The organism is Pedobacter alpinus (assembly GCF_042684645.1).
In the GTDB taxonomy this organism is placed as follows: Bacteria; Bacteroidota; Bacteroidia; order Sphingobacteriales; family Sphingobacteriaceae; genus Pseudopedobacter; species Pseudopedobacter alpinus.
In genome coordinates this window covers 1-57,671 of sequence record NZ_JBHULV010000011.1, presented here as the reverse complement: position 1 = coordinate 57,671, position 57,671 = coordinate 1, and the positions used below count along the sequence as shown (strand labels likewise).

Annotated in this window: 44 protein-coding genes; 24 read left to right on the top strand and 20 right to left on the bottom strand. The window is 32.8% G+C overall.

Translation table 11 applies throughout. The annotated features are described in order from the left end of the window. Window positions 1–403: 403 nt before the first annotated feature. Window positions 404–793 carry a hypothetical protein gene (locus tag ACFSSE_RS04455; RefSeq protein ID WP_379042317.1) on the bottom strand — a complete coding sequence of 130 codons (390 nt, stop codon included), beginning with the start codon at window positions 791–793 and terminating at the stop codon, window positions 404–406. Between the two features lie 150 nt (window positions 794–943). Here ACFSSE_RS04455 and ACFSSE_RS04450 point away from each other — a divergent pair, with 150 nt between their 5' ends. Beyond that, the gene (locus ACFSSE_RS04450) at window positions 944–2,512 is read left to right on the top strand and encodes a WG repeat-containing protein (protein ID WP_379042319.1); all 1,569 of its coding nucleotides are present in this window, start codon (window positions 944–946) and stop codon (window positions 2,510–2,512) included. A 138-nt stretch (window positions 2,513–2,650) separates the two neighbouring features. Here the strand turns inward: ACFSSE_RS04450 and ACFSSE_RS04445 are convergent, their stop codons facing one another. The 3 genes from ACFSSE_RS04445 to amaB form a co-directional block, all read right to left on the bottom strand. Then, window positions 2,651–3,115, bottom strand: a complete 465-nt coding sequence (locus tag ACFSSE_RS04445) for a hypothetical protein (protein ID WP_379042321.1) — start codon at window positions 3,113–3,115, stop codon at window positions 2,651–2,653. A gap of 41 nt (window positions 3,116–3,156) precedes the next feature. Next, on the bottom strand, window positions 3,157–3,981 hold the full coding sequence (locus ACFSSE_RS04440; RefSeq protein WP_379042323.1) for a pre-peptidase C-terminal domain-containing protein: 825 nt from the start codon (window positions 3,979–3,981) through the stop codon (window positions 3,157–3,159). A gap of 455 nt (window positions 3,982–4,436) precedes the next feature. Further along, window positions 4,437–5,981 carry an L-piperidine-6-carboxylate dehydrogenase gene (gene amaB / locus ACFSSE_RS04435; RefSeq protein ID WP_379042325.1) on the bottom strand — a complete coding sequence of 515 codons (1,545 nt, stop codon included), beginning with the start codon at window positions 5,979–5,981 and terminating at the stop codon, window positions 4,437–4,439. Window positions 5,982–6,266: 285 nt separating this feature from the next. Between amaB and ACFSSE_RS04430 the strand changes: the two genes are divergently transcribed. The 7 genes from ACFSSE_RS04430 to ACFSSE_RS04400 all read left to right on the top strand — a co-directional run bounded on the left by ACFSSE_RS04430 (window position 6,267) and on the right by ACFSSE_RS04400 (window position 13,373). After that, a complete protein-coding gene (locus tag ACFSSE_RS04430) occupies window positions 6,267–7,670 on the top strand; it encodes a tetratricopeptide repeat protein (protein ID WP_379042326.1) in 1,404 nt (467 codons plus the stop codon). A gap of 75 nt (window positions 7,671–7,745) precedes the next feature. Next, window positions 7,746–8,513, top strand: a complete 768-nt coding sequence (locus ACFSSE_RS04425; protein WP_379042328.1) for a phosphosulfolactate synthase — start codon at window positions 7,746–7,748, stop codon at window positions 8,511–8,513. A 35-nt stretch (window positions 8,514–8,548) separates the two neighbouring features. Beyond that, on the top strand, window positions 8,549–9,337 hold the full coding sequence (locus ACFSSE_RS04420; protein WP_379042330.1) for a shikimate dehydrogenase family protein: 789 nt from the start codon (window positions 8,549–8,551) through the stop codon (window positions 9,335–9,337). A 255-nt stretch (window positions 9,338–9,592) separates the two neighbouring features. After that, window positions 9,593–10,180, top strand: coding sequence for a gliding motility lipoprotein GldD (gene gldD, locus ACFSSE_RS04415; protein ID WP_379042332.1), 588 nt, complete (start codon window positions 9,593–9,595; stop codon window positions 10,178–10,180). Window positions 10,181–10,189: 9 nt separating this feature from the next. Continuing rightward, window positions 10,190–11,506, top strand: a complete 1,317-nt coding sequence (locus ACFSSE_RS04410; RefSeq protein WP_379042335.1) for an alpha/beta fold hydrolase — start codon at window positions 10,190–10,192, stop codon at window positions 11,504–11,506. Next, window positions 11,506–12,144 (top strand): MBL fold metallo-hydrolase, encoded by a 639-nt coding sequence (locus ACFSSE_RS04405; RefSeq protein ID WP_379042338.1) that lies wholly within the window; start codon window positions 11,506–11,508, stop codon window positions 12,142–12,144. Before ACFSSE_RS04410 ends, ACFSSE_RS04405 begins: the two co-directional genes overlap by 1 nt. A 2-nt stretch (window positions 12,145–12,146) precedes the next feature. Next, the gene (locus ACFSSE_RS04400) at window positions 12,147–13,373 is read left to right on the top strand and encodes an ABC transporter permease (RefSeq protein WP_379042341.1); all 1,227 of its coding nucleotides are present in this window, start codon (window positions 12,147–12,149) and stop codon (window positions 13,371–13,373) included. A gap of 288 nt (window positions 13,374–13,661) precedes the next feature. Here the strand turns inward: ACFSSE_RS04400 and ACFSSE_RS04395 are convergent, their stop codons facing one another. Then, a complete protein-coding gene (locus tag ACFSSE_RS04395; protein ID WP_379042344.1) occupies window positions 13,662–15,278 on the bottom strand; it encodes a TonB family protein in 1,617 nt (538 codons plus the stop codon). Between the two features lie 2 nt (window positions 15,279–15,280). Continuing rightward, window positions 15,281–15,658 (bottom strand): BlaI/MecI/CopY family transcriptional regulator, encoded by a 378-nt coding sequence (locus ACFSSE_RS04390; RefSeq protein WP_379042347.1) that lies wholly within the window; start codon window positions 15,656–15,658, stop codon window positions 15,281–15,283. A gap of 119 nt (window positions 15,659–15,777) precedes the next feature. Between ACFSSE_RS04390 and ACFSSE_RS04385 the strand changes: the two genes are divergently transcribed. From ACFSSE_RS04385 to ACFSSE_RS04365, 5 genes are all read left to right on the top strand, one after another. Continuing rightward, window positions 15,778–17,178 (top strand): MBL fold metallo-hydrolase, encoded by a 1,401-nt coding sequence (locus tag ACFSSE_RS04385; protein WP_379042350.1) that lies wholly within the window; start codon window positions 15,778–15,780, stop codon window positions 17,176–17,178. 128 nt (window positions 17,179–17,306) lie between these two features. Continuing rightward, window positions 17,307–18,503, top strand: coding sequence for a hypothetical protein (locus tag ACFSSE_RS04380; protein WP_379042353.1), 1,197 nt, complete (start codon window positions 17,307–17,309; stop codon window positions 18,501–18,503). A 3-nt stretch (window positions 18,504–18,506) separates the two neighbouring features. After that, window positions 18,507–19,082 (top strand): condensin complex protein MksE, encoded by a 576-nt coding sequence (locus ACFSSE_RS04375; protein ID WP_379042356.1) that lies wholly within the window; start codon window positions 18,507–18,509, stop codon window positions 19,080–19,082. After that, complete coding sequence (locus ACFSSE_RS04370; protein WP_379100740.1) at window positions 19,066–22,767, top strand: ATP-binding protein; 3,702 nt, start codon at window positions 19,066–19,068, stop codon at window positions 22,765–22,767. The genes ACFSSE_RS04375 and ACFSSE_RS04370 overlap by 17 nt, the downstream gene beginning before the upstream one ends. After that, window positions 22,764–23,612 (top strand): DUF7281 domain-containing protein, encoded by an 849-nt coding sequence (locus tag ACFSSE_RS04365; protein ID WP_379042361.1) that lies wholly within the window; start codon window positions 22,764–22,766, stop codon window positions 23,610–23,612. The genes ACFSSE_RS04370 and ACFSSE_RS04365 overlap by 4 nt, the downstream gene beginning before the upstream one ends. Before the next feature lie 292 nt (window positions 23,613–23,904). Here the strand turns inward: ACFSSE_RS04365 and ACFSSE_RS04360 are convergent, their stop codons facing one another. From ACFSSE_RS04360 to fumC, 4 genes are all read right to left on the bottom strand, one after another. Beyond that, window positions 23,905–24,327, bottom strand: coding sequence for a hypothetical protein (locus ACFSSE_RS04360; RefSeq protein WP_379042364.1), 423 nt, complete (start codon window positions 24,325–24,327; stop codon window positions 23,905–23,907). A 36-nt stretch (window positions 24,328–24,363) separates the two neighbouring features. Then, window positions 24,364–24,801: a low molecular weight protein-tyrosine-phosphatase gene (locus tag ACFSSE_RS04355; protein ID WP_379042367.1), complete on the bottom strand. Its 438-nt coding sequence runs from the start codon at window positions 24,799–24,801 to the stop codon at window positions 24,364–24,366. A 143-nt stretch (window positions 24,802–24,944) separates the two neighbouring features. After that, complete coding sequence (locus ACFSSE_RS04350) at window positions 24,945–25,439, bottom strand: fumarate hydratase (protein WP_379042370.1); 495 nt, start codon at window positions 25,437–25,439, stop codon at window positions 24,945–24,947. A 515-nt stretch (window positions 25,440–25,954) separates the two neighbouring features. Next, complete coding sequence (gene fumC, locus ACFSSE_RS04345) at window positions 25,955–27,352, bottom strand: class II fumarate hydratase (RefSeq protein ID WP_379042373.1); 1,398 nt, start codon at window positions 27,350–27,352, stop codon at window positions 25,955–25,957. A gap of 144 nt (window positions 27,353–27,496) precedes the next feature. Here fumC and ACFSSE_RS04340 point away from each other — a divergent pair, with 144 nt between their 5' ends. The 6 genes from ACFSSE_RS04340 to araA all read left to right on the top strand — a co-directional run bounded on the left by ACFSSE_RS04340 (window position 27,497) and on the right by araA (window position 35,580). Further along, the gene (locus tag ACFSSE_RS04340) at window positions 27,497–28,681 is read left to right on the top strand and encodes a serine hydrolase domain-containing protein (RefSeq protein ID WP_379042376.1); all 1,185 of its coding nucleotides are present in this window, start codon (window positions 27,497–27,499) and stop codon (window positions 28,679–28,681) included. A gap of 154 nt (window positions 28,682–28,835) precedes the next feature. Continuing rightward, window positions 28,836–30,437, top strand: coding sequence for an MFS transporter (locus ACFSSE_RS04335; RefSeq protein ID WP_379042379.1), 1,602 nt, complete (start codon window positions 28,836–28,838; stop codon window positions 30,435–30,437). A 476-nt stretch (window positions 30,438–30,913) separates the two neighbouring features. Continuing rightward, window positions 30,914–31,609: an NUDIX hydrolase gene (locus tag ACFSSE_RS04330; RefSeq protein ID WP_379042382.1), complete on the top strand. Its 696-nt coding sequence runs from the start codon at window positions 30,914–30,916 to the stop codon at window positions 31,607–31,609. Between the two features lie 10 nt (window positions 31,610–31,619). After that, entirely contained in the window at window positions 31,620–33,299 is a 1,680-nt protein-coding gene (locus tag ACFSSE_RS04325; protein ID WP_379042385.1) for a ribulokinase, read from the top strand. Next, window positions 33,296–33,991: an L-ribulose-5-phosphate 4-epimerase gene (locus ACFSSE_RS04320; RefSeq protein ID WP_379042388.1), complete on the top strand. Its 696-nt coding sequence runs from the start codon at window positions 33,296–33,298 to the stop codon at window positions 33,989–33,991. Before ACFSSE_RS04325 ends, ACFSSE_RS04320 begins: the two co-directional genes overlap by 4 nt. Before the next feature lie 98 nt (window positions 33,992–34,089). Further along, on the top strand, window positions 34,090–35,580 hold the full coding sequence (araA, locus tag ACFSSE_RS04315; protein ID WP_379042391.1) for an L-arabinose isomerase: 1,491 nt from the start codon (window positions 34,090–34,092) through the stop codon (window positions 35,578–35,580). A gap of 234 nt (window positions 35,581–35,814) precedes the next feature. Here araA and ACFSSE_RS04310 read toward each other — a convergent pair whose 3' ends face one another. From ACFSSE_RS04310 to ACFSSE_RS04300, 3 genes are read right to left on the bottom strand one after another with little or no spacing between them, the layout of a single operon-like run. Next, window positions 35,815–37,203, bottom strand: coding sequence for a TolC family protein (locus tag ACFSSE_RS04310; protein WP_379042394.1), 1,389 nt, complete (start codon window positions 37,201–37,203; stop codon window positions 35,815–35,817). Continuing rightward, the gene (locus ACFSSE_RS04305) at window positions 37,203–38,546 is read right to left on the bottom strand and encodes an HlyD family secretion protein (RefSeq protein WP_379042397.1); all 1,344 of its coding nucleotides are present in this window, start codon (window positions 38,544–38,546) and stop codon (window positions 37,203–37,205) included. The genes ACFSSE_RS04310 and ACFSSE_RS04305 overlap by 1 nt, the downstream gene beginning before the upstream one ends. Before the next feature lie 5 nt (window positions 38,547–38,551). Further along, a complete protein-coding gene (locus ACFSSE_RS04300) occupies window positions 38,552–40,222 on the bottom strand; it encodes a peptidase domain-containing ABC transporter (RefSeq protein WP_379042400.1) in 1,671 nt (556 codons plus the stop codon). Window positions 40,223–40,611: 389 nt separating this feature from the next. Between ACFSSE_RS04300 and ACFSSE_RS04295 the strand changes: the two genes are divergently transcribed. Further along, window positions 40,612–41,535: a LysR family transcriptional regulator gene (locus ACFSSE_RS04295; protein WP_379042403.1), complete on the top strand. Its 924-nt coding sequence runs from the start codon at window positions 40,612–40,614 to the stop codon at window positions 41,533–41,535. Window positions 41,536–41,668: 133 nt separating this feature from the next. On the opposite strand, the gene ACFSSE_RS04290 is transcribed toward ACFSSE_RS04295, so the two are convergent. The 4 genes from ACFSSE_RS04290 to ACFSSE_RS04275 form a co-directional block, all read right to left on the bottom strand. Continuing rightward, window positions 41,669–43,993 carry a DUF2309 domain-containing protein gene (locus ACFSSE_RS04290; RefSeq protein WP_379042406.1) on the bottom strand — a complete coding sequence of 775 codons (2,325 nt, stop codon included), beginning with the start codon at window positions 43,991–43,993 and terminating at the stop codon, window positions 41,669–41,671. Between the two features lie 2 nt (window positions 43,994–43,995). Beyond that, the gene (locus ACFSSE_RS04285; protein ID WP_379042409.1) at window positions 43,996–45,483 is read right to left on the bottom strand and encodes a proton-conducting transporter transmembrane domain-containing protein; all 1,488 of its coding nucleotides are present in this window, start codon (window positions 45,481–45,483) and stop codon (window positions 43,996–43,998) included. A gap of 171 nt (window positions 45,484–45,654) precedes the next feature. Continuing rightward, window positions 45,655–46,329, bottom strand: a complete 675-nt coding sequence (gene msrA, locus ACFSSE_RS04280) for a peptide-methionine (S)-S-oxide reductase MsrA (protein WP_379042412.1) — start codon at window positions 46,327–46,329, stop codon at window positions 45,655–45,657. A gap of 62 nt (window positions 46,330–46,391) precedes the next feature. Continuing rightward, on the bottom strand, window positions 46,392–47,930 hold the full coding sequence (locus ACFSSE_RS04275; protein WP_379042436.1) for a YifB family Mg chelatase-like AAA ATPase: 1,539 nt from the start codon (window positions 47,928–47,930) through the stop codon (window positions 46,392–46,394). Window positions 47,931–48,168: 238 nt separating this feature from the next. Between ACFSSE_RS04275 and ACFSSE_RS04270 the strand changes: the two genes are divergently transcribed. Then, window positions 48,169–49,335 carry an ATP-binding protein gene (locus ACFSSE_RS04270; protein WP_379100737.1) on the top strand — a complete coding sequence of 389 codons (1,167 nt, stop codon included), beginning with the start codon at window positions 48,169–48,171 and terminating at the stop codon, window positions 49,333–49,335. Window positions 49,336–49,368: 33 nt separating this feature from the next. On the opposite strand, the gene ACFSSE_RS04265 is transcribed toward ACFSSE_RS04270, so the two are convergent. The 3 genes from ACFSSE_RS04265 to ACFSSE_RS04255 are packed head-to-tail and all read right to left on the bottom strand — an operon-like array spanning window position 49,369 to window position 53,071. Next, window positions 49,369–51,240, bottom strand: a complete 1,872-nt coding sequence (locus ACFSSE_RS04265) for a M1 family metallopeptidase (protein WP_379042418.1) — start codon at window positions 51,238–51,240, stop codon at window positions 49,369–49,371. Between the two features lie 18 nt (window positions 51,241–51,258). Further along, window positions 51,259–52,509 carry a TonB family protein gene (locus tag ACFSSE_RS04260; RefSeq protein WP_379042421.1) on the bottom strand — a complete coding sequence of 417 codons (1,251 nt, stop codon included), beginning with the start codon at window positions 52,507–52,509 and terminating at the stop codon, window positions 51,259–51,261. Then, a complete protein-coding gene (locus tag ACFSSE_RS04255) occupies window positions 52,502–53,071 on the bottom strand; it encodes an RNA polymerase sigma factor (protein WP_379042424.1) in 570 nt (189 codons plus the stop codon). The genes ACFSSE_RS04260 and ACFSSE_RS04255 overlap by 8 nt, the downstream gene beginning before the upstream one ends. Window positions 53,072–53,159: 88 nt before the next feature. On the opposite strand from ACFSSE_RS04255, the gene ACFSSE_RS04250 reads away from it, so the two are divergent. The 3 genes from ACFSSE_RS04250 to ACFSSE_RS04240 all read left to right on the top strand — a co-directional run bounded on the left by ACFSSE_RS04250 (window position 53,160) and on the right by ACFSSE_RS04240 (window position 57,157). Next, window positions 53,160–55,043: a vWA domain-containing protein gene (locus tag ACFSSE_RS04250; RefSeq protein WP_379042427.1), complete on the top strand. Its 1,884-nt coding sequence runs from the start codon at window positions 53,160–53,162 to the stop codon at window positions 55,041–55,043. A 250-nt stretch (window positions 55,044–55,293) separates the two neighbouring features. After that, window positions 55,294–56,040 carry a DUF4197 domain-containing protein gene (locus ACFSSE_RS04245; RefSeq protein ID WP_379042430.1) on the top strand — a complete coding sequence of 249 codons (747 nt, stop codon included), beginning with the start codon at window positions 55,294–55,296 and terminating at the stop codon, window positions 56,038–56,040. A 391-nt stretch (window positions 56,041–56,431) separates the two neighbouring features. After that, the gene (locus ACFSSE_RS04240) at window positions 56,432–57,157 is read left to right on the top strand and encodes a DUF4197 domain-containing protein (protein WP_379042433.1); all 726 of its coding nucleotides are present in this window, start codon (window positions 56,432–56,434) and stop codon (window positions 57,155–57,157) included. The last annotated feature ends 514 nt before the right edge of the window (window positions 57,158–57,671 follow it).

Genomic DNA, 57,671 nt, shown 5'->3' with positions numbered 1-57,671 from the left:
TAATAGTAATTGACTTGTGAAATATGAGTGTAAGGATTTTTATACTATTTTAGAATTAATGCACAAAACGGTTATAACAAAATATATCAAAATAAGACTTTTGCAAGGCAATTATTAGTAAAGGTCAAAATAAAATATGAGAGTAAGAATAGCAAGGATTTCAAATAACTTTTATAGCAGGTGGTGAAAACATCCTGCTTTTTTTATTTTCATATTTTAAAGAAGACGCCTTTTAAATAATAGTAAATTGCTATATCAGTTGATTTGCGATTTGAAAACAAATCTGGAAATGTTCAAGAAAAAAGATTGGTCGAAAAGGTTGTATATAGAAAATAATTATTTGGCGTAGCTTTGCTTTCTTTAAAATATTGTTTATCAGTTGAAAGAACAATAATCAATTAAACTATAATTTACGATAGGTTTTAGTTCCCATAACAAACTCGTTTCCACCAGATCGCATCGCAAATCCAACAATTGATGGGGATTTCCATACATTAGTAGTAGATCCTCCTGTACCAGCGGGAAAATACTTGTAAGAATCACCCTCCCAATATAAACCTCGAATAAAGCGCACATTATCAATACATCTTCCACGTTTTGCAGAAGGAGGAAATGCAGTACCAGTTTCACTTACGAAAGCTGCTCCATAGTTATTTTCTTTATGATATATAATGCTTATTACTAAACCTGTAGACTGTTCTTTCCAAGAACCGTTAATGATATTGGGGTCTGCATCTCTAGCCTTTGCGGCAGTTTCAGCGTCTCTTGAGCACCCACAAAAAATTGATATCATAATAAATATCGAAATTGCTTTGATTATGTAAACTTTCATTTTATGATAATATTTCTCAAAAATATTAATCCTTCAAATGATCAACAATACCCACAATTGGGTATTTGTTTATAGCTTATAATATTAGAAATTTAGAGTTTTAATATGAATATGAAAAATCTTATTATCATACTAATTATTTGCTTCTCATTATCTAGCAAAGCTCAAACCTTATTTAAAGAAAATGGTAAATATGGTTTGAAAATTAAGGATAAAGTAATTTGTGAGGCGCAGTTTGACTCTGTAATGGTTAATAAAAGTTTGGAAGATAGTGTGATGGTTGTATATAGATACCCAGAACAAGCTTGGGGAATATTTACATTAGATGGGGAGGTCGTTTTTCCTTTCTCCCCATTAGAAATAGAACCATTTTCTAATGGTTTGGCTAAGGTCGCATCGTGGCACTTTCGTACTGAAAAAACGACAGATAATAGTCTAGGAGATCAATTTCTCTTAAATGAAAATTTTTCTAAGAGTCAGCTTTATCCAATGGGGCCAACTTATAAATACCATTTTATTGATAATAAAGGTAAACGCATAAACGAGGGAGTAAGCTACTACTATGCTGAAATTTTTAATAATGGAGCAAGTGTTGTGGCTGACATGGATTCTGTTGGAAACTGGAAAAGTAGTTTAATTAATACTGAAGGAAAGCGAATTGGTGATCCAAATATTAATTTTTTAACGTATGCCGGAGATGGGCTTTTTATCTTTTTGAAAGATCAAAAAGTTGGTTATACTAACTCTTACGGAGAAATAATTATACCAAATAAGTTTTTAGATGCCAAACCATTCAATTCAAATGGTTTGGCATTAGTAACTATTCCTGTTGAAACTAAAAGACAAAAGGCAAGCTTTTCAACTTATGAAGACGGAAAGAAAAATTATTATAAATTAGATCTGAATCCTCAATATAATTATGTAGCCACTTTAGATAGCATTAATAGCGAATATATCATTACCTTTTGTAAAATGGGAATGATAAACAAAAAAGGTTTATATGTTTTAAAACCTGAATTTGATTTTATAGATTTTCATCAAACTGACGCTATACCAACAGCCAGAGTAAGGTTAGGGGATAACTATGGTGTTGTAAACTCCGAAGGAAAATTATTATTACCTCCTATTTATCAAGAAATTAATTACATCCACCATCCCGAAGAGAATTATATTTTCAGAAAAGAAGATCGTTATGGTTTAATGAATGCTAATGGTAAAATATTATTAGATACGCTTTATAGTAGAATAGACCAAATATCATACGCTCCTAATATTTATTATAAGGTTACCATTAATGATAAACTTGGTTTAGTAAACGCTAATGGCGAGTGGATGCTTAAGCCAGAATTTTCAAGTATTAATAAATTTAGCGACCGTGATAAAATTTTCATTATATCTAAAGATGATAAAGCTGGGCTGGTTTCTATAAATGGGAAAATATTAATTTCTCCAGAATTTAAGTATTTAGAAGACTTTAAAAACAACTTAATTAAAGCAAACAAAAACGATAAATACGGTTTATTTAATCTTAAAGGAGATATAATATTACCGTTCGAATACGATGAAATTAGTTATGATGAACAAAGTATTTTTCCTGCAATTGTAGCAAAGAAGAAAATCAATGAAATTGTTGTAAGTAAATCTTATAAATTAGACGTAGATATAACTTCTGTTGAGTAACTAAAACTAGGTTCTCTTATCCAGGATTTGGTTAATAAGATATTAATCTTTAGAATAAAGTATCAGTTTGTGGGAAGTGTAACGCGGGTAAAGATTCCTTTTGCTTACATATCAAATTAAGATTGAAAACTGCATTTTTTAATTGCTACAAGAAAAAGATGTTTCTATTTTATATGAGGATTCCCTATCAGTATTTTCTTTACTTTTAATTGCATTTTCTAAAGCTTCCGAATAATTATTTCCATATCCTACAGCATATTTTTTTAGTGAACATGCATATCCACTAACTTTTTTGAAATAACTAATAATTACCCCATTAGATTTACTGGAAGAACTGAATGACATATTGCTTCTATCCACACCATACCAAGTATTTAACGTAGATTCAATTCCATCTTGTATTTCTGTATAGTTTCCGCCATAGCAAGAGTTGATAAATTTATAGCCAACCCCTTCACTAAACGTTACATTATCACACTTTTTTCCTTTATAAGCTATGCCAACCATTAATAACGGACTTGCTTTCTTGCTTTTTGGAACGAAGCTAAGCGATATTCCGATAGAAAAAATCGCTAATAAGATTGTAGAATATTTATTTTTCATTTTTATTGAGTTATTTTCCACTGTTTTAAAATATAATAGAGTTAATTTGTAATTGTTACCGTAACATTAGAATTAAAATATAGATTGAATCCATAAAGCGATGCGTACCATGTGCCAGCACTTGGGTTATTGAAAGTGCATGCTTCTTGTTCTCTATTAGGCTTAATACTGTAACAATCAGCAGTCCAGCTATATTTAGGTAGGTTTGTCGGAGGTTTTGGCCCCACAACTAGTGGTGCGGAGCCTTTTTTAACAAACAAGTCTGCTGTATTGTAGTAAGCACCACCGCTTTCGCTTGTTTTTACAGTCATGCTTTTAGTACCTGCTGGTACGTTAAAAGAAATTGTTTTTGTTTCATAAACATTTCCTTCAAGAATGGTATTAACTAGTGCAGTAACATTTGTTCCTGGGTTGGTTGTCCCTCCAGAGCCACCGCCCTGCGTGGGTGTGGTAGCTAAAGCATTATTTACATATATTCTAGGATTATTGTTCAATATTTCTATTTTAATTGTATTAGAACTATTTCCAAATAAAGATTTTGAGATTGTGCCAGTAAAAGTCTTTGTTGTATTTGTAATCATGGAATTTACTACATTAGCTCTAATTAGATTAAATGAATAAGAATTTACAGGAACAATTTGAATCTTTGATTCAGAAGTTGATAAAAGTTTATTATTAAGAACAAAATCTTTAACACCATTATAGTTTGTTGAACTTTTATCCAATTCCTCTGTTAAGATTTTAACACCTAATAAATCTTCCACTGCGAAATCAATATCTTTATCAATCTCTTTAATTTTTTCACAAGATATATGCGATAATGATAAAAGAGTAAGAAATAAATAAACTTTAAATTGATTTTTCATTACAATAATTTTAATTTTTTAAAGTAAGAACTTCTCAAAGCTACACTGTTTAACTAAAACGATAAATACCTAATAGTGGGTATTTTAATGAAGAAATTATACCCTGTTCATCCTATTTAGATTTATGCTTCCAATTGATTTTTTAATAGAGGCTATAATTGTACAATGGGTTTTAAAGCTAATGGTTTAAAGAAAAGGATGATTTTTTAAAGTGTAGATGGTTATATGCGCAAGCAGAAGAATGAGTGCTTAGCTAAAGAATAGAATATTCAAAAAACTAAAAATAATCTTAAAGTTTCTTCTAATCTGACTAAATAATATACGGTTATCCAAACGTTTTTGTAAGCTGTCGGATGAACAATTTTAAGGGAAGTTTTCATAAAAAAAGGATGAAGTTTTCAACCTCCATCCTTAAGCTTATACTCTAAATCCTCTTACCCCCTACTTTTCTAAAACTATAAATCAAACTTTATGCCTTGTGCCAAAGGCAACTCAGTAGAATAATTGATAGTATTCGTCTGTCTCCGCATATACGCTTTCCAAGCATCAGAGCCCGATTCTCTACCTCCGCCAGTTTCTTTTTCTCCGCCAAAAGCACCGCCAATTTCTGCGCCAGATGTACCAATATTAACATTGGCAATTCCACAATCGGAACCGTTAACAGATAAAAACAATTCAGCTTCCCGCATGTTAGTGGTCATAATTGCTGAGGATAAACCTTGTGGAACATTGTTTTGCATAGCAATTGCATCATCCAAATTTTTATATTTCATTAAATACAAAATAGGGGCAAAGGTTTCATGTTGCACTATTCTCATCTCATTACTCACTTCTGCAATACAAGGTTTTACATAACATCCAGAATGGTAGCCCTCTCCATCTAAAACGCCACCTTCAACTACAAATTTCCCGCCCTCTGCTTTGCACTTTTCAATCGAATTCAGATAATTTTTAACAGCATCTTTATCAATTAATGGCCCAACATGGTTATTGGTATCTAAAGGATTACCAATTTTTAATTGCCCATAAGCTTTCACAAGCTTTTGCTTAAATGTTTCGTAAACACTTTCGTGGATAATTAACCTACGGGTAGAAGTACAACGTTGCCCAGCAGTACCAACGGCACCAAAAACTGCTCCTATCAAAGTCATATCTAAATCAGCGTTTTCGGTAATAATAATGGCATTATTTCCGCCTAGTTCTAAAATGTGTTTTCCTAACCTTGCTCCAACAGCTGCTCCAACGGCTTTCCCCATTTTTGTAGATCCTGTTGCAGAAATTAAAGGAATATTTACGTCATAACTCATTAATTCACCAATATTTCTATCGCCAATTACTAAGCAAGAAATTCCTTCGGGTAAATCATTATTCTTTAAAACCTTTGCCATTATTTTTTGGCAGGCTATAGCTGTAAGTGGTGTTTTTTCTGAAGGTTTCCAAACGCAAACATTACCACAAACCCATGCCAAAGCAGCATTCCAACTCCAAACCGCTACCGGAAAATTAAAAGCTGAAATAATTCCAACAACACCTAATGGATGCCATTGTTCGTACATACGGTGTAAAGGCCTTTCAGAATGCATAGTTAAACCGTATAACTGACGAGATAAGCCGACAGCAAAATCGCAAATATCAATCATCTCCTGTACTTCTCCCCAGCCTTCTTGCAAGCTTTTTCCCATTTCGTAAGAAACCAGTTTTCCTAAATCTTCTTTATGTTTTCTAAGTTCTTCACCTAGTTGTCGCACAATTTCGCCCCGTTTTGGCGCAGGTATATTTTTCCATGTTTTAAAAGCAGTTTTAGCTTCTTCAACAACGTTTTTATATTCATCAACAGTCGCAAATTTAACCTTAGCAATTAATTTTGAATCTACTGGCGAATGAATATCCACAATAGATGATTCACTGCTTCCACTCCATTTTAAACCTGTACTTGATGCTTCATTAAGCGTGTCAATTCCTAAGTTATGTAATACCCCAGCAATATTTACTTGTATCATATCAATCTAATTTATTGTCAATTTTATAAATTTCACCTTAATAAAGGTTATTTTTGTAAAGTTAGTTTAATAAAGTATCTCATCAACACAACTCATATTTTACAAAATAAGCTATCCACATTTAACAGCATATTTAGCTAAATTCCAGTTCATTAACTATTGTGCTGTCTAATTGTTAATAAAAAAAATATCCATCATTTACATAATAATTATAATTTGAGGATATATAAAGAAACGTAAAAGTTTTTTTTATCATTTAAACGTTCTATTTAAAATTGGCATCGTATGGAAGAAGATTTCGAATTTGAATTTACCGAAGACCCCAAATTATCTGTGGAACGTTATGAAGAGATGATTCGTAACCACGATCAGTATTTTTTTGATGCCTTAGCTTTTGAAAATATTATTGATTATTACATGGATAAAGGTGATCCTGTAAAAGCATTGCAAGTAATAGACTACGCAGTAATGCAACATCCTTATGCTGCAATTTTCCACATTAAAAAAGCGCAATTACATGTATTTACCAACGAATTAGATAAAGCATTTAGTTCTTTACAAAAAGCCGAATTATTAGAGCCTTCTGAAGCAGATATTTACATGATTAAAGGCAATATTTTTGAAAGTTTAGAGCAACATGAAGATGCGCTTGATAATCTCAAAAAAGCTTTAGAAATGGCAGAAGTGAAAGATGAAGTGCTGATGCAAATTTCTTTTGTTTACCAAAACATGGGCGACTATGACGCGGCAGTAAGCTATTTAAAATTATGTTTAGAAAACAACATGGAAAACCAAGATGCACTTTATGAGTTGGCATTTTGTTATGATGTTTTAGATAAACAAGAAGAAAGCATACAATTTTACCAACAATATATTGACAGCGAACCTTACTCTTTTGCCGCTTGGTATAACTTAGGAAACGCTTTTCATAAACTTAATTTATTTGAAAAATCTATTGATGCTTATGATTATGCCATCTTAATTAAAGAAAACTTTTCGTCGGCTTATTTTAACAAGGGAAATGCTTTGGTACAATTAGACCGTTACCAAGAAGCAATTGATGTTTACCGCCAAACTTTTGAGTACGAACCGCCTAATGCCGACACTTATTGCGCTATGGGCGAGTGTTACGAAAAATTGGAGAAAATGGATGAAGCTCGTTCTTTCTATAAAAAAGCTGTTAAAATGGATACTAAAATGGCCGATGCTTGGTATGGAATTGGAGTGACATTAGACTTTGAGGAGCGATATTTTGAATCTTTACATTTTTATAAAAAAGCCTTAAACCTAGATAATGAAAACCCAGATTATTGGTTTGCCATTGCAGATGCTTATTATAAATTAGGAAACTTAACAGAATCTGAAGAAGCTTATGAGAAAGTTGTTGAAGTTAACCCTTTAGATATTGAAGCTTGGTTAGACTATTCATCAATAGTTTTTGAGCAGGAAAACCTTAAAAAATGTATAGAAATTATTGCAGAAGGCATTAAAAACAATCCAGATTCGGCTGATTTATATTACCGCTTTGTAGCCTACTTATTTGCGGACGGACAGTATAACGAAGCACTAACTCAATTACAAATAGCATTAAATACTGATATTGAAAAGCACTATCTTTTATTTGAATATTTACCACAACTACAGAACAACAAAGTAATTATTGATATTATAAATAGTTACACCAAATAGTTTATTGTAACATTTTATTTAAAAATTAGCTATTTGCAATAAATTGATTTTTTTTTAGGATTTTTGCAACCGAATATGAATTATACGTTAAATAATATTCCAGACAGAACGGTTAAGCCACGCCAAAACGGACTTACCATGGTGATGGATAAAGGATTAAGTTTAAGGCAAGTAGAAGATTTTTTAGAAGTTGCCGGCACACATACAGATATTGTAAAATTAGGATGGACAACTTCTTTTGTTACCCCTAATCTTAAAGAAAAACTAAAACTTTACAGAGATGCTGGCATTCCGGTTTACTTTGGAGGTACTTTATTTGAAGCTTTTGTAATCAGAAATCAGTTTGATGATTACCGCAGAGTTTTAGACCAATATGAAATGAAATTTGCTGAAGTTTCTGATGGTTCAATTGAAATTCCACATGACGAGAAATGCGAATTTATTAGACAATTAAGTACTCAGGTAACTGTAATTTCTGAAGTAGGTTCTAAAGACGAAAAGAAAATTTTTGCGCCATATAAATGGATTAACTTGATGAGAGCAGAAATTGAAGCGGGTTCTTGGAAAGTAATTGCAGAAGCAAGAGAGGGTGGAAACGTTGGTATTTACAGAGATTCTGGAGAGGTACGCCAAGGTTTGGTTGATGAGATTTTAACGCAAATACCTGAAGAAACCATTATTTGGGAAGCTCCGCAAAAAGCACAGCAAGTTTGGTTTATTGAATTAATTGGCTCAAATGTAAATTTAGGAAACATTGCTCCAGCAGAAGTTATTCCGTTAGAAACCATAAGGTTAGGTTTACGCGGAGATACTTTTAACCACTTTTTGAATCAGACTAAATAAAAAAAGGAGAGCTTTAGGTTCTCCTTATTTGTATAATGAAAAAATACGGCTTAATAGGATTCCCTTTAGGGCATTCTTTCTCTGAGAAATACTTTACAGATAAATTTGAAAAAGCAAATCTTAAGAATTATAAATATTCGCTTTATCCTTTAGAAGATATTAAAGATTTTCCCACACTACTTGCAAGCGACAATGAACTTTATGGGATAAACGTAACTATTCCGCACAAAATTGAAGTATTGCAATTTTTAGATGAAGTTGATGCTGCAGCCAAAGAAATTGGTGCTGTAAACTGTATTAAAATTGTACATGGCGATACTGTTAAATCACTTTTTTCTGGTGAGTTATGCACTTTTAAACCCAGCAAATTCAAATTAGTGGGTTATAATACTGATGCTTACGGTTTTGAAAAATCACTAGCACCTTTCCTTAAAAAACATCATAAAAAGGCTTTAATTTTAGGTAATGGTGGTGCTGCCAAGGCAATAAAATATGTTTTAGAACAACTAAAAATTGCTTTCAAATTTGTGAGCAGAAAACCAGAAGCTGATATGTTTAGTTATGCTGATTTGAATGAAAGCATATTAAATGAATATCAAATCATCATAAACACCAGCCCTGTTGGTACTTATCCAAATGCCAATGAATTTCCAGCCATTCCTTACCAATTTTTAACAGATAAACATTTACTATACGATTTAGTGTATAACCCAGAAGAAACGCTTTTTCTTAAAAAAGGAAAAGAAAAAGGCGCTGCAATAAAAAATGGTTACCAAATGTTAGAGCTGCAAGCAGAGAAATCTTGGGAGATTTGGAATAGTTAGGTTGTTTAATTAGTCACTTATAAGCATTAATCTAATAAAACGATATCTGATTATAGCTAGAACTAGCATCGGGGATAGCTATCTGGTTAAGGCTTTTTTTCAAAGCCTGTTTTTTTAGTCTCCTTCTGTTGGATAAGAAACCGAAGCAAAGAGGGGTAACGAGTAAAGCGACCAAGTCTAAGCAGGCAAATGCCCAAAATATTTAGCTTTTTTTTACAAAAATAAATCAGTAGAAATTTATAACTTCAAAACCTAATGAAATATCTATTTTTTCTGCTATTTATTACACTTTTAGGTGCTGCCGCTTGTAGTAATAAACCAGATTATGCGCCAAAACCAAGGGGTTATTTTAGGTTAGAATTTCCTGAAAAAGAATACCAAATTTTTAATAAAAACCCTAACTACAGTTTTGAATATCCAAAATACGCTCATATGTATTTAGATAGTACAGATGGTTATCGTCCAAACTGGTATAATTTAACCTACCCACAATTTAATGCTCGTTTACACATTAGTTATTACCCAATAAATGGTTTAAAAGATTTAAACCAACTGGTTGAAGATTCTAGAAAATTAGCTTTTAAGCACACCGTTAAAGCAACTGGTATTAATGAGGGAGTGATCACTACAAAAGAAAACCAAGTTTATGGCGTTTATTATACAATAGATGGAAACACCGCATCATCTACCCAGTTTTTTTTAACAGATAGCAATAATAACTTTTTAAGAGCAGCATTGTATTTTAATGAAAAACCGCAGCCAGACTCTATACAACCCGTAGTCAATTTTATTAAAACTGATATTGATAGAATGATTAAGACCTTTAAATGGAAAAAAAATTAATCCCAATAAATGAAAAAAATTACTCTAATTATTATTTTAAGTGTTATTGCTTTTAATAGCAAAGCCCAAAATATATTACAGAATATCAATTTAGCATCTGAATTTTTTATTCAGTTAGACTCTGGCAATTACGACAAAGCTTACAGTTTATTTGATGCGTCAATGACTGAAAAAGTGAAGCCAGAAAATTTAAAAGTTTTATGGACGCAAATTACTTCTAAACTAGGGAAATTTGAAGGTATTGATGGTGCTACAAATAAAAGCCAAGGCGATTTACAATTGGTGATTTTAGAAGGTGGTTTTAAAAATGACACTCAGCCTTTTCAATTTGCATTTAATAAAGAAAGTAAAATTGTAGGATTTTTTATTTTACCAAAAAACCCAGAGAGCACTTATAAATATCCGAGTTATGCCGACCCAAACTCTTTTACAGAAAAATTAATTACCATAAATACTGGCAAGCATAATTTACCAGCAATGCTTACTTTGCCCAAAGATAGTTTAAACTGCCCAATAGTAATTCTGGTTCATGGCTCTGGCCCGTCTGATATGGACGAAACCATTGGTCCAAATAAACCCTTTAAAGACATAGCCGTTGGTTTAGCCAGTAAAGGAATTGCTTCTATTAGGTATGTAAAAAGCACCATGCTTTTTGCAAATGAGTTTGTTGGTGCTTTTACAGTTAAAGAAGAAGTTATAAATGATGCACTTACTGTAATTGATTACGCTAAAACAGTACAACAAATAGACTCTACAAAGATTTACGTTTTTGGGCATAGTTTAGGAGGCATGCTAGCACCACGTATTGCTAGCTTAAAACCAACAGAAATTAAAGGACTTATTTTAGCAGCTGCACCAGCAAGAAAGCTGCAAGATTTGGCAATTGAGCAAAATAATTATTTTTTTAAGCTACAAAAAGATACCGCTAAAACTGCACCTTTAGCTTTTGCTAAAGCCATAAAAGACTTAAATTTCACTAAAACGTTAAATGCTAAAACACCTCAACAAGATTCGCTTTATTTAGGTTTACCTGTTTCTTATTGGGCAGATTTAAACACTATGGACCAAGTTGTGATTGCAAAAACACTTAAACAAAGAATGTTAATAATACAAGGTGGCAATGATTTTCAAGTAAGTACTACCGATTTAAAATTATGGCAGGAGGCTTTAAAAGGTAAAAAAAATGTAGATACTAAACTTTACCCAATGCTTAACCATTTGTTTGCTTTTGTGCCAGAAAAAGGGGATAATAACCAATACCTTAAACCAATTAATGTTGACCAGCCTTTAATAGAAGATTTGGCTAGTTGGATACTTCAAAAATAATGGAATTAAAAACATTTGTAAATAATCCTTATCAGGAAAATACGTATATAGTTTATGACGAAACTGGGCAATGTGCAATTATTGACCCCGGAATGTACACTGCTACAGAGCAAAATGCAGTTGTAAATTTTATAAAAGAAAATAGTTTAACACCAGTAATGTTGTTAAATACACATTGCCATATAGATCATGTTTTGGGTAATAAATTCATTTTTGACCAATATGGTTTAAAACCGCAATTTAACAAAGGCGAATTACCTTTATTGCAAGCTATACCATCTTATGCGCCACAACAGGGTTTTAATTATGATTTATCGCCAGAACCAGATACTTTTTTACCAGAAGGCGGAGAAATTAATTTAGGCAATGGAGTTTTAGAACTTTTGTTTACTCCGGGGCACTCACCAGCACATTTATGTTTTTATAGCAAAGCTGATGGTTTTGTAATTGGTGGCGATGCGCTGTTTAAAGGAAGTATTGGTCGTACAGATTTACCAGGTAGTAACCACAAAATATTATTAGAAAGCATCAAAAACCAACTTTTTACTTTACCAGAAGAGGTAAAAGTTTATCCGGGCCACGGGCCATACACTACCGTTGGTTTCGAGAAATTATATAACCCTTTTTTTAATCAATAGTATTGAATACCGCCTATTATATAGCTAAGAGGTATCTTTTTTCTAAAAAATCTACCAATGCCATAAATATCATTTCCGGTATTTCTATGTTGGGCGTATTTGTAGGTAGCGCAGCCTTGATAGTAATATTATCTGCCTTTAATGGGCTCGAAAATCTGGTCATCTCTTTATCAAATACGCTTACGCCAGATATTAGAATTGTACCTGCTAAAGGCAAAACCTTTGATCCTAATAATAAATCGCTTTTAGCTTTTCAAAAAAATGAAAAGGTTGCTATTTACGCTGAAGTTTTAGAAGAAAAAGCTTTACTCCGTTATGGCGAACAACAATTTATTGGACAAATAAAAGGTGTTAGTCCACAATTTTTAGAGAATAACAAATTAAAAGCAACTTTAGTACAAGGCAATTTTACTTTGGAAGAAGATAATACGCCTTATGCAGTAGTTGGTTCTGTGGTGCAATACACTCTAGGCATTAACATTAACGACCCGTTAAGGGTTTTAGAAATTTACTCTCCTAACAAAAGAGCATCGTCTGGCTTTAGCCCTACAGATGAATTTGTGAGCAGATATTTAGCACCAATAGGTGTTTTTGAATCTAACCAAGAGGCGGACAATCAAATTATTATTCCAATAAAAACGGCGAGAGAATTATTGGCAGAACCCAAAAACATTACCGCAGTAGAAGTTATTTTGAAAGACAGTACGCAATCTGATGCAGTTGTTAACGAGCTACAAGAAGATTTAGGAAAAACCTTTGTAGTAAAAGATCGCATACAGCAAAATGCCCTTTTATACAAAATTTTAAACTCTGAAAAATGGGCGGTTTACCTTATTCTTACTTTTGTACTGGTAATTGCTACATTTAATATTGTAGGTTCTTTAACCATGTTAGTAATAGATAAACAGAAAGACATTGCTATACTAAGTAGTTTAGGCGCAAATAAAACCATGATTAGACAAATTTTTTTATTAGAGGGTTTAATGATTTCTTTTATTGGTTGCTTATTAGGTTTAGTTTTGGGCGGCTTATTTTGCTACCTACAAATGGAATTTGGTTTTATTACCATGTCGCAAGGCAATATGGTGGTTAATGCCTACCCCATGGCATTAAAAGCATCAGATTTTTTATTGGTTTTTATAACGGTTTTTATAATATCGTTTATAGCTTCATTTATTAGCTCGAGGTTAAGTGTTAAAAAATTTGAGCAATTAAAGCAGGCTTTGTAATCATATTAAATTAACATCATTAGTTGGGCGTTCGAGCGGGCTTTACGTTACAATCTTTTTAATCCTGAGCGGAGTTGAAGGAAAAAAGGATTTGCACTGTTATCCCTAACGCAAATTTCAACACTATGTAAAATCGAAACCATCTGTTTGTAAATTGTTTTTTTATCAGACAATAAACAAAACCATTTTAAAATAAAGTGAAGCTTAAATCTTCATTTAAACTCCACTTTATTCTTCTTAGGTAGATTATTATTTTATCAGCGATTTGTTTAGCGTTATTATAAGCTCTTAATTCTTTTTCTTGGTAATTATTATTACTCCATTGGTACCTTTATCACCATAAGCTTTAATTGCAGCTTCACCTTTTAAAACATCAATTTTTTCAATATCCTCAGGTTTTACAGCTTCTTTCCAATCTTTTGTTTCTACAATTTTCCCATCAATAACTATAAGCGCTTTATTCAGAACCATATTAACTTTTTCATTAAGTTCCTGTCTCTTCTCATCTGTTATTTCTATATCTTTCTTAGGAGCATTTTCTAAACCGGCGCTAATCTGGAAAAATATTGGAATGGTATAACTTACTCTCACAGGTTCACCATTCTGCATACCTGGATTCCATTTTGGCGATATGGCTAAAACCCTTACCGCTTCTTCATCACAACCACCGCCAATTCCTCTCACAACTCTTATTTTTGTTAAAGAACCATCTTTTTCTACCACAAATTGGCAAAAAACTCTTCCATTAATATTTGCTTTTCTAGCCTCTTCGGGGTATTTAATATTTTCGGATAAAAATGCCCCAAAAGCTTTTATTCCACCCGGAAAAGTGGGAAAATTTTCAACCTTTGAAAAAATAGGGTCATCATCTCCGGCTTTAAAAGACATTACTTTTACTTCGTTTAAAGCTGTTTTTGGGATAGTATCTAATTGCTTGTTGTTTTTAGTTTGTAATTTCTGAGAATTACTTTCTATATCTTTTGCAACCACAATTTTCGATTTCTCATCGGGCACTAAAATTTCTTCTAAATTTTGCTTTGATTGTATCGTTTTTACAAAATCATTAATTTTTTCGTTTTGGCTAATTTTAGCTGATGATAATACCATGGCTAATAAAAATAACGGTACTGATAAGCCATATTTTAATACAGCCATTTTGTTTGATTTAGGTTTTTGTAACATCTTGATTCGGGTTTTTAATAGTGAATGATTAAAAAAATTATTAGTAAGCTGATGTGGCGCCAAGCCAAAACTTTTACTCAATAGTAATAGCGCATAAGCTTTTTTATCTTGTGTAATTTTTACTGCTTCGGCATCGGCAATAAACTCATGAGTTTCTTTAATTGCTTTTTTATACAAATAACATATTGGATTAAACCAATTTATAATGGTTACCACCTCAAAAAACAATACATCTGCCGAGTGGAATTGCTTCGCATGTGTAAGTTCATGTTTCTCTATTTCTTGGTGTTGGCTTAAAGCACCACTTATTTTTACCTTTTTGAAAAAAGAAAAAGCATCAACAGTTTTATCATCTTTAAAAACTTGTTTCATTTTAAACAACTGGTAAAACAACTTAAAGCTTAAAAACAACAAGCCTAGTATATAAATCATCAGCAAATAATCTCCTAAAACTAAGCCTTCATCAGCGCTAATTGGCGTTGCGAAGCCATCCATTATTAATACATTTGCGTTAAGCCAATTATTTTGTACCTGTTCTACAACAAAAAGAGATTTTACCCAATCCGTTTGAAAGAGTGGAATTAAAACTGAGAAAAAAGTAGCACCTACTAAATAAACTCTGTTCCAATTGAAAAAAGTTTCACCCCTTAAAAACACACTATAAAAAGCATAAAACAATACCAAATAGAGGTTAATTTGTAAAAGATAGCTTACCCAATTCATAATTATTTGTTTTTCATTTTTTCAATTAATTTTATAATCTCATCTGCTTCAGTAATGTCTAGCTTCTCTTTCTTTACAAAAAAAGAAAACATACTTTCTACCGAATTTTCAAAATAGCCGTTCAACAATTTATCAGCAGCAAAGTTTTTATACTCTTCTTTACTAATTGCTGGGTGGTACTGGTGGCTTTTACCAAATGCTGTGTGGCCTATAAATCCTTTTGTTTCTAAAATTCTTACAATTGTAGAAACTGTATTATATGCAGGTTTTGGTTCTGGCAATTGTGCTATTATTTCTTTAACAAATGCTTCTTTTAAATCCCATAGCACTTGCATAATTTGTTCCTCAGCTCTTGTTAAATCTCTCAATTCCTTATCCATTTTCAATATTTTAATAATCTATAATCAAATATAAAACTAATTATTTAGTTTACAAACTATTTTTTTAGTTATTTAATTTTGGATTAATAATTGATTATATTTAGGCGTAAACCTTTAATATGAAAATAACCTTTCACGGTGCTGCACAAACCGTAACCGGCAGCAAACATTTAATACAATTAAAAAACGGAACCAATATATTGTTAGACTGTGGCTTGTTTCAGGGGCATGGCTCGCAAACAGATGAAATGAATAGAGATTTCGGTTTCGACCCTGAAACTGTGAATTATCTTGTTCTATCCCATGCACATATAGACCATTCGGGTTTAATACCACGTTTAGTCGCCGAAGGCTTTAACGGAGACATCATTTGTACACCAGCAACTTTTGATTTATGTAAAATACTTTTGCAAGATTCGGCTAAAATACAAGAGAGTGATATTAGATATGCCAATAAACGAAGGGCAAAAAAAGGAGAAGAACTTTTTGAACCACTTTACACCGCTAAAGATGCAAGAACTGCTTTAACTTTTTTTAAAAGAGTTAAATACAGTACCATTTACCAAATAGAAGAAGGGGTAAGTTTAAGTTTTGAAGATGCTGGGCATATCATAGGAAGTGCTTCTGTACATTTAAACATTAAGGAAGATGGTAAACTTACTCGTATTTCTTTTAGTGGAGATGTTGGGCGTTATAAAGATTTAATTTTAAAAGCACCCTCTCCTTTTAGGCAAGCAGATTATATTTTATTAGAATCTACTTACGGAGACAGTTTACATGAAGATGCTGTACCAGCAGCAGATAAACTTTTAAAGATAATTGAAGACACTTGTTTAAAAAGAAAAGGCAAACTAATTATTCCGGCATTTAGTGTTGGTCGTACTCAAGAAGTTTTATATTCTTTAAACAGTTTAGAATTAGCAGGCAAATTACCTAATGTGAAATATTATGTAGATAGCCCTTTATCAGAAAAAGCCACCATGGTGGTAAAATCTCATCCTTGGAACTTTAATGAAAAGGTACAAGAAGTTTTAAAAGTTGATGACGACCCATTTGATTTTAAAGGCTTAAATTACATTGAGGATGCTGAAGAATCACGAGCTTTAAACGATGACCCAACACCAATGGTAATTATATCTGCAAGTGGTATGGCCGAGGCTGGTAGAGTGAAGCATCATATCAGAAATAACATAGAAAACCCTAATTGTACAGTATTAATGGTTGGTTATGCAGAGCCTGCTTCATTAGGTGGAAGATTAAAAAACGGTGTTAATCCCGTTTCTATTTTTGGAGAATACTATCAAGTGAATGCTCATATAGCATCTTTACAATCTATGAGTGCGCATGGAGACCAGTCTGATTTAATTCACTTTTTAAACGGACAAGATAAAACAGAGTTAAAGAAAATATTTTTGGTACACGGCGAAATTGATACTCAAAACATTTTTAAAGCTGAGTTAAACAAGCGTGGATATGAAAATGTAGAAATACCTAACAGGCATGAAAGTTTTGAGTTGTAGAAAGAAAATTTTTAAACAATAATTTAAATTGAAGATTTACAAAATTGATAAGAAAATAAAATTAATCCGTCAATAATAAAAAACAAGACTTCTTAAAATCATAAACTATTTTGTATTTTAGATTCCCTATGAACACATTTTCTAACATAAAGGAATTACTAAAAACGCTTATAAGAGAGCATAAATTGTTGACAGAAATGTTTGAGAAGCGGAAAACGCTTTCATATAAGTATGATTTTGCGTTAGAAATGGTGGATTATGATGAGGAACGAATCCGATATTTGATTTCTCATTCGGTAATTAGGGAGAATGGCAACTTTCTTGAAATAGACGACCAATTTTTACAATTTTTTGAACAGACTTTAGAAGTAAACGAAGAAATAAATACAGCTTCAATAAACTCAAATATTCAGAATGTTAAAGAAAATATTATATACTATCTTAAAGAAAATAACGAAACAAGAAAGTATGATTACTTAAGGAAAGTAAAAAATGCCTTGCGTAAAATTGGAAATGTAACTTTAAGGAATGTGATTGATCTGAATAGAAATACGGAAAACACTTTTAAAAACGAACCAAATTACAAGGTAAAGAAAGCAAAACTTGAAAATCTTGACCAAAAAAGAATTGACATTAACTCGTTAATTCAACAAACCTATTATTTAGTTTCTGAAGAAGAACAGACATTTTTCAAATCGGCATTAGATGAAGAGCTGAATAGAGTAATCACACAGCTTAAACTTCAATTAAACGAGTGTCGGCACAATCTTATCAATATTCAAAGACAAATTATTGAATACCTGAATCAAATCAAATATCATAGTGGCGTTATTGAAAAGCTCAGACAAATAAAATATTTGAAAGACCAGTTTACTTTAAGAACAGACAGTGATATTGATTTGGTTTTTACAAAAAACAATGATGTACTTTTTGAACCAAATCCAGCATATCCTTTAAAATTGAGTTTAGAGTATTTGCAGACTGATAGTGTTGCTTTCGATAGTATCAAGAAAATTGTAAAGAAAATGCAAACAACTGTAAAAATAAAAACTCCATTAGCTGGAACGATCTCCAATTTATATCTTCAAAGTAACATAGAGGAAGAAATTCAGATCAATTTGGAAGAAATCAGAAATAGTTTTGTTGCTTCAGGAAATAATTTGTTCGATTTTGTTATAGCTTATGATTATGAAAAAGAACTTCTTTTTGATGAGAAAGTAACAGTTTATTGTCAACTAATTTCACAATATGAATCTTCATTCAATTTAACAGGACAATACAGCTCACAAAAGGAAATAGAATACGCATTAGTTTATCCAAAATAACCAATGGAAGCACCAAAATATACCGCCGATATTTTTGACCTACTTAGCAAAGGGAAGTTTATTTGCTCTAACAGTAACGAAGAGCATATTCGAAAACTATACGCAACTATTGATACTGAACAAAACCATGATTTCTTATATGACTATTTTCTAAACATTAATTTTATTTTAGAAAAAGGAGATGAATACTACTATTTCAGCAGACGAGAAACTACTGTTGATTTAGAGCGAAAAATAGAACAAGCATTTAAGTGGATTGATATACTTGATTTTTTAAAAACTTTTGATAATGCCTTTGGTTCCGGTTATCGTTTTACTCCTTCTGATATATTGGTAAAACTAGGTCTGGATGCAGAATTAAAATCTAAAATTGACGGAATTAAGAGATATAGTGGCGGAAAAGAAAAACCGAATGAAATTTTAGAAAAGATATTGAACGATTTAGTTAAAGATAAGTTTCTTGACATAGAAGACCCCAATTTTAATCAATATAAAGTACTGGCATCTTTCAAATATTTGGAAAAAATCGTGATGACCATAAATATTTCAGAAGACATTAAGAATGAGATACCTGAGTAAAATAATAATGATTGAGAGTGCAAACGTCAGATATACGGAAGTAAATTTGGACGGGAATGTACATTTGATTGGCACACAAGGTGTTGGCAAAAGCACTTTGCTTAGGGCATTACTTTTTTTTTACAATGCTAATCAACAAAAACTGGGAATACCAGTGGGTAAAAAATCTTTTGTTGATTTTTATTTTCCTTACCCCAATTCTTATATCGTTTATGAAGTAACAAGAGAAACAGGGGCATATTGTATTTTACTTTCAAAATCTCAAGGTCGTGTGAGCTTTCGATTTATTGACGGTGGCTACAATAGAGATTATTTTATTGACAATGCTGGAAATATTTTTGAAAATTGGGACAAAATAAGATTAGCATTAAGTAAAGACAGGATAAGCAGTTCTAAAAAAATAGATCGCTATGAAGATTATAGAAATATTCTATATGGTAACAGTCAAGGATTAGGCGCTGAATTCAGAAAATATTCGTTACTGGAAAGTAAACAATACCAAAATATCCCAAGAGCAATTCAACATGTATTTCTTAATTACAAGGTAGAGAGCGAGTTTATTAAAGACACTATTATTAAAGCCTTAAATGAGGAAGAAATAAAAATAGATCTTTCAAACTATTCGCACCATCTCAAAGATTTTGAGAACCAATTAGGTGATATTAAAAAATGGACAGAAAAAACAAAAAGTGGAGAAATACTTGTCCGAAAGCATGCTGAAGTAGTTATAACAACATACGCTTCAATTAAATTTAATAGAAACGAAAAGACAAAATTAGCTGGCGAATTGGTTTGGCAACTTAATGAAATCCAAAATCACCAACCTGAAATAAAAGAGAAACTTGACAAAGAAGAAAGAAAGGAAAAAGTACTTTTTGAAAAATTAAAAGAGATTGAAACGAAATTTCAGAATAAAAAAGATAAAATTTATGCAGAAATAAGTGTATTTAATGGCAAATTGAAAGATGCCAAAACAAAATTGGACGATTATGTACAACTGAATATCGAAACCATTATCAAAAGAGTAGCTAAAAAAGCAGATTGGGAAATGGAAAAAGAAAACCTTACCCAGCAAAAAGAGCTATTAGAATCGAATTATACGGACATAAATCAAAAATTTGAAGCTCAAATCAATCAGCTTCAAAATCAATCAGTTGCTTTTGAGAATTCAAAACAAACAGAGATTAATACAAAAAATCAAAATCTGTTTCATTTTAAAGAAGAACTAGCTAAAGAGTTTCAGAAATTAATTGATGAAATAAAGAAACAGCATCAAGAAAAAGTAGATTGGGCAAAAAACTTAGTAGAAGAAAAGAAAACGACAATTTCTAATTTGAAAATTAGAAAAGTAAAAACTGAACATAGAAGTTTTTATGAAAGTGAAATAGGCCACTTACAAACTGAAAAACATAATTTTTCTGAACAAATACGCTTAGCTAAAATTGAAGTAAAACAATCAACTGCAGAAATAGAAACTATAAAAAAGCAGTGGGAATTAGAGAAAGAAAGGATTGAAACAAAAATTAATAGCCAAAAAGAGAAAATTAATTCCCAAATCACTAAAATCAATTCCCAAATAATCAATATTAATGATAAGGTTGAAAATAGTAAAGATTCATTGTATGGCTGGCTAAGCAATGAATATCCTAATTGGGAAAAAACGATAGGAAAAGTAATTGATGAGGAAAATGTTTTGTTTAAATCAGGCTTGTCTCCAGAAATTATTTCAAATACTGATTCGAGTTTTTACGGCATCCAATTAAATTTAGATGAGATTGGGAAATCTGTAAAAACCGTGGCAGATTACGAAAAAGAGAAGTCAGATTTAGAGAAAAGCGCTGTATCTCTGCAGTCTGAAATTTCAAAAATTGATGAACAATTAACTGCTGAAATTGATAATCTCAAGAAAAAACAACAGCCAAAAATAACAAAATGCAAGGAAGTCATTCGTAAAAACGAATACGATATGGAATTATATGGTCAAAAGTTTAATGATACAATCATCAATTTAGATGAATTAATGATCAAAGCTTCTGATGAAAAGAAAAAGACAATAGTTCAAATTCAACAAGAGATTGAAAGAGTAAGTGCCGAAAAACTAAATGCAGACATAGCAGTATCTGAGGTTGAAATTGAGATTAAAAAACAAATAAACAATAAGGAGAGGGAGAAAAACAAGAAAATCGAAATTGAACTAAGTCATGTAAATGAGATTATTACTGAAATTAAACTATCCTTAAAAAGTAAACAAGAAGAGATTAGAAATAAAATTGAAGCTTTAGAATTACGGAAGAAGAAAGAATTAAATGATAAAGGAGCTGATACAGAAAAAATATCAACTTTTGAAAAAAGAATCAACGAGCTCAAACTTGAGTTAAAATTTATTGAAGATAATCGGGATAAAGTTACTGAGTATAACAAAGACAAAAAGGAGTTTTTTGATAAGGTTGAGATTTTTAAAAGTCAAAAAAGTATTTTAGAAAATCAGTTAAATGCAGAGCTATCAAAACATCTGCTACAAAAGCAAAGAAGTAATGAAGATTTGGAGTTGCTCAAAAAAGAAATTGAAAATATCAGAAAACAGCTTGAAAACATTGATGAAGATTTAGATGAATATAAAAAATTTAGGCTAACAGACTGTTTTAAAAGCACACCAGAGCTTTTAATTGACGCTATTACAGAAAATAGGACAGAGAAGCGTTGTGTAAATTTAATAGCGGAGCTTAACGAAAAATATTATACCGGAATACAAAGGTATAACGATTTACAGGTAGCAATTAATAAATTTAACGGCAATTTTTCTTCACAGAACATCTTTAAATTCAGAAACAATTTAGTTGAACAGAAAGAATATTTCCAATTTTCTGAAGACTTACAGGAATTTGTTGAAGAAGATAAAATCTCAGATTTTGAAAAAAGAATAAATGAGCTTTTTGCAGAGATAATTAGACAAGTTGGAAAAGAGACGCGTGAATTAATGTCTAAAGAGGAGGTAATTGAAAATGTTATAAGAGACATTAATACTGATTTTGTAAACCGAATTTTTACAGGTGTAATTAAAAGTATTGAGTTAAGGGTTGTACAAAGTGAAAATAAAATTGTTCATCTACTAACAGAAATTAAAAAATTTAATGACGAGCATATCCATGATATTGGAACATCAAATTTATTTTCGACAAACGAGCATACAAGAGAAACAAAAAATAAAACAGCGATTCATTTGTTAACTCTATTAACATCAGAAATTGCTAGGTATAAACATAACGATATTAACCTTTCTGATACATTTGAATTGGAATTTAAGGTTGTTGAAAACGATAATGACACCAATTGGGTTCAAAGTCTTGCAAATGTAGGGTCAAACGGAACGGATGTTTTGGTAAAAGCCATGATTAATATTATGCTGCTCAATGTATTTAAAGAAGGTGCAACAAAAAACAAGTTTAAAGATTTTCGATTGCATTGCATGGTGGATGAGATAGGTACACTACATATAGAAAATGTAAGGGGATTATTGAAGTTCGCCAACGATAGAAACATCTACATTCTAAACGGATCACCTCAATCTATAGATGCGCTGGCATATAGATATACCTATAAACTCGCCAAACAGACAGATATAAGTGACGGAAGACCAGTCACGATAATAAATAGATTAGTAACAAATAATAGAGACAGACAATGAAACTGCCTATAACTATTGCTGAAAAACTATTACTGCTTGAAAATGGAGTGGCCATTCCTTCAAGTAAATTGAAATACGAAATGATTTCAGAAATGATTTCTGAAGGAATACTTTACAAACTAGGAAAGCATAAAAGCACCGTTCAGTTAATTAAGCCAGAGCAACTAAAGTTATATCTAGAAAATCGTTTTTCGATTAAAGACCTTTCGATTTATATTGAAGCACACAAGAAGGAAAATATTACGAGGAGCGAATTAGTGGCTATTTCATCCGATTCTAAGCTAACCAAGGTTAGAACTTTTAAAGGTTTTTTAGTGAATAATTATACTCCAATTCAAGCAAAACTCAATGAAGACACCATAACATTAAATCCAAAACCCGGAACTTTTCAATTTATATTTGATTTTGAATACTTTGTTCCTGAATTAGATGTTGTAATTATTGGAGTAGAAAATCCTGAAAACTTTCGTTATATAGAAAAACAAAAATACTTATTCAATAAAATGAAGCCGCTTTTTGTGAGTCGTTACCCTCAAAATCAAAGCAAAGATTTAATCAAGTGGATAAAATCTATTCCGAATAATTATTTGCATTTTGGCGATTTTGATTTTGCAGGAATTGGTATTTATTTAAATGAGTTTAAAAAACATTTATCTGGTAAAACGCAATTCTTTGTTCCAGAAAATATTGAAATTCTAATTTCAGAAAACGGAAACAAAAGAAGGTATGATATACAAAAGATAAACTTTGACATTCACTCTATTGAAGAAGAAAAACTTATCGCTTTAATAAGCACAATTAACAAATATAAAAAAGGCTTAGACCAAGAAATGTTAATCAAATAATTAATGAACTAAACTAGGTCAGTAACCATCTAAAATAAATTACTAAGACCAAACGGTCAAAAAGCAGGAGCATTTTATACTCTTTTTTGACTTACATATTAATTGCACAAATTGTACAAAAAATATAAATGATGAAAGTTTTGAATTGTATGGAATACTGAAATATAAAAGCGTCAAACTGAAAGTAAGAAGCTTAAATCTAAACGTATTAAAGCAGATTGTTGCAAGCAAAAGATTATAAAAAAAATGGTTTCCTGTGCAATTGAAACCATTTTTTTTATTAATCTATATTCTATTGTGAAGCAATATCAGAAAAGTACCACTTATCAATAACGCTTTGGCGTTCTTTAGCGGTTAAATTATAGAATTCGGGGTTTTTCTTAATAAAAGTTTTAAGTGCTCCCATTTGAGTGTAAAAAAGTTCGGCGTATTCTCCGGAATTTACCATACCATATCGAGTGAGAAAATCTGCATAAGATTTTTCATTTCTAAAAATTTTAGTCGCATTTGCTGCTAATTCGGCTACTGCTTCTTTTGATGCAGGTAGTTTAAAATCGAATTTTTTAGCGTCAAATAATTTACGAGCTTCTAAATAAGCATTAAAATCTTTGTCTTGATTGGCATAATAGTAATAATACTTAAGGTCTTTTTCTGTCTTTTGAGCAAAAACACTTGCACTTAAGCACATTAATAATAAAATAACAACTTTTTTCATCTTAGGTTTATTTAATTTAAACTAAAGCTAACCTAATTAAGATTTCAATTGCTTCAAAAGTTTTGCACATTGTGTGGTAATCATTTGTGAAACAGGCTCAAATAATTCATCATCATAATATGGGTCTGGTACGTTATCATCATCTAAAAACAGTTTTACCTTATTTTTTTGTTCCTCATTTTTAGCCAAAGCAATTACATCTTTATAGTTTTGCTTATCCATCACAAAAATATAATCGAAAGCATCAAAGTCGTTAACATTAAACTTGCGAGCTTGCTGACCAGAAATATCAATACCATTTAGTTTTGCTATTTTTATAGAGCGATGATCTGGCTTAGCACCAATATGGTAACCCCCAGTTCCAGCCGATTCTATTTCCCAGTTTAAACCTTCTTGCTTTACTAGATGTTCCATAACTCCATGTGCCAACGGAGATCTGCAAATATTGCCAAGGCAAACCATTAATATTTTCATAGTGTTAATTTTGAAGGAGTGAGGGATTGAATGTTGAATTATTGAGGTTTGAATTAATGTTGAACGAGTTTTTAATTTTTAGCTTTCAACTTGAGGCATTGTGCCTTAAGCTTTTCGCTTTTCGCCTTCTGCTTTCAGCTCCTTTACTGTTTACAGCTTAACTTTTCTTTCAACCAAAACTGATGTAACATGCCAGATTGTAAACTTTTAACTTTTAATAAGTTATCTGCTTTTTGTTCTATAAAAAACACCTCGATAAATTTACCGCTTCTATAACAACTGCCTTGGGTTTTATACTTGTATTCAGAATCAACAAAATTACCTTCAAATTTTAAAGAATCGTTATTAACCACATAATAACCTTTTGCATACTCGTACCAAGTGTTACTATCATAACAACTGCCTCCCTGTAAGTTTACTTTAGAAAAGTTTTTAATTTTCACATAAAAAGAATCGCAATTAAACTTAAAATCAAATTGTTGGTAGCTTGCCAATTGATCTTGGTTGGGCAAACTATCCTCTGTCCAAATGCCCTGTATAAAATCTTCGCCTGATGATTTTACTTGTTTGTTAAAAGTACATGAGCTTAAATAAAGCATCATAAGTAAAACCAGTAAAAAGTTAATGTTGAACTTCATGTTTATATTATCATAGTTTGTTTAAACATATAAACAGACTTTCTTGTTTTAATTTAGCTCTTTTCGGCTAGTTCTTTTATTTGTACTAAAATAGGCATCCATCCCTTACCATTATTATATTCTTCATTATACCTTTTTTCTTCTTTTACCACATTTCCATGGTTTAACAGCCTGTTTAAAATTTATCTAATAATTTATTTATGCTTCTTTTCGGCTACAAATTCGTTAAATTTTTTCGGTACATTAATTTTTTAAAAGGAACTCAAGAGTGCTAAAGCAGTTTTCGAGATAGTAGCTTTGCTATCTCTCCAAAATTTGCCTCTTTTCGCTCAAAAATAAGCTATAAACATTTTCATAATATAAATTTAAACAGGCTCTAAGTTTTTTGCTTTAACGATTGAAAAGGTATCTTTTCTATTTGTCATCTTGAGGGGAGGCTAAGACTCACAAATAAAAAAGACACCTTGCCTACCGGCAGGTATGCAGTAACAAGCGTGTTTAAACGCCATTAATACCTATTTTAAAGAACCTACCATATCTTCAGGTTTTACCCATTCGGTAAATTGCTCAGAAGTTAATAGGCCACTTTCTACCGCTGCTTCACGTAAAGTTTTGTTCTCTTTATGTGCTTTTTTAGCAATTTTAGCGGCATTTTCGTATCCAATGTGAGGGTTTAAAGCTGTTACCAACATTAAAGAGTTTTCTAAATGCTTTTGAATTTCTGGGAAATTTGGCAAAATTCCATTTGCACAATTGTTAGTGAAAGAAACACAAGCATCGCCAATTAACCTAGCAGATTGTAATACGTTAGAAGCAATTACAGGTTTAAAAACATTCAATTCAAAATGGCCATTAGAACCACCTATAGAAACAGCAACATCGTTGCCCATAACTTGTGCACAAACCATTGTTAAAGCTTCTGGCTGTGTTGGATTAACTTTACCTGGCATAATAGAAGAACCTGGTTCGTTATCTGGAATGATGATTTCACCAATGCCACAACGTGGACCCGAACTTAACATACGGATGTCGTTAGCAATTTTCATTAAAGAAACTGAAGCTCTTTTTAATGCACCAGACATTTCTACCATGGCATCATGTGCTGCTAAAGCTTCAAATTTATTAGGAGCGGTAATAAATGGTAAGCCAGTTAAATCTGCAATATGTTTTGCAACCACAACATCATAACCTTTTGGCGTATTTAAACCTGTACCAACAGCGGTGCCACCCAAAGCCAATTCTTTAACAGCTTCTAAAGCGTTGTTAATTGTTTTGATAGAGTTGGTTAATTGTTGTGCATATCCAGAAAATTCTTGCCCTAAAGTTAACGGAGTAGCATCCATAAAATGGGTACGACCGGTTTTAGTAATGTTTGCAAATTCTGTTGCTTTATTAGCTAAAGTATCTCTTAACAAAGTTATACCTGGCAAAGTAACCTCTACCACTTGCTTGTAAGTAGCAATGTGCATTGCCGTAGGGAAAGTATCGTTTGATGATTGTGATTTATTTACATCATCATTTGGGTGCAATACCTTTTTATCATCTGCTAAAGAACCACCATTTATTACATGCGCTCTGTTTGCAATTACTTCATTAGCATTCATGTTAGATTGCGTACCAGAACCTGTTTGCCAAATTACCAACGGAAACTCGCTATCTAAGCTACCAGTTAAAATTTCATCACAAGCTTTAGCAATTAAATCTTTTTTATCTGCTGTTAAAACGCCCAAATCGGCATTAGCCATAGCTGCTGCCTTTTTTAAATAAGCAAAAGCATGTATAATTTCTATAGGCATTGAAGCTTCTGCTCCTATTTTAAAATTATTTCTTGAACGTTCGGTTTGTGCTCCCCAGTATTTTTCTGCCGGAACTTTTACCTCGCCCATGGTATCATGTTCTAATCTGTATTCCATTTGTTTGCTTTTTGTTAGGTAGCAAAATTAGAAAATTTGCTGTTATTACCTTAACATTAATTATGCAAATGTGTAAAACTCCTATAGTTTTTATAATAAGATAATTTATAATTTTCCGCTTCGTTAAAATGTATAAAATTAAAAATGATAAAATCTCCGTTACCTTATTTAAGCCTAATCCTTATTTTATTTATAGCCGCTTGTTCTTCATCAACATCAAAAAACAACAATGAAGGTGATGAGAAAAAAATTGACCCCAAAAGAGACAGCCTTTTATTAGTTTTTGATACTAAAAACAACAATAAAAAATTAGATGATTATTTTAATGAAATACACCGCAAAAGAAATTATAACGGTAACGTTTTAATCGCAAAAAAAGGTAAAATAATTTATGAAGGTACTTTTGGCTGGGCCGATTATTTACACCGTGATTCTTTAAAAATTGATTCCAAATTTCAGTTAGCCTCTGTTTCTAAACCAATGACAGGTACCGCAGTATTGATGTTGGTTGAGCAGGGTAAACTTAAGCTAAACCAAACAATTGAAGAGTTTTATCCAGAATTTCCTCATAAAAATATTACTATTGAAATGCTTTTATCACACCGTAGTGGTTTAAACAATTACGTTTACTTTACAGATGATATTTGGAAAGAAAAATATAAAGGCATGTCTAACAAGGATGTGATTAAGCTATATGCTGAACATAAACCCGCTCCTTATTTTCCACCTAATAGGCAGTTTCACTACAACAACAGTAATTATATGCTTTTAGCTGCAATTGTAGAAAAAGTAAGCGGACAAGATTTTGATATTTTTATGCAAGAAAATGTGTTTAAGCCTGCCGGGATGAAAAATACTGCAATTTATTCTACCACTAAATATGAAAAAATACCTGTTGATGTAGTGGGTCATGATAGAGTTTGGAGACGTTCTGTACGTCAGGATTTTTTAGATGGTACTACCGGCGATAAAGGCGTTTATTCTACCGTTGAAGATTTATTTTTATTTGATAGAGCTATTACAGAAGGCAGGCTGTTAAAAAAATCAACTCTAGATTCTGCCTATAAACCACATAGTAAGTTACAGCAAGATTATTTTGGCTATGGTTTAGGCTGGCGTATGTATGTAGATTCTGCAAAGAAAGAGCAAATTATTTACCATACAGGTTGGTGGCATGGTTTCCGTCATATTTATTTAAGAGACCAAAAAAGAGACATTACCATTGTAATATTGAGCAATTTAGTTAATGGAAGCATTAACCAAATAGACGATGTATATAAAATTTTGGGGATGCCTGTAGTACGTCGAGGAGTAGGTGCTGATGATTAAATTATCGTATTTTGGCAATCTAATTTTTCATTAAAAAAAGTTTACCGTAAAATTAAAATTTCTGTAAAACTTAACGTCAAATTTATTTTGGAGTTGATGTTGATAATATTGTAAATTACGAAAAAACCAAATTACAAAACATTAAAAAATTTTTATGACTGAGCAAAAAAACTATAGTTCTGCACTATACACCCTTATTACTGTATTTTTCTTTTGGGGATTTGTAGCCGCCAGTAATGGAATTTTTATTCCGTTTTGTAAAACACACTTTAATTTAACACAATTTGAGTCTCAATTAATTGATTTCACTTTTTACGGTGGCTATTTTATAGGTTCTTTGGTTTTATATTATACATCCCAAATATTTAAAGTAGATATTTTAAATAAAATAGGTTTCAAAAACGGTATTATTTACGGTTTAATTGTTTCTGCATTGGGTGCGCTATCAATGATTCCCGCAGTTAATTCTGGTTCATTTACATTTATCCTTATTTCTTTCTTTTTAATTGCTATCGGATTTTCATTGCAACAAACAGCCGCCAATCCGTTTGCAGTTGCTTTAGGTACACCAGAAACCGGTGCCGATAGGTTAAATTTAGCTGGTGGGGTAAATAATTTTGGTTCGATATTAGGGCCAATAATTGTAAGTGTTATCCTGTTCGGAAGTGCCGCAGGTATTTCTCCAATAGCAGTAGAAATCTCATCTATTAATAACCTTTACTATATTTTAGCAGGTTTATTTGTTGCTGTAGCCATATTTTTCGCAATATCTAAACTACCAAAAGTAACTAGCGATGAGCAAATTGAAGCCAGCCCTAAAACAAATGTGCCTTTATTTATAATGTTCGTCGCCTTCATGCTAATCTTGGCTTCCGATGTTTTAACAGGTATAACTGGCTTATCAAAACCAACATTTGTTTACCTTTCACTTGCCATTATTGTACTAACACTGCTTTTTGCATCAAAATCTGCAAGTAAAGCTCCAGATGGATGGGGTGCAATGAAATACCCACAACTGGTTTTAGGTATGCTTGCAATTTTCACTTACGTTGGAGTTGAGGTAACTATTCAAAGTAATATGGGTGCATTGCTAAACCTACCTAATTTTGGTGGTTACAGCGAATCTGCAATTTCTCCATTTATTTCTTTGTACTGGGGTAGTTTAATGATTGGGCGATGGACGGGTGCTGTAAGTGCTTTTAAACTTTCTAAAAATATTAAAAGAATTTTAACCGTACTTGTGCCAATTTTAGCTTTTGGAGTTATACTTTTTTTTAATCATGTTACTGGTACAGACATTTCACAAATGTATATTTATGTAATTTGTGTAGTTGTTTTGATTATTGGTTTTTTCTTTAGTCAAGAAAAGCCAGCTAAAACTTTAGCAATTTTCTCTATTTTAGGAGCTTTAGCAATGGTAATAGGTTTATTAACAGACGGAAAAATTGCCACTTATGCATTCATTAGCGGTGGCTTATCTTGTTCTATCATGTGGCCTTGTATTTTTTCTTTAGCTATAACAGGTTTAGGCAAATTTACCAGCCAAGGTTCTTCATTTTTAATTATGATGATATTAGGTGGCGCAATAATTCCACCTGTACAAGGTATTTTAGCAGATGAAAGCGGCATACATTTCTCTTATATTATTCCAGTAATTTGCTTTGTATATTTGTTATTTTTCGCTTGGAAAGTGAGCAAAGAATTGAAAAAGCAAGGTTATGATGTTAATAAAATTGAAGCTGAGGGCGGTCATTAAATTGAGGTGTTTTTAGCTAAGGGCGAGCGTAAATATTCTTTTAAAGGTATAATGAGCAACTTGGTGTATATTTGACATTCTTTTGCTTTTTAATTCATTCTTTAATTGGTTTATTACTTTTTCCTGCGCAAGCATACTTACTGATTTAGCTTTTTCAATTAAATGTTTACGATATTCTTTCCTTGCTGTTTAACAACGGGGATGTTAATTTCCTCTGTTTTTATTTTTATTAAATACTTCATTGAAAGGACTCATTTTTGAGTCCATAAATTTGAAAAGTAAATTTTACCTTTAAGTATCTCAAACTTAGTTTTACCTATAAATCAGAAATCACTATTTAAGTAAGCCAAGCCAACTATTTAAAAACATTTCTTAGTGCATAATTGACGGAGCACCTAATTTATAGTATAACAAATTACAATCTTTTCTTTTAAATGTCAAATTAACACTTATATTTGTTAATTCTAAGATAAATTATGCCTGAACCATCAAAATATATAAAATCGTTAATAGCGGTTGATTGTTTGATTTTTGGATTTGAAAATCAAATGCTTAAAGTATTATTGATAAAAAGAAAGCTGAAGCCTTACCAAAATGAATGGAGTTTAATGGGTGGATTTTTAGAAGGAGAGGAGTCTGCAGACGAATCTGCTTCAAGGGTTTTAAAAGAACTTACTGGGTTGGATGGTATTTTTATGGAACAGATAAAGACATTTAGTAAGCATAATAGAGACCCTACAGAGCGGGTAATCAGTATAGTTTATTCTAGCTTAATTGACATTTCGAAATTTGAAACACAGTTAAATCATGAATATGAAGCAAGGTGGTTCAAAATTACAGAAGTACCTGATCTACTTTTTGATCATGCAGAAATGATTACTGCCGGCAGAAATCATCTTAAGAAAAAAGCTGCTTTGCAACCTATATTATTTGAGCTTTTGGCAGAGAAATTTACGCTTCCACAAATACAACAACTTTATGAAGAAGTGTTTGAAGCTAATTTTGACAAAAGAAATTTCAGTCGCAAACTATTAGCTAGTAAACTCCTGAAAAAACTAGACGAAAAAGACAAATCAAGCTCAAAAAAAGGCGCTTACTATTACCAATTAGACAAACAAACTAACCATTATAATTTTAATATTCTTTTAAACTTGGCTTATAGCTCTTTGTAAAATTAAGAAAATGAGTACAACTAAATATGTTATTGGGGTAGATTATGGAACGGACTCAGTTCGTTCAGTAATTGTTGATACCGCAAACGGAAACGAAATTTCATCGGCTGTATATTACTATCCTCGCTGGAAAGCTGGATTGTATTGCGATGCTTCCCAAAGTCAGTTTAGGCAACACCCGCTTGACTATAGCGAAGGTTTAACGGAAACTATAAAGCAGTCCATTGCGAAAGCTGGCGCTGAAATAGCAAAAAATATCCTAGCTATTTCTATTGACACCACAGGTTCTACACCAGTTGCCGTAAACGAAAATGGTATCCCATTAGCTTTACTACCAGAATTTTCAGAAAATCCAAACGCTATGTTTGTACTTTGGAAAGACCATACCGGCGTTGGCGAAGCTGCAGAAATAAATCAACATGCTGCAAAATTCGACATCAACTATTTAGCTTATTGTGGAGGAATTTATTCTTCAGAATGGTTTTGGGCAAAGTTTTTACATATTTTAAGAGTAGATGAAAAAGTAGCTGCTCACACTTACGCTTGGGTAGAGCAATGTGACTGGTTACCGTTTTTATTAACGGGTGGAACTAACGCAAAAGATATTAAGGCAAGCCGTTGCGCTGCTGGCCATAAAGCACTTTGGGCAGAAGAGTTTGGCGGATTACCACCAGAAGATTTCTTCACTTCACTTGATCCAATTTTGGCTGGTTACAGAGACAAACTTTTTCAGAAAACTTACACAGCTGACCAAAAAGTTGGAAACCTATCAGCAGAATGGGCTGAGAAATTGGGGCTAAGTACAAATGTTGCAATTGGAGTTGGTGCTTTTGATGCCCATTTTGGCGCTGTTGGCGGGCAAATAGAACCTTATTATTTAAGTAAAGTAATGGGAACTTCTACCTGCGATATTTTGGTTGCGCCAAATAAAGACATGGAAGGTAAATTAGTTGCTGGTATTTGCGGACAGGTTAACGGTTCTGTAATTCCAGGAATGGCAGGTTTAGAAGCAGGCCAATCTGCTTTTGGCGATGCTTACGCTTGGTATAAAAATTTGCTTTTATGGCCTATCAGAAATATTCTTTCAGAAAACCAGACTCCAGAAACCGAAGCTATGCTTGCACAAATTGAAGAGCAATTGATTCCTATACTCAGCAAAAAAGCTAACGAACTCAAACTATCAGAAAAAGATGAATTTGCCGTTGATTGGTTAAACGGCAGAAGAACACCAAATGCCAACCAAATGTTAAAAGGTGCATTTTTTGGGTTAGATTTAGGTACAGATGCCGTTAAAATGTTTAAAGCTTTGGTAGAAGCAACGTGTTTTGGCGCAAAAAATATTGTGAATCAGTTTATTAACCAAGGTGTAAAAGTCGAGGGTTTAATTGGTTTAGGTGGCGTAGCAAAAAAATCGCCTTATATCATGCAAATGATGGCCGATGTAATGGATATGCCGATAAAAATCCATAAATCTGAACAAACTTGTGCCATTGGTGCTGCTATGTTTGCAGCTACAGTTGCTGGCATTTACCCAAAAGTGGAAGATGCAATGGAAGCAATGGGACAAGGTTTTGATGCTGAATACCATCCAGATCCTGAAAAAGCAAAAATCTACGCCAAGCGTTTTCAAACTTATATTAACGCCGGAAATTTTATTGAAGATTCTTTGAATTTAAACGCCAAGCCATGAACTATAAAAGCATTAGAGAGGAAGCTTACGAAGCAAATATGCAATTGCCCAAATTGGGTTTAGTACTTTTTACTTTCGGTAATGTTAGCGCCGCTGATAGAAACCAAGGGGTTTTTGCTATTAAGCCAAGCGGAGTTCCTTATGAAGATTTATCGCCAGAAAAAATGGTGATTGTGGATTTTGACGGCAACACCATTGAGGGAAATTTAAGACCATCATCAGATACAAAAACACATGCCGTTTTATATAAAAACTGGGACAGCATTGGTGGCATTGTACATACGCACAGCACTTATGGAACAGCTTGGGCACAAAGCTTAAGGGCAATTCCTATCTACGGAACCACCCATGCAGATCATTTAACGGTTGATATTCCTTGCGCCCCACCAATGGATGATGAAATGATAAAAGGTAATTACGAGTATGAAACTGGCTTTCAAATTATTAATCATTTAACCGAAAAAGGTTTAAGCTATAAAGAAGTGGAGATGATTTTGGTTGGTAACCACGCTCCCTTTTCTTGGGGAAAAACTGCTGCAAAAGCAGTTTACAACAGTGCCGTTTTAGAAGCCGTTGCACAAATGGCATTATTTACAGAGCAAATTGAAGACAAAGTAAGTAGGATGAAAGACTCTTTAATCCAAAAACATTACGATAGAAAACACGGAGTTGACGCTTATTATGGGCAGTAGGCAGTAATAAGTGAAAACTCTAAAGTTAAAAATATTTGTAAAAGCTCTTGATACTTGATACTAAAATCTTGATACAAAATAAATAAAACATTATAAAAATGAATACTTTAAAAAATTTAGAAGTTTGGTTTTTAACTGGCACACAAAACCTTTACGGTGATGAAACATTAAAACGAGTTACTGCACACTCGCAAGAAGTAGCCAAGTTTTTAGACCAAGCGCCAAACATCCCGGTAAAAGTTATTTTTAAGCCCATCCTAAAATCATCAGACGAAATTTACGACACCATTGCACAAGCAAATGTTGCTGAAAACTGTATCGGTATCATTACTTGGATGCATACTTTTTCTCCGGCAAAAATGTGGATCAGAGGATTAAGCATCCTTAAAAAACCGATGCTGCATTTACATACTCAGTTTAACCGTGATATTCCTTGGAGCACCATTGATATGGACTTTATGAACCTTAACCAAAGCGCACATGGCGACAGAGAATTTGGTTTCATGGTTTCGCGTATGCGTATCGAAAGAAAAGTAGTCGTTGGTTTTTGGCAAGATGAAAAAGTGCTGGAAGAAATCAATGTTTGGACAAGGGCCGCTGCGGGATGGAACGATTTACAAGGCGCTAAATTTGCCCGTATTGGTGATAACATGCGTTTTGTAGCTGTTACAGATGGTGATAAAGTAGAAGCAGAAATGAAATTCGGTTTTTCTGTAAACACTTACGGTGTGGGCGATGTGGTTGCAATCATCAACGCTATTCCGCAAACTGACGTAGATGCTTTGGTAAAAGAATATGAAGAAAGCTACACTTTAGCAGCTGATTTATTAGCAGGTGGTGCAAAAAGAGAATCAGTTGTTGAAGCTGCGAGAATTGAATTGGGCTTAAAGAAATTTTTAGTTGATGGTGGTTTTAAAGGCTTTACAGATACTTTTGAAGACTTACACGGAATGGTACAATTACCAGGAATTGCTTCTCAACGTTTAATGGAACAAGGTTTTGGTTTTGCTGGAGAAGGCGATTGGAAAACCGCTGCTTTGCTAAGAGCTTGTAAAGTAATGGCAACCGGTTTAGAAGGCGGTACTGCTTTTATGGAAGATTATACTTATCATTTTGACCCGAAAAACCCAATGGTTTTAGGTTCGCACATGTTAGAAATTGACGCTTCGCTGGCCAAAGGAAAACCAAGTTTAGAAGTTCACGAATTAGGAATTGGTGGCAAAGCGGATCCTGCTCGTTTGGTATTTAACGTAGCTGCTGGAAATGCATTAAATGCCTCTTTGGTTGATATGGGTAACCGTTTTAGGTTAATTGTAAACGAAGTGGAAGCTGTAGATGCCGAATATGAATTACCAAAATTGCCGGTTGCTCGTGTTTTATGGAAACCATTGCCAGATATGAATACAGCTTGTACCGCATGGATTTATGCCGGTGGCGCACATCACACTGTTTATAGCCAATCTTTAAGCACCGCTTATTTTAGAGATTTCGCTAAAATGGCTGGTATTGAGCTGGTAACTATTGATGCTCACACAGAGATTCACCAGTTTGAGAAAGAATTGAAGTGGAGTGAAGTGTTTTATAAATAGAGATAAGGATATTTTTGTATGGGAAGCTCCTCAACGTTGAATTGGGGAGCTTTGTAAAAGAGTTAAATGTAAATATAAAATAACAATTTAAAACCTTTGGCCTTGTGGCGGATAAGGGATAATATAATACGTATGGTTTAATGAGCCTCCATTAGGAAAATCTTGCAGGCTTATTAATCAGTACTTACAACTTAGTTTGTTTCTACTTTATAATTCTGAAAAATAATCCATCTTTTATAAAAGTTCAAATAACAAACCTTTTAACCACAAAGATTTCATTTGTGCTTTCTTTAATTTGGCATCAACAGCTAACTGCTTTTCTTTTACCTCTATCAATTTTGATTCTCTAGAATTTACCATAAATAAAGAACTTTCACCAAGTCTTAATTTCATTTCTTCCCCGTTTAACAACTGCTCGCTTGCTCTGTAAGTTCTATTTAACACATTAAGCTGATTTTGTAGGACAATTAACTCACTATTATTCTGATTTAATTTATTTTGCAAATCATTTTCAACTACTTTTTGCTCTAATTCTGTTTGTCTAATTTTAATCTTAGCTTCTGCCAAATCTCCCCTAGCTTTAGAAAATGTTAACGGAAAAGAGAAACGCACATTCACTTTATTATTCTCATTCCAATACGTAGGATTTATGTTTCTTAAAGCACTACCGCCTTGATTAAGTAATCCTAAACTTACACCTAACTCGGGTTTTAAGCTTTCTGCTTTAAGTCTTCTTTCAATATTCAAATCACTAATTTTGAAATTATAGCTTAATAACTTTGGGTTATTAATAATGTCAGTTTGCGCCGTTAAAGGGACTTCAATGTTGTTTGAAGGTATTATATTTAGCTTTTCAACATCAACTGGTAAGTTGCCTGTTAACCATAAAAAGGTGCTTAACATGTATTTAGCCTGTTGTAACTCTAACTGAGCCTGTTGCCATTGTACCTCGCGTTGTTGTACGTTAACCATTGCCTCTACAGTATCAATTGCCGGTTTATCACCACCTAAAAACCCTAGCCTTGTTGCCTCATATCTTGTTCTGGCTAAGCCTAGTGCATTATCATAAACTTGGGCCGTTAGGTATTTATTTTGCCAGTTTATAAAGTTCTCGGCGGCGTCTTGAAACAAATCGTTTAAAATTCTAACTTGTTCATTTTGGCTTGATTGCTCAAAAATACTAGCTTGCTTAAACGCAGCCCTACGGCTATCCATTAACAATCCTTTACCTAATTGAAAACTTAACCCGGCATAGCTTAAACCTTCACTAGGTAATTTACTCTCGGGATTAAGATATGAGCCTTCTGCTTGGCTGTATGAGCCCTTTAATTCTAACCCGTACCATAAAGGTAGTTTTACTTGCGGCGTTAAAAAAGAATAATACTCTGTACCGTCATAAAATTTTCTATCAAATTCAGCATCTAATTTTGGGTCAAAACCACCTAAAGCTTGTGTTTTTCTTGCCTTAGCCAAATCTGCCAGTAATTTTGCCTGCACAGTTACCGGATGATTTATTTTTACAATATTGATGAAATCAGTAAAAGTAAGCGTATCTAAAGTTTGCGCTTTTAGCTCAGAACAAAAGAAAACCATTAAGAAAAGCAAATAATAACCTAATCTCATTATTTTTTCTTTTTAGTATCCGAAACTCCTGAAGTTTGTTGGTAATACTCTGGTGGAAAACCATTTAACTGTCTCCATAACTCATAGATGAGTGGTACATCTTTTAAAAGGGCTATGCTTTTTGCGCCTGCACCAAATCTTAGTTCTTTTGGCCAAGCTTTACCACCATTTGGAACCACCCATACCTTAAAATTTCCATTCAAATCAGTTGATTGATCAATAGCTTTGACTTTACCGTCAAAAACACCATAAGATGCATCTGGCCAGCCAGAAAAAACAATTGCAGGAAAACCATCAAACTGTAGTTGTACCTTTTGCCCTATAGACATAAGCGGCATGTTTAATGGTGAAATTGCAATTTCTACAGCTGCGTCAAAATCATCGGGTACAATTTGCATTAATGTTTCTCCATCCTTTACAGTTTCTCCTAAACCTGCTTTTACAGTTTGTACAACCTGCCCAGATTGAGGCGCAATTATAGTATAAAAGCTTTGTCTTTGTTTGTAATTTTGAAACTGATTTTTGAGCTTTGCAATTTCTCCTTCTGTTGATGAAACCTGAGAAAGTGCCGTAAAACGTTCTCCGTTAACCTTAGAAATTTTTTCGCCGTACTCTTGTTCTGCTCCAAATAAATCTAATTTAATGTTTAATAGCTCGTTCTTGCTGTTAAAATATTTATTTTCTGCACTTATTTTTTTTGAAAGTGCATCTTGATAGTATTGTTGTTTTTGTTCTAATTCTGTTAAAGATTTTAAACCAGCATCATACAATTGTTGCTGTCTTATTTGCTGTTCTGTAGAAATTTTAAGCTGACTTATCGCCGCATTATAAGCCATACTATCAGATTGTACTGTTAAAATGTACTGCCCTAGCTTGTTTCTAAGTTGATCCATTTTGAAACCTAAAGCACTAACTAAAGCGTCTTCCTGCTGGTTTGCAGTACCCGCTTTTTGCTTATAAAATTCCACTGCTTCACCCTTAGCGTTAATTTGTTCATCAACTCTTTCTAGTAAAGATTCATCTAAATACTCTTCTTTAATCTCACTTATTTGCAATAAAGTATCTCCTTTATTTACTCTTTGTCCGTCTCGGATATACCATTTAATTATCCTACCTGGAATAATACTATTAATTTGTTGTGGCCTTTGATTTGGGCTAATAGAAGAAACTGTACCAATTGATTGAACATTTTGTGTCCAAGGCAATAGCAGCACTATAGTTGCAAAACCTAATAGCCATAAAAATACTTTAAACAAAATATTAGAAGGTTTGCTAATCATCATTTTTCCAAATGATCCAAACTTCATTAACTTATCTGTATGTGTTTTAGATTGTAAAAACATGTTTCTTATTTAATTTTACCGTTTTCCATGATGTAAACTTTGTCACATTTAGCGGCAAATTCATCATCATCTGTAATTGCAATTAAAGTGAAATCACTATTTTTTGCGGTAAGGTAATCTGTTATTTTCGTTATCGTTTCAGAGTCTATTCTCATCCAACCTTCATCTAATAATATCAATGATGGTTTTTTTAAAATACACCTAGCTATTAAAATTTTTTGTGCAATATTGAAAGAAAGCTTTTTGCCTTGTGGGTCTAACATTGCCTCAAAGGCATCAGGTCTTCCGTTAACAAATTCATTTAAACCAACCAACGCTACAACTTTTTGTAGTTCCATGAAATTTGAAATAGGTTTGCCTAATGTTAGGTTTTCTAACAGGGTACCTGCAAATAATTCATCTTCTGTAAAGTGAAATGCAATTTCTCTATGAAATATTTCTGGAGAAATATTTTGAATTGGATTTCTATTGAACAAAAACTGACCCTCAAAGTTTGGCCACATTCCAGTTAAGAATTTCAGCAATGTTGATTTACCAGAATTTTCAAATCCTTTAATACAAACTTTTTCACCTGGTGCTATTTCAAGATTTAGATTTTTCAAAACCTTATTTTTATTATCGTACCCAAATGATAAATTTTTAATAGAAATTTCTGCCGCAGCTTTAAACTGCCAATTTTCTGGTGTTATTAAAGCATCATCTTGGTCTTGCGGTTTATCTAAAACTTTATTAATTTTTTCTAATGATGTTAGTACGTCATAAACTAATTCTAAACTCACAATTAATTTCTCTAAAGCATTAATTATTGTTATAATAATGATTTCGGTTGCAATAAACTGCCCTAAATTTATTACCTGATTAACAAACAAAAGTGCACCTACAACTAGCATTGTTGCAGTAATAATCACTTTAAAACCAATAATAACTCTGTATTGAAAAATTAAAACTTTAAAGTGCTTATTACGAGCATCTAAATAACCAGAAACCAATTCATCTGTGCGGTTTAGGTGTAGGTCTGTTTGTTGGTTAAATTTAAAGGTTTTTATACTTCTACTCAACTCTTCTAACCAACTTGCAACACTATATTTATAGTCAGATTCTTCTATGCTGGTTTGAAAACCTTTTGAACTACTTTGATAAAATATAAACAAGCCTGCAAGAAACAATAAAAACCCAAATATTATAAATATTGGGTGGTAAAAACCTAGTAAAATTAACCCGAAAAATATTTGTATAGTTGCAGTTGGTAAATCTAATAATAGTTTAGACAAACCTTTTTGTAATGTTGCTGTATCAAAAAACCTATTTACAAGCTCTGGTAAGTAGTAATTGTCAATACTTGATAATTTTATTTTTGGTATTCTGTAAGAGTATGCAAACGTTAGCCGTGTAAAAATATGCTGCTGCAAGTTTTCTATCATGCGCATTTGTTGTATCTGGAAATATCCATTTAATAAAACCCCAAAAACTACCAAAACTATTAAAACAATTAAAGAAGTGCTAATAGTTACCCCAAACATTAAATTGATAATTGCCTGAATACCTAATGGAATGGATAGCAGTATAATTCCATTTAACAGAGCATATATGTACACACTTTGAATTTCAGCTTTTTCGAGATTTATTACTTGAAATAGTTTTTTTATTGCTGCTCTTAACGAACTTTTTTCTGCCATTCTTTTATTCTTTATATAGAACTTGAGGTTTAAACAACCTTTTTAATGTTAATGTTTGGTGGAAATTTTTAATTAGCCACAACTTTTTATAAATATTACAAATTTAACGTTTTAAATCTTCTTTTATTAAAAGTTTTAAAGTATTTATTGCATTTATTGTAATATTAATTCAATAATAAACGATATTTAATAATTATAGTATTAATTCATCAATAAAGTTACCTTTTAGGTATTCATTTACTCTTAAACAATCAAAACATTAGTAATATTATAAGCCTAGGTTAGCTATCTATAATTATTAAATAACCGCTATACCAATTTTACAAAAATCTCTTTTTTAAATCATTAGTTTTTATTTATACTTGTAATAGTAAACATAACACATAATTATGAATTATACGTTAAATCAATTACAGATTTTCTTAAAAATTGCACAAACACAAAGTGTTACCAAAGCTGCAGAAGAATTGCATTTAACACAACCAGCAGTTTCAATACAGCTAAGAAATTTACAATTACAGTTTGATATACCGTTAACCGAGGTTGTTGGACGCAGAATTTATATTACAGATTTTGGAAAAGAACTTGCAGAAGCGGCAGAAAATATCCTTAATCAGGTTCATGCAATTAACTTTAAAACTCAAGCGTTTAAAGGCCAATTAACTGGCAAACTAAAATTATCTGTAGTTTCTACTGGGAAATATATAATGCCTTTTTTTATTACTGATTTTGTAGGGCAACATGCTGGTGTTGAATTACAAATTGACGTTACTAATAAAAAGGGCGTATTAAGAAGTTTGGAAAATAATGAAGTTGATTTTGCGCTGGTTTCCGTTTTGCCAAGTACTTTAAATATAGAAAAGTTAGACCTTTTACAAAATAAGCTATTTTTAATGGGTGGATTAAAAAATGAATATCAAAAAACCATTTATGATAAAACACTTTTAAGCACTTTACCTATTATTTTTAGAGAAAAAGGTTCTGGTACAAGACAAATTATGCAAGATTTTATGGATAAAAATAATATATCTATCCTAAAAAAAATGGAATTAACATCTAATGAAGCAGTAAAACAAGCAGTTATAGCAGGTATGGGTTATTCTATTATGCCATTAATTGGTGTAAAAAATGAGCTAAATAATAATGATTTACAAATTATCCCTGTGAAGGGTTTACCTATAACCTCTACTTGGAGTTTGATATGGTTAAAAGGAAAAAACCACTCGCCAGCGGCACAAAACTTTTTAAAATATTTAAAAGAAGAAAAAGAGAATATTATACATAGCAAATTTGATTGGTATGAGAAGTATTGATTTTAAATGCTGAATGCTAAATATGGAAAGCTTAAACGCTGCTTTTCTAGAAAACAAAATCATCCCTTTACAGAGATGATTTTGTTTTTTAAGAGTTATTATAAGAATTTTATTTCCTCTATTTTATTGCAATCTACGCTACAGTTTCGACTTCATTAGTTTTGTACAATTTTGGAGCACCTTCTTTAAGCGGATCCATAACTAATAAATAAATCCATTGGTTGGTAATTAAGCTTTTTAAATTTGGGTTTTTGTCTAAAATCGCAGTTACTCTTTCTAAAGGAGCTTCAATAATAACCGATAATCTTAAAGGTTGATGATACATTTCATCATCTGTTGCTTTAACAGATTGTAGTGGTATGCCTACTTTCAAGTCTCCGCCGTTTCCTTGCACTACACCAAATTGCCCAGTTACGTTGTGGGTAATTTTTGTACCTCCGCCAAACCTATCGTTATCAACTGTAGAAAAGTAATAGTGATTATTTATCCATTGCGTAACTGTCATTGGCCCTTGCATAATGGCTTCTAAAAGATCGCCACTATCGTCTTTTCTCCAATCATAAGATTGTAAAAAGCACCTGCTTTCTAAATCTACGTTTTTCGACAAATTTCTAGGACCAATAATAAATCCGCCGTTTTTTGCTAAGCCCCATTCTGGTCTGGTTTCTGCCCAGTTATTGGCTTTTTTGTAAACATGGTTTATTTCATCGCTCGCTAATCCTCTTCTTTGTTTTATGGCAATTAATTGCGCTTTCTTTAAATTTACTTTTAAAGCTTTCAAATATTCATGATGTGATGCCGGCACTTGCCCATCAAAAAGTACAATATCTTCTGTTGTGGTGTTATGTTCTGCACCTATAAAAACTGTATTAGATGGTATAAATAAATTATGTTCTGCTGCTAAAGCTTCTTTTACTTCGGTTAAGTTTGCTAAACTAGCCAACATTCTGGCATTGTTTCTTCCGGGGCTAGCTGCACAAGCACCGCAATCCAAGCTTGAACCAAATGGGTTGTTTTTTGAATGACTGCCATGCCCAGCAAATACAACCAAGGGAGCAAATTTTTGCCAGCCCATTACTGCAAAAGCGGAGTTCACAATTGCCACTTTTTCTGCCAATGGAATGCTTGCTAAAGTATCATCAGTTAAATGGCTGTGTTGAATTTTAGTATCGCAAAAACTTTCATGAGGTTTTGAATTTTTTTGTTCAATTTGATAAAGTTTGGCTGGGAACAGTGATCTTGCCACCAAAGAAGCTCCATAAATTAAACCCGAACCTTCTACATATCCAAACGCAGATGGTAACATGTTTTTTAACCTTTTAAAAAAGTAATTCTTAAACTTTAAATCTTCGGCGGTTTTTTTAAAACTTACCAGTTCGGCGGTTTTGTTTGTATAACAGCTTTCGGAAATTGTATAGGCAGATCCAACTATCAGCGGACAAGATTTTCTGATTATACCGGTGTTTAAATCTTTATAATCTGCAGCAATTCCAAAAAAGCCAGCAAAACCAAATGTTTCGTACTTGCCTTGTGCTTCAATATGTCTTCTTAACAGTTCTGATCTGGTATCAATACAAAAAACCAATTGTGCGTCTGGTATTTCGTCTGCAATTATTACATCTTCAACAGTAGTTTGTTTTTTCTCCAGTTTTTGAACCAACTTATTCTGCAAACTTTTTTCCCAAGCTTTTAACCATATATATTGCAGTTTTGCTTGTTCTTTTTGAGCTGTCCTGTCTTTTTTTGGGGCAACTATTTGCGCCTGAATTCTATTTGCAACCCAAAGCCTAACCGCCAAATAATCTGTTAAAGTGATAGGATATTTTTGTTGCCAATCTGTATTATTTTCTGCTCTGTATTTAATGTAGCCTGTCCAACCGGCCAAAGCTGCAATGTGATATTCAAATATTTGTAGGTATTCTTTATCTGTATAAACTTTAAGCGCTTGTTGTAAAGCGTTTGTAGCATCTATTGGGATTTCATTTAAAGATTTTACTCCAAGTTTACCATCATACTTTGCTAATTTTCTCCAGGCGGAGTAAAAACCTTCTGTTCTGTTGGGCATTTCCCATTCTGCCATTCCCTCATCTAAAAATGCGCTCAACCATTTTACCATCATGGTATCTAAATTATGGTTTGCGTTTTCTTCTTGTAAAGGTTTGCTATTTTCTATTTGTTGCAAATAAAAATCTGGAGATTCCATGTAGCCATCGGCGATAAGCATATTTTTTAAAACCTGCTCGTCAATCTCATTAATATCCCAAGCCTGTTGGTAAACCGAAGCTGTTGGAAAAAAAGAACCTGAAAAGTATTTTTGCGCACTTTCTGTAGCATCAAAAAAGGTATCTTTTTCATAACCAGAAAGTGGATTTGACGTTACAAAAGCATATAAGGGAAAAGTTTTGCCAACTACGCTTGATGCTTCTTCAATAAGTTTAATAAAGTTTAGATTGCTCATTTTTATTTGCTTTTAAACATTAATACAGTTTTGTGATAGGGTTGCGAATCATTCATTAGCTTAACATAAAGCCAAGAAAAATTGCGGTAAGCGCCAAGCTTCATCATAAAGAAGCCTGTTAAAAATATTACTCCAAATACAATTTGTGTAAGGTTTAAAGGTAAAGGCACATCTGCCATTGGAGTTGTTGCCATTAGGTGTGTTACGCCATTATAAATTAATGCGTAAATACTTATCCCTATTAAAAATAATACAGGCGGAATGTATGCCTTTTGCCAAATGGTTAGGTTGCTTTGCTTAACAATATTGTAAGTAATTTGCCCTACTGTTATGGCAACAATTAGTGTTAAAAAAATACTGCTATTAATTTCGGTTCCTTTACCTGTTAATAATGCAAAAAGATAAGCGCCTACCGTACCAAAGAAAAGCACAACCACAGCTTGCAAAGGTTTAATTACAATTTTTTCTGGTTTTTCTGGCTTTGTTTGCTCAATGCTTTCGCCAGATGAAAGAAACAAATAAGCTTTATAAAAACCATGTAGAATAAGATGTACAACGGCAGCATTAAAAAAACCTAAACCACATTGCATAATCATAAAACCCATTTGGGCAATGGTAGAACAACCTAATTTTTGTTTCACATTTGCTTGTAAAAGCTTGGTAAACTGGGCTATTATTGCGGTAAGGCCGCCGATGACTAATAATATAGTAAAAGTATTTGATGCAAATATTAAAGGAGCGAAGAGCGCTAATAAAATTCCAGCTCCGTTTACAAAACCTGCATGCATTAATGCTGATGCTGGCGTTGGAGCTGTCATTGCAGAAAGTAACCACCTATGAAAAGGATATATTGCAGATTGAATGATTGCTGCAACAATGATTAATAAACCCGCAATAATTAGTGTGCTTTGCCTAAGATTAGGAAGATTTTGAATAATTGCCTCTAAGGTGAAAGCATTGGTTTGAAAAGCTAATAATAAAACACCTGCACTTAAAAAACTTGTACCTAATAAAAAATATTTTTGAGCAAACTTTCTTGCCTCTTGTGCTTCGCCCCATTTTGCATTTACGCCTATTAGGTTTGCCATAAAAACGCCCATTGTAAACCACGATGCTAATAAGAGTATAATGTGATTTGAAGCAATAAATAACATTACAGAAAATGTAAAGCCTAAACTTAAAACTATAAACTTTTTGTGGTATGTAAATCCTGTGAGATAGTATTTGCTATAAGTGCTTAATATGGCACTAAAAAATGTAACAGTTGTCCAAATAAGTAATGTAAAACCATTAATGCGAATAATATTTGACCAATAGATGGTTTGCATATTTGCAAAATTTACAGCTAAGTAAATAGCGTTTCCTAAAAACAGTACCCACAAAAAAATGTTGGTAGAATTAGAGAAAGTGGCAGCTGAATTTGATTTATTTTTTAATAAACTGAGCGAATGATTAGAACTTGGATGTGAAAGTGTAGAAGTTGTATTCATATTCAAATTTTTAGAGTTTTTAACTCCGCAAATTTGAAAAAACTAATACATAAATTTTTATTTATGTTTATTATATATTGTATTTAAATTATTTATGATTAAAAAAAGGCTTTAAAGACTTTAACTATACAAGCCTTTAAAACCTAAATTAAGTGGAATAAAAATTAGAACTTAAGAACCCTTTTTAAGTTTTCCTTTGTATTCGGCTTTAAATTTCTCGTAACGTGGTATCGATACATTTTTAATATATGGATTCATGCTTCCTTTTCCTCCATTAATATAATCTTGGTGGTATTCTTCTGCCTCGTAAAAAGCATCCAGTTTTTTTAACTGAGTAACTAAAGGGTTTTTAAACCTATTTGAAGCACTAATCGCTTTAATTTCATTCATGGCAACTTCTTTTTCAGCTTCTGTGTTGTAAAAAAGAATGGAGCGATAAGAACTTCCTCTATCTGGCCCTTGTTGGTCTTTTGTTGTAGGATCATGCGACGCAAAAAACACTTTTACCAATTCTGCATAGCTAATTATTTGAGGGTCGTAATAAACCAATACCGTTTCTGCATGGCCCGTAGTTTCAGTATTCACTAAATCATAAGTTGGGTTAAGTGTTGTACCGCCGGCATAGCCAGATATTACATCTTTAACACCAACAACTGCTTCAAAAATATGTTCGGTACACCAAAAGCAACCAGAGGCAAAAGCAGCAACGGCTTCTCCTTTGGCTGGTGTTAAATTCATTTTTAAATCTTTTTGGGTTTTATTTGAGTTAGATTGTCCGTTACTACTGCATGCAGTAATAACAATGGCCAATAAACTTAAACTAAATAGTTTTATATACTTTTTCATAATATTTTAAATGCTTTGTTTGTTTAACAACGCATTACGTTACTAAAAAGTTTTAAGCAAGTTTATCCTGCCCAATTTTCTCTATCTAAACTTCTAAAGTGGATAGCTTCAGCTAAGTGTTCTATCCCTATTTCTTCGCTTTGTGCTAAATCTGCAATGGTGCGGGCTACTTTCAAAATTCTATCGTAAGCTCTGGCAGATAAACCAAGTTTTTCCATTGCCTTTTTTAACAGTAACTGCCCGGTATCGTTTATCTTACAAATTACCCTTACCATTTGCGGACTCATTTGCGCATTGCAATAAATGTTTTCATGTTCTTCAAAACGTTTTTCTTGCATTAACCTAGCTTTTATTACCCTTTCTCTAATAATTTCGCTTTTCTCTGCTTGTCTTTCTGACGCTAATTCATCAAAATTAACTGGCGTTACTTCTACATGTAAATCTATTCTGTCTAACAATGGTCCACTCACTTTGCTTAAATACTTTTGTACAACACCAGGTGCACAAACACATTCCTTTTCGGGGTGGTTGTAATACCCACAAGGGCAAGGATTCATAGCTGCAATTAGCATAAAACTTGCAGGGTAATCAACAGACATTCTGGCTCTGGCAATGGTTACCCTCCGTTCTTCTAAGGGCTGACGCATTACTTCTAAAACGGTACGTTTAAACTCGGGTAATTCATCTAAAAACAAAACACCGTTATGAGCTAAAGAAATTTCGCCCGGTTGCGGATTGCTGCCTCCACCAACCAAAGCAACATCAGAAACGGTATGATGAGGTGAGCGGAATGGCCTTCTGGTAATTAATGCATCTGTTGCTGATAGTTTACCAGCAACAGAATGTATTTTAGTGGTTTCTAAAGCCTCAAATAAATTTAAAGGGGGCAAAATTGTTGGCAAACGTTTGGCAAGCATAGTTTTTCCTGCTCCTGGCGGACCAATTAAAATTGCGTTATGACCACCAGCAGCAGCAATTTCTAAAGACCGTTTAATGTTTTCTTGCCCTTTTACGTCTGCAAAATCAGCATCATAATTACCCAATGCATGGTAAAATTCGTCTCTGGTATCAACTATAGTTAACGCTGGTTTAATTCCTTTGGCAAAAAAATCAATCACTTGGTTAATGTGGCTAATTCCGTAAACTTCAATATCACTTACAATGGCAGCTTCTCGGGCATTTTGCTCTGGCAATATAAAACCTTTAAACTTTTCTTTTTTTGCTTGTATTGATATTGGTAAGGCGCCCTTTATGGGTTTAACTTCTCCATCTAAAGACAGTTCGCCCATAATAATATATTCGCCAATTTGATCTGCAGGTATTTGGTTTGATGCAGCTAATATTCCAGTAGCAATAGTTAAATCATAAGCAGAGCCTTCTTTTCTAATATCTGCTGGAGCCATGTTTACCACTATTTTTTGCCTTGGCATACGGCAACCGCTTGATGTTACTGCACTTTCTATACGTAACATGCTTTCTTTTACCGCATTATCTGGTAAACCCACAATAAAATACTTATTGCCTGAGGTAATGTTAACTTCAACCGTAATATTTATTGCTTCTACACCATAAACGGCACTTCCATAGGTTTTTACAGGCATCATTCGTTAGCTAAAATTGAATAGTTGAAAGTATAAAAAAATAGCGATATAATACTAATGCTTGTTTTTTTGATGGAGATGTTCAATTCAACATCCTAAATAGTTAATTTCTGATTTATGTAAATTGAGAATAGAGTTTATGTAAATTGAGAATAAAAGCTATGCAAATTGAGAATAGAATTTATGTAAATTGAGAATAAATCAATATATTGTGAGCTATTTAATAGAATTAGCTTTTATGAATGATTTTATAACTAGACAAATTGCCCCAATTATAGAGAGTCAGAAGACTAAATTTCCTATTTTGGCACTTACGGGGCCGAGGCAATCTGGCAAAACCACTTTACTAAAGCAATTATTTAGTGATTATAGATACATCAATTTAGAGAACCCAAGTATTCGTTCTTTTGCTACGGATGATCCACTTGGATTTTTGAATCAATATAATGATAAAGTTATTTTAGATGAAGTACAAAGAGTACCTGAGCTTTTTTCTTATTTACAAGAAAGGGTAGATGAATTCCAAATAATGGGACAATACATATTATCAGGTTCTCAAAACTTTCATTTACTAAATAACATTACTCAAACATTGGCAGGTAGGGTAGCTTTATTTAAGCTGCTTCCGTTTGATTTTAAAGAGTTAAAGCAAAATCAGTTATTAGATGCCTCTTATCCTAAAGCTGCAATAAAGGGGTTTTATCCTCCAATATTTGATAGAAATATAAATCCTTCCATTTTTTACGCTAACTATATTCAAACCTATATAGAAAAGGACGTAACAGAGCTGTTAAATATTAGAGATTTAAAACAATTTAGAACTTTTATAAGTTTGTGTGCCGCCAGAGCTGGTCAATTACTTAATTATAGCGCATTAGCAAACGAATGTGATATTACACATAATACGGCTAAAGCTTGGCTTTCGATATTAGAAAGCAGCTATGTGATTTTCCTGCTGCAACCTTACCATCAAAATTTTAACAAAAGGTTGGTTAAAAGTCCGAAACTATATTTTTATGATACTGGACTTTTAACGCATTTATTGGGAATAAGAAATGCTGATGAAGTAGTTGAAAACAGATTGAAAGGCCAGATATTTGAGAATATGGTAGTAGCAGAATATCAAAAACAAAACCACCATTCTTATTTGCTAAGGGATTACTATTTTTGGCAAGATAGCAATGCAAACGAGGTTGATTTAATGTTGAAAGATATCCAAGGCTTTTCAATTTTTGAAATCAAAGCTACCGAAACAATAAGCAACACTTTATTTAAGGAAATGGACAAATTTGAAGAAATTGCTTCTCCAACAAAAGTGCGAAAAACCTTAATTTATGGCGGCGATGAAAATCAAAACAGAACTAAATATTCGGTTTTAAGTTGGAAAAACGTTTCTGATGAATAAGTATAAGTTCACTAAAAAAAGCCTAATTAAACCCTACTTCAATAAAGCATCTATACTATTATAAGCTACAGAATGATAATTAGGCCTTGCTTCTTTGTAAATGCTTTTTGCTAAAGTTTTACCTGCTGGCGTTTTTGCCATTTCTTTATAAATTGGCATTAAAAATTTACGACGACCAACATTAATTAAAAAATTTTTGATAGCCGCATTGGCTGGTATATAATTTCTTTTAACTGCCAATGTGTACCAAGCGCATTGTATTTCGGCGTTGCCAGAATTTGTGAAATTAAATTGTTTATCAATACTCGTCATTAATGAAGTATTAATATTAGCAGGTAAAGTATTAATGAAATATAATTTTTGGTTAGTGTTATTTATAGCTTTACCTAAACCAACTACATCATTTTTTTGCATCAATTGTTTTTGAAGGTCATCAATTTTAGAGAAACTTGCACTTACAGGCACTTTAAATTCTTTTGGCAAACCGGGTTGATAAACCCAAGCATAAGAATTTATTTCTGCTTTTAGTTTTTCATCTCCTTTAATTAACAAAGCATTCAACTCGTCTAAAAAAACATCGTTTGTAATACTTTGAAAAGCATGTCTGTTAAAATAAGCTTTTAAAAATTCGTCAAATTTTTCACGCCCAACCGCTGCTTCAATATTTTTAAGAAAGAAATAGCCTTTTTCATAAGCTACATCAGAAACACCTCCATCAGGGTCGCGTTTTGTAAAGTCAACTTTTAAACGGGTATCAGGATTTTTATCGCCCATTTCGGCAATGGTTTCTTTTAAACTGTTATAACCTAAAACCTCTTGCATTTGCGCTTCATCTTTACCGTACAAACTTTCTACAATTCTGCGTTCAAAATAAACAGTAAAACCTTCGTTCAGCCAAAAGTCGTTCCATGTAGCGTTGGTAACTAAGTTTCCACTCCAGCTGTGTGCAAGTTCATGGGCTATTAAACTTACCAAAGACCTATCGCCAGCAATAACTGTTGGTGTAGCAAAAGTAAGCATTGGGTTTTCCATCCCTCCAAAAGGGAAACTTGGTGGCAATACCAAAACATCATATTTTCCCCAACGGTAATCGCCATAAATTTTTTCGGCAGCGGTTATCATTTTACCCATATCGGCAAATTCATACGCTACTTTATTAAGCATTGTGGGCTCGGCATATACGCCACTTCTCTTATCAATTGCTTTAAAAGTAATATCACCTACAGCCAAAGCCATTAAATAGCTTGGAATTGCATTTTTTTGTTCAAATTGGTAAACACCATCTGGGTTTATTTTGGTTGGGTTTTGCGCACTCATTAGAGCCATTAAGCCTTTTGGAACCGTAATTTTAGCGTTGTAGGTAAACCTGATACCAGGACTATCTTGTGAAGGAATCCAACTGCGCCCTAAAATTGCTTGAGACTGTGTAAACAAAAATGGTTGATTTTTTCCGGCCGTTTGCTGTGGGTTTAACCATTGTAAAGCAGGTGCATTTTCACCTGTATTGTAGTAAATATGCACTTTTTTAGTGTCAGCGTTTATAGGTACGCTTAAAGGTTGGCCAGTAAATTTCTCCACATCGCCTAAGGCAAAAAACACACCTGAGGTATCGTTATCTAAAGTTACTTTTGTGATATTTAAACCTTGGCTATCAAAAACAATTTCATTTATTTCACCAATATGTTTAATATCCCAAGACGCGACACCACTTAAAACTTGATCCTCAAAATTTACATCTAAAGTTAAATTTAAATGGGTTGCAATATTTTCATTTGGATTTGAAAACGAGTGAGGATCTGTACGTTGAAGAGGTTCGGCAATGGTTTCCTGATTTGTAGTTTTAGTATTATTTGTACAAGAAAACAGAATTGTGATAACACTTAAAAACAAAATTTTCCTCATCATTTGTATAAATTTTTTAATCTATTTAAACCTAACGGTAACACGCACCGTTTGCGCCACACCATCTGCAGAACCATTCCAGCCGCCTTTATAGTCTTTAATTAAAGAAATAGCTTTTTCATCGGCAATTTTACTCAGTGATTTTAGTGTTTTAAAATCTTGAAGGTTGCCATTAGGTAATATAGTAAAAGATACCTGAACTCTTCCTTTTTGCCCGTTTATTGGGCTTGCATTATTATCTAAATATTCTTTAAATAACCTCCAACCCTTTTTGGGTCCAGCGGTGGAGTTTACATCAGTTGGTACTGTAGTACCATAACCAACCACAACCACTTCAGAAAGTGAAGCTTCAGAAGGTTTTAAAGCAATAATTAAAGAGTCATTTTTATTTATAGTCTTGCTTTGTGTTTCGTATCCTATATAACTTATACTTAAATCGGTTTTGTTACCGGCATCAATAACAAATTCTCCTTTTAAATCTGTTTGTTTGGTAAGCCCTGTTTTGGTGTCTTTTACAGTAACTCCCGGTAAAGCTGTTCCGTCTGTTTCATCAATAATTTTACCTTTTATAAGCTGAGTACTTACTGTTTTTGCAGCTCTTAAAGCTCTCCCTGCAAAAAATTCTTCTGTTTTAACACCAGCAACGGCGCCAACTAAATCTTTTTTATATTGGCTGCCATAACCAACAACAACAACCTCGTTTAAATTTTTTGAAGTATCTTTCATTGCTGCTTTGGCCATAGGTTCCACAACAATTTCATTTTCTGCAATGTAAACTTCGTTTTTTTGCAAGGGTTGTTCTGGAGCTGCAAAAGCTACACTACCATCCAAATTTATTGCTTTTTCATCTTCAAGAGTAACATTGTTTTCTGCTAATTTCTTATCAGCGGCTTCAACTTTTAGTTTTTCAGCTTTCGGGATGTTTTCTTTCTCTTGCAACTCATTTAAAGCAATGGTTTTATTTTCTGGTGTTTGGTTAAAATAAATGCTAATTATCGCTATGCCAAAAACAATGGAAGCGGCAATACTCCACTGTTTAAAACCCCAGTACGCACTAAATAATTTCTTTTCTTTTTCTAACCTGTGGGCTAAACTATTATTTAACTCATTAATATCTGAATTAGATACTCCAATAATTTCGTAACCATCTAAAGCATCTTGCAAAAACGGATCGTCCAAAGCCCTTGCTTCCAACTGATTCATTTCAGTTGGGCTTAAGTCTCCGTTATGGTATTTACGGATAAGTTCTATGTCTTGATTGAGCTTATTCACCGTTTTTTTCTATGCAAATTTTTAAATTTCGTTTACCATTTTGTATGTAACTTTTCACCTTTTTTAAATCGTAACCCGTAACATCTGCAACTTGGGTGTAGCATTTTTGTTGAAGGTAAAAAAGCTTAACACTCCATTTTTGTTCTTCGGTTAAAGTTTCAATACATTTTTCCATTAAAACCAATTGGGCTTCTTTGGTATCATTATCATCATGATGCAAAAGCGGAGCAGATTCCACAAAGTTATCGTCAATGTTAACGATATTCATTTTTTTAGATTTCCGTAATTCCATTAAACAGAAATTTCTGCTTAAAACGTACAACCAGCTTTTAAAATTTTTTACTTCGTGGTTTTTGAGTTTTTCTATTAACTGTTCAAAAATTTGCATTACTGCGTCTTTACTTAATTCGGGTTCTTTAAAATATTTAAGGCAAACGCCGTAAACTAAAGGCATATAATCTTTGTATAAGCTTCCTAAAACCTGCAAATCGCCCGATTTTTTATACTTGGCAACCAAATGCTCATCGCTTAATGAAGAATTTTTTTCTGGTATTGTTGCCATGTATCCTCAATAATAAAAAAAATAGTTGGGCTGTTTATGGAAAACGATTTTTTTAAGCATCATGTTATCAAATTTAAAAAATAACGTTATGAAAAATCTATTCTCCCTTTTAATTATTGCACTTGTTTTTAGTGCTTTTAAAACCGATGACAGCAAGGTTATGAGCGGTTATGTTTATGACCAACAGCAAAATGCTTTAGCAGGTGCAATGGTTTCTGCCAAGCAGCAAAAATCTAATATTGTAAGTACTAATGGTAAAGGTTTTTTTAAAATAACAGTTTCGCAAAAAGAAAAAACGTTGGTAGTTTCTTTTGTAGGTTATCAAACAAAAGAAGTTACAGCAAGCAATAATGAGCTAAAAATCATTTTAGCAGCAAATGAGCAAAAACTGGAGGAAGTTGTTGTTGTTGGTTACGGAACGCAAAGGAAAGAGAGTTTAGGTGCTATTGCTGGGGTGCAAAGCTCTAAAACAATGCAAATTAGAGGTTTTGCTAACAATAACAGTTATTACGCACAAGATATTAATACAGAAAGCTATAGTGCCATTACAGAAAATGGTTTTAAAAGTTCAACAACAGACCCACTTTCTACTTTTTCTATTGATGTGGATGCGGCATCTTACAGTAATATGCGCAGGTTTATACAACGTGGACAATTGCCTCCAAAAGATGCCATACGCGTAGAAGAATTTATTAATTATTTTGGATATGATTATCCAGAGCCAAAAGGAAACGACCCTGTAAGTATAACAACTGATGTTGCTGATGCACCTTGGAATAAAAATCACCGTTTGGTGCGTATTGGCTTAAAAGCTAAAAGCATTAAAAACGAAAACCTTCCAGCTTCTAATTTGGTGTTTTTAATAGACGTATCTGGATCTATGCAAGGACCAGATAGGTTAGAATTGTTAAAAACCGCTATGAAATTATTAACCGACCAATTGCGCCCAAATGATAAAGTTGCCATAGTAGTTTATGCCGGTGCAGCTGGTTTGGTTTTGCCAAGCACTGGCGGAAATCAAAAAACTAAAATTAAAGAAGCTTTAAGTAATTTATCTGCCGGAGGCTCAACCGCTGGTGGCGCAGGAATTAAATTGGCTTACGAAACCGCAAAGAATAATTTTATTGAAGGTGGAAATAATAGGGTAATTTTAGCATCAGACGGCGACTTTAACGTTGGTGCAAGCAGTGATGCTGAAATGCAAAGAATGATTGAAGGTTACAGAAACGACGGTGTGTTTTTAAGTGTTTTAGGTTTTGGTAGCGGTAACTTAAAAGACAGTAAAATGGAAGCCATTGCGGATAAGGGAAATGGAAACTACGCTTATATTGATGGCATTAATGAAGCTAAAAAAGTTTTAATTAACGAGTTTGGGGGCACATTATTTACGGTAGCAAAAGATGTAAAACTGCAAATTGAATTTAACCCTGCAAAAGTGGAAGCTTACCGTTTAGTAGGTTACGAAAACAGGTTGTTAAACAACGAGGATTTTAAGGATGATAAAAAAGATGCTGGCGAAATGGGTGCTGGCCATACCGTAACTGCGCTTTACGAGATTATCCCGAAAGGATATAAAGATGAGTTTGTTAAAAAAACGGATGAGATGAAGTATCAGCAAAACAATTCGATTAAAAATTCTGACGAATTGCTAACTGTTAAAATGCGTTATAAAAACCCAGATGAAACTAAAAGTAAAGAGTTAAGTTTATCTTTGATAGATGATGGCAAAAAAATGGAACAAACAACTAAAGATTTTATGTTTGTTGCTGCTGTTGCCGAGTTTGGATTGTTAATTAAAGATTCGGAATTTAAACAAAATGCTAATTTTGACCATGCCATTGCTTTAGCTAAAAAAGGAAAAGGGATTGATGATAATGGTTACCGAGCAGAGTTTATACAATTAGTAGAAAACGCTAAACTGCTCACCAAAAACAATTTAATTGATCTCAGTTCAACTAATATTGAAGATTAATTTTCGTGATTATTTTAAAAGTAGAAACATTAATTACCGTAAATTCGCCCTTGTCTGTTGCGGAATAGATGAAACTGCTAAAGCACTGACTTTAATAGCATCAGGCGCAGGCGAGAGTATTTTGGGTACTTTTTTGCGGAAAAAAAGTATCTGCCAATGCCCGGCATAAGGGCAGGATAGACTGTGCGGATTTTGGACAAATTATAAATATAATTTCAGGTGAATAATAAAGTAATTACAAAAAATAACGATGAATAAAACGAATTATAAAATTGCAGTAATGATGATGCTTTTAATGGCATCATCAACTGCTTTTGCTCAAGTTAGCAAATTGTTAGATAAAGCTAAAACGGTTGCTAAAAGTACTACTGCAACAACCAGTTTAAGTCCAACTGATATTGCTACAGCATTAAAACAAGCTTTACAAATTGGAGCCACAAAAAGTGCCGATTTATTATCGACCCAAAATGGTTTTTTTGGAGACCAAGCGGTCAAAATTTTGTTTCCACCTGAAGCGCTTAAAGCCGAAGCTACTTTAAGAAAATTAGGCTTAAATAAAATGTGTGATGATGCTATTTTAAGTTTTAACAGAGCTGCCGAGGATGCCGCAAAAACAGCAAAGCCAATTTTTGTTAATGCAGTAAAACAAATGACCATTAAAGACGCAACAAATATTTTAATGGGCACCAATGATGCTGCCACCAATTATTTTAAAAAAACCACTACAGATTCTTTAACATCGGTTTTTAACCCAATTGTACAAAACAGCATTGATAAAGTTGGCGCAACAAAATACTATGCAGATGTAGCAAATAGGTATAATAAAGTACCTTTTGCTACCAAAATTAATCCCGATTTAAAAGATTACATAACTCAAATGGCTATTGATGGTTTATTTAAGAAAATTGCTGCCGAAGAATTAAAAATTAGAGAAAACAGCGCATTTAGACCAACAGATTTAATGAAGAAAGTTTTTGCACAGGCAGATAAGAATTAGGGTTTTTTAAAAATTAAATTGAATAGCTAGAACATTATTTTCCGGCTATTTTTATTTATTAACCTGAACTCGATTATTATCAAGCATTAATTTCCCTCATTTAGTCAAAGTACAAACATTAATTATCGTTAATTCGCCATTGTCTGGTGCGGTTTAGATAAAAAAAGTAAAAGCACTTCCATTCATAGCATCAGACGCAGGCGAGAGTTTTTGGGAACTTTTTTCGGAAAATAGTGCCTGCCAATGCCCGGCATGAGGGCAGGAAAGCCTGTGCGGTTTTGGGTTTAATTTAAAATGTAAGATTAGTAGCACTTTAAGCATAAATTAATAGTCGAACTGAGGTTATTAAATTTTATGGAGCTATTTTTGCCTTGTAATTAAAAATTATAAAATGAAAAAATTTGCCACAATAACCTTACTTTCTGCTACACTTTTATTTGCCAGTTGCGATACATTAAACCAATATTCTGGAGTAATTAACCAAGCCTTAGGCACTCCATCATCAACCGAGATGAGTTTGGGTTTAAAACAAGCCTTAGAGTTTGGTACAAATTATAGCGCCGAAAGATTATCTGCAAAAGATGGTTATTTAGGAAACCTAGCCGTTAAAATATTATTTCCAGAAGAAGCCCGTAAAGTTGAAAACGCCTTAAGAAGTGTAGGTTTGAACAGCCTATGCGATAATTTAATTACCAGCTTAAACAGGGCTGCAGAAAATGCCGCCCAAGAAGCAAAACCCATATTTGTAAACGCTATAAAGCAAATGAGTTTTACAGATGTAAGCAATATTTTGTTAGGAAGAGAAGATGCCGCAACACTCTATTTTAAAAGAACCACAAGCATTGCTTTGGCTGGTAAATTTAGCCCAATTATTAACAGTAGTTTAAGTAAAGTTGGCGCAACCCGCTACTGGGGAGACGTTACCAATACCTATAATCGCTTACCTTTGGTTAAGCCAATAAATACAGATTTAACTGCTTATGTAACCGATAAAGCTATTGATGGTTTATTTTTAGAAATAGCTAAAGAAGAATTAAAAATACGCCAAAATTTAGGCGCCAGAAGTACATCACTATTGCAAAAAGTTTTTGCATACGCAGATCAGCAAAAAAAGTAAATTTTAGTTTACAAATTTTTTTACAGAGCCTGAGTTTTTTTTCTGAAAGAACTTAGGCTTTTGCTTTTCTATAACAGCCTGTTCCGGCTATACACTACAAATCCTCGCTACGTTTCACTTGCTGTGGGTTTTCCGTTGCTATCCGGCTTATGAACAAAGTTTTCTCCATAAAAACCAAGAAAAGATCATTTAACGCTAATAAATTTTCATACGTAAAATATTAACCTGAACTAGACTATTACTGAAAATTAATATCCCTAATTTTTGTTAAAATATAAATGTTAAGATGATTCTATAGGTATAAATTATAACCACCAACCAACCAACCTTCAACCCTATTGATAAACTAGTGGAAGTTTATGAAGAGAATAAGCAATTGTACGAAAGATTATTAGTGAGTGAGAAAGAAAAAGTGGAACTATTGAAAAGGTAATTCTTTATGCTGGTTAAGAAACCCGTGTATAAACGGATATAATCGGATGTATATGAATATATCCGTTTTTTTGTTTCATTA

What these genes read in the sequence shown, in the direction of transcription:
- gldD (WP_379042332.1), top strand. Translation starts at nt 9,593, where the DNA reads ATGAAATATCTATTTTTTCTGCTATTTATTACACTTTTAGGTGCTGCC.
- ACFSSE_RS04440 (WP_379042323.1), bottom strand. Translation starts at nt 3,981, where the DNA reads ATGAAAAATCAATTTAAAGTTTATTTATTTCTTACTCTTTTATCATTA.
- amaB (WP_379042325.1), bottom strand. Translation starts at nt 5,981, where the DNA reads ATGATACAAGTAAATATTGCTGGGGTATTACATAACTTAGGAATTGAC.
- ACFSSE_RS04360 (WP_379042364.1), bottom strand. Translation starts at nt 24,327, where the DNA reads ATGAAAAAAGTTGTTATTTTATTATTAATGTGCTTAAGTGCAAGTGTT.
- ACFSSE_RS04380 (WP_379042353.1), top strand. Translation starts at nt 17,307, where the DNA reads ATGAACACATTTTCTAACATAAAGGAATTACTAAAAACGCTTATAAGA.
- ACFSSE_RS04305 (WP_379042397.1), bottom strand. Translation starts at nt 38,546, where the DNA reads ATGTTTTTACAATCTAAAACACATACAGATAAGTTAATGAAGTTTGGA.
- ACFSSE_RS04265 (WP_379042418.1), bottom strand. Translation starts at nt 51,240, where the DNA reads ATGATGAGGAAAATTTTGTTTTTAAGTGTTATCACAATTCTGTTTTCT.
- ACFSSE_RS04410 (WP_379042335.1), top strand. Translation starts at nt 10,190, where the DNA reads ATGAAAAAAATTACTCTAATTATTATTTTAAGTGTTATTGCTTTTAAT.
- ACFSSE_RS04240 (WP_379042433.1), top strand. Translation starts at nt 56,432, where the DNA reads ATGAAAAAATTTGCCACAATAACCTTACTTTCTGCTACACTTTTATTT.
- ACFSSE_RS04375 (WP_379042356.1), top strand. Translation starts at nt 18,507, where the DNA reads ATGGAAGCACCAAAATATACCGCCGATATTTTTGACCTACTTAGCAAA.
- ACFSSE_RS04330 (WP_379042382.1), top strand. Translation starts at nt 30,914, where the DNA reads ATGCCTGAACCATCAAAATATATAAAATCGTTAATAGCGGTTGATTGT.
- ACFSSE_RS04355 (WP_379042367.1), bottom strand. Translation starts at nt 24,801, where the DNA reads ATGAAAATATTAATGGTTTGCCTTGGCAATATTTGCAGATCTCCGTTG.
- ACFSSE_RS04295 (WP_379042403.1), top strand. Translation starts at nt 40,612, where the DNA reads ATGAATTATACGTTAAATCAATTACAGATTTTCTTAAAAATTGCACAA.
- ACFSSE_RS04405 (WP_379042338.1), top strand. Translation starts at nt 11,506, where the DNA reads ATGGAATTAAAAACATTTGTAAATAATCCTTATCAGGAAAATACGTAT.
- ACFSSE_RS04395 (WP_379042344.1), bottom strand. Translation starts at nt 15,278, where the DNA reads ATGAATTGGGTAAGCTATCTTTTACAAATTAACCTCTATTTGGTATTG.
- ACFSSE_RS04365 (WP_379042361.1), top strand. Translation starts at nt 22,764, where the DNA reads ATGAAACTGCCTATAACTATTGCTGAAAAACTATTACTGCTTGAAAAT.
- ACFSSE_RS04420 (WP_379042330.1), top strand. Translation starts at nt 8,549, where the DNA reads ATGAAAAAATACGGCTTAATAGGATTCCCTTTAGGGCATTCTTTCTCT.
- ACFSSE_RS04320 (WP_379042388.1), top strand. Translation starts at nt 33,296, where the DNA reads ATGAACTATAAAAGCATTAGAGAGGAAGCTTACGAAGCAAATATGCAA.
- ACFSSE_RS04450 (WP_379042319.1), top strand. Translation starts at nt 944, where the DNA reads ATGAAAAATCTTATTATCATACTAATTATTTGCTTCTCATTATCTAGC.
- ACFSSE_RS04425 (WP_379042328.1), top strand. Translation starts at nt 7,746, where the DNA reads ATGAATTATACGTTAAATAATATTCCAGACAGAACGGTTAAGCCACGC.
- ACFSSE_RS04385 (WP_379042350.1), top strand. Translation starts at nt 15,778, where the DNA reads ATGAAAATAACCTTTCACGGTGCTGCACAAACCGTAACCGGCAGCAAA.
- ACFSSE_RS04270 (WP_379100737.1), top strand. Translation starts at nt 48,169, where the DNA reads ATGAATGATTTTATAACTAGACAAATTGCCCCAATTATAGAGAGTCAG.
- ACFSSE_RS04310 (WP_379042394.1), bottom strand. Translation starts at nt 37,203, where the DNA reads ATGAGATTAGGTTATTATTTGCTTTTCTTAATGGTTTTCTTTTGTTCT.
- ACFSSE_RS04430 (WP_379042326.1), top strand. Translation starts at nt 6,267, where the DNA reads ATGGAAGAAGATTTCGAATTTGAATTTACCGAAGACCCCAAATTATCT.
- ACFSSE_RS04250 (WP_379042427.1), top strand. Translation starts at nt 53,160, where the DNA reads ATGAAAAATCTATTCTCCCTTTTAATTATTGCACTTGTTTTTAGTGCT.
- fumC (WP_379042373.1), bottom strand. Translation starts at nt 27,352, where the DNA reads ATGGAATACAGATTAGAACATGATACCATGGGCGAGGTAAAAGTTCCG.
- ACFSSE_RS04325 (WP_379042385.1), top strand. Translation starts at nt 31,620, where the DNA reads ATGAGTACAACTAAATATGTTATTGGGGTAGATTATGGAACGGACTCA.
- araA (WP_379042391.1), top strand. Translation starts at nt 34,090, where the DNA reads ATGAATACTTTAAAAAATTTAGAAGTTTGGTTTTTAACTGGCACACAA.
- ACFSSE_RS04390 (WP_379042347.1), bottom strand. Translation starts at nt 15,658, where the DNA reads ATGGATAAGGAATTGAGAGATTTAACAAGAGCTGAGGAACAAATTATG.
- ACFSSE_RS04455 (WP_379042317.1), bottom strand. Translation starts at nt 793, where the DNA reads ATGATATCAATTTTTTGTGGGTGCTCAAGAGACGCTGAAACTGCCGCA.
- ACFSSE_RS04340 (WP_379042376.1), top strand. Translation starts at nt 27,497, where the DNA reads ATGATAAAATCTCCGTTACCTTATTTAAGCCTAATCCTTATTTTATTT.
- ACFSSE_RS04290 (WP_379042406.1), bottom strand. Translation starts at nt 43,993, where the DNA reads ATGAGCAATCTAAACTTTATTAAACTTATTGAAGAAGCATCAAGCGTA.
- ACFSSE_RS04335 (WP_379042379.1), top strand. Translation starts at nt 28,836, where the DNA reads ATGACTGAGCAAAAAAACTATAGTTCTGCACTATACACCCTTATTACT.
- msrA (WP_379042412.1), bottom strand. Translation starts at nt 46,329, where the DNA reads ATGAAAAAGTATATAAAACTATTTAGTTTAAGTTTATTGGCCATTGTT.
- ACFSSE_RS04245 (WP_379042430.1), top strand. Translation starts at nt 55,294, where the DNA reads ATGAATAAAACGAATTATAAAATTGCAGTAATGATGATGCTTTTAATG.
- ACFSSE_RS04255 (WP_379042424.1), bottom strand. Translation starts at nt 53,071, where the DNA reads ATGGCAACAATACCAGAAAAAAATTCTTCATTAAGCGATGAGCATTTG.
- ACFSSE_RS04275 (WP_379042436.1), bottom strand. Translation starts at nt 47,930, where the DNA reads ATGCCTGTAAAAACCTATGGAAGTGCCGTTTATGGTGTAGAAGCAATA.
- ACFSSE_RS04300 (WP_379042400.1), bottom strand. Translation starts at nt 40,222, where the DNA reads ATGGCAGAAAAAAGTTCGTTAAGAGCAGCAATAAAAAAACTATTTCAA.
- ACFSSE_RS04445 (WP_379042321.1), bottom strand. Translation starts at nt 3,115, where the DNA reads ATGAAAAATAAATATTCTACAATCTTATTAGCGATTTTTTCTATCGGA.
- ACFSSE_RS04285 (WP_379042409.1), bottom strand. Translation starts at nt 45,483, where the DNA reads ATGAATACAACTTCTACACTTTCACATCCAAGTTCTAATCATTCGCTC.
- ACFSSE_RS04370 (WP_379100740.1), top strand. Translation starts at nt 19,066, where the DNA reads ATGAGATACCTGAGTAAAATAATAATGATTGAGAGTGCAAACGTCAGA.
- ACFSSE_RS04350 (WP_379042370.1), bottom strand. Translation starts at nt 25,439, where the DNA reads ATGAAGTTCAACATTAACTTTTTACTGGTTTTACTTATGATGCTTTAT.